Source organism: Vibrio parahaemolyticus (assembly GCF_900460535.1).
Lineage (GTDB): Bacteria > Pseudomonadota > Gammaproteobacteria > Enterobacterales > Vibrionaceae > Vibrio > Vibrio parahaemolyticus.
Genome location: NZ_UHIL01000001.1, coordinates 1672470 through 1730140 on the forward strand (window position 1 = coordinate 1672470; position 57671 = coordinate 1730140).

General features: G+C 43.6%; 45 protein-coding genes and 2 pseudogenes (2 of these 47 cut by a window edge). 31 read left to right on the forward strand and 16 right to left on the reverse strand.

The genetic code is table 11. The features are described 5' to 3' along the window. The 7 genes from DYB02_RS08260 to tssG all read left to right on the forward strand — a co-directional run. A protein-coding gene (locus DYB02_RS08260; RefSeq protein WP_029805683.1) for a serine/threonine protein kinase crosses the window boundary here: on the forward strand, positions 1-1929 show its 3' portion. It extends 75 nt beyond the left edge of the window; the window shows 1929 of its 2004 coding nt (coding positions 76-2004); the start codon falls outside the window, past its left edge; the stop codon is at positions 1927-1929. Further along, positions 1929-3503: a type VI secretion system protein TssA gene (tssA, locus tag DYB02_RS08265; RefSeq protein ID WP_029805684.1), complete on the forward strand. Its 1575-nt coding sequence runs from the start codon at positions 1929-1931 to the stop codon at positions 3501-3503. The genes DYB02_RS08260 and tssA overlap by 1 nt, the downstream gene beginning before the upstream one ends. 26 nt (positions 3504-3529) lie before the next feature. Then, on the forward strand, positions 3530-4036 hold the full coding sequence (gene tssB, locus DYB02_RS08270) for a type VI secretion system contractile sheath small subunit (protein ID WP_005480589.1): 507 nt from the start codon (positions 3530-3532) through the stop codon (positions 4034-4036). 8 nt (positions 4037-4044) lie between these two features. Continuing rightward, positions 4045-5520, forward strand: coding sequence for a type VI secretion system contractile sheath large subunit (gene tssC, locus DYB02_RS08275; protein ID WP_029805687.1), 1476 nt, complete (start codon positions 4045-4047; stop codon positions 5518-5520). A gap of 61 nt (positions 5521-5581) precedes the next feature. Continuing rightward, positions 5582-5992 (forward strand): type VI secretion system baseplate subunit TssE, encoded by a 411-nt coding sequence (gene tssE, locus DYB02_RS08280; protein ID WP_005480585.1) that lies wholly within the window; start codon positions 5582-5584, stop codon positions 5990-5992. A 10-nt stretch (positions 5993-6002) separates the two neighbouring features. Next, entirely contained in the window at positions 6003-7751 is a 1749-nt protein-coding gene (tssF, locus tag DYB02_RS08285; protein WP_015296672.1) for a type VI secretion system baseplate subunit TssF, read from the forward strand. Then, complete coding sequence (gene tssG, locus DYB02_RS08290) at positions 7748-8746, forward strand: type VI secretion system baseplate subunit TssG (RefSeq protein ID WP_017448484.1); 999 nt, start codon at positions 7748-7750, stop codon at positions 8744-8746. The genes tssF and tssG overlap by 4 nt, the downstream gene beginning before the upstream one ends. Positions 8747-8809: 63 nt before the next feature. Here the strand turns inward: tssG and DYB02_RS08295 are convergent, their stop codons facing one another. Genes DYB02_RS08295 through DYB02_RS08305 form a run of 3 tightly spaced genes read right to left on the reverse strand, consistent with a single transcriptional unit; the run spans position 8810 to position 14001 of the window. Then, entirely contained in the window at positions 8810-9262 is a 453-nt protein-coding gene (locus DYB02_RS08295; RefSeq protein WP_005480668.1) for an Lrp/AsnC family transcriptional regulator, read from the reverse strand. Positions 9263-9294: 32 nt separating this feature from the next. After that, on the reverse strand, positions 9295-12684 hold the full coding sequence (gene tssM, locus DYB02_RS08300; protein WP_029805522.1) for a type VI secretion system membrane subunit TssM: 3390 nt from the start codon (positions 12682-12684) through the stop codon (positions 9295-9297). 21 nt (positions 12685-12705) lie between these two features. Further along, positions 12706-14001, reverse strand: coding sequence for a type VI secretion system ImpA family N-terminal domain-containing protein (locus DYB02_RS08305; RefSeq protein WP_015296676.1), 1296 nt, complete (start codon positions 13999-14001; stop codon positions 12706-12708). 519 nt (positions 14002-14520) lie between these two features. On the opposite strand from DYB02_RS08305, the gene DYB02_RS08310 reads away from it, so the two are divergent. The 15 genes and pseudogenes from DYB02_RS08310 to DYB02_RS08380 all read left to right on the forward strand — a co-directional run bounded on the left by DYB02_RS08310 (position 14521) and on the right by DYB02_RS08380 (position 29314). Next, positions 14521-15120 (forward strand): hypothetical protein, encoded by a 600-nt coding sequence (locus DYB02_RS08310; protein WP_005495183.1) that lies wholly within the window; start codon positions 14521-14523, stop codon positions 15118-15120. A 9-nt stretch (positions 15121-15129) separates the two neighbouring features. Then, complete coding sequence (locus tag DYB02_RS08315) at positions 15130-16650, forward strand: FHA domain-containing protein (protein WP_025559230.1); 1521 nt, start codon at positions 15130-15132, stop codon at positions 16648-16650. Next, positions 16643-17143 (forward strand): type VI secretion system lipoprotein TssJ, encoded by a 501-nt coding sequence (gene tssJ / locus DYB02_RS08320; protein ID WP_011105829.1) that lies wholly within the window; start codon positions 16643-16645, stop codon positions 17141-17143. The genes DYB02_RS08315 and tssJ overlap by 8 nt, the downstream gene beginning before the upstream one ends. Before the next feature lie 11 nt (positions 17144-17154). Beyond that, positions 17155-18480, forward strand: a complete 1326-nt coding sequence (gene tssK / locus DYB02_RS08325) for a type VI secretion system baseplate subunit TssK (protein WP_005480714.1) — start codon at positions 17155-17157, stop codon at positions 18478-18480. Continuing rightward, positions 18477-19268, forward strand: a complete 792-nt coding sequence (gene icmH, locus DYB02_RS08330) for a type IVB secretion system protein IcmH/DotU (protein ID WP_005449458.1) — start codon at positions 18477-18479, stop codon at positions 19266-19268. The genes tssK and icmH overlap by 4 nt, the downstream gene beginning before the upstream one ends. A gap of 149 nt (positions 19269-19417) precedes the next feature. Continuing rightward, positions 19418-22609 carry a PAAR-like domain-containing protein gene (locus DYB02_RS08335; protein ID WP_041955151.1) on the forward strand — a complete coding sequence of 1064 codons (3192 nt, stop codon included), beginning with the start codon at positions 19418-19420 and terminating at the stop codon, positions 22607-22609. After that, positions 22610-23227: an imm11 family protein gene (locus DYB02_RS08340; RefSeq protein WP_017448489.1), complete on the forward strand. Its 618-nt coding sequence runs from the start codon at positions 22610-22612 to the stop codon at positions 23225-23227. It begins immediately after the preceding gene. 325 nt (positions 23228-23552) lie between these two features. Beyond that, a pseudogene (locus DYB02_RS08345) lies at positions 23553-24989 on the forward strand (PAAR-like domain-containing protein); the annotation flags it as partial. A 2-nt stretch (positions 24990-24991) separates the two neighbouring features. Continuing rightward, positions 24992-25738 carry an AHH domain-containing protein gene (locus DYB02_RS08350; RefSeq protein WP_225868807.1) on the forward strand — a complete coding sequence of 249 codons (747 nt, stop codon included), beginning with the start codon at positions 24992-24994 and terminating at the stop codon, positions 25736-25738. A 7-nt stretch (positions 25739-25745) separates the two neighbouring features. Beyond that, complete coding sequence (locus DYB02_RS08355) at positions 25746-26312, forward strand: imm11 family protein (protein ID WP_023624962.1); 567 nt, start codon at positions 25746-25748, stop codon at positions 26310-26312. 21 nt (positions 26313-26333) lie between these two features. Beyond that, positions 26334-26822: a hypothetical protein gene (locus DYB02_RS08360; protein WP_025541023.1), complete on the forward strand. Its 489-nt coding sequence runs from the start codon at positions 26334-26336 to the stop codon at positions 26820-26822. Between the two features lie 170 nt (positions 26823-26992). Then, the gene (locus DYB02_RS08365; RefSeq protein WP_029807166.1) at positions 26993-27568 is read left to right on the forward strand and encodes an imm11 family protein; all 576 of its coding nucleotides are present in this window, start codon (positions 26993-26995) and stop codon (positions 27566-27568) included. A gap of 8 nt (positions 27569-27576) precedes the next feature. Further along, a complete protein-coding gene (locus DYB02_RS08370) occupies positions 27577-28068 on the forward strand; it encodes a hypothetical protein (protein ID WP_021822886.1) in 492 nt (163 codons plus the stop codon). Positions 28069-28216: 148 nt separating this feature from the next. Further along, positions 28217-28552, forward strand: a pseudogene (locus DYB02_RS08375) (TerC family protein); the annotation flags it as partial. 159 nt (positions 28553-28711) lie between these two features. Next, on the forward strand, positions 28712-29314 hold the full coding sequence (locus DYB02_RS08380) for a 2OG-Fe(II) oxygenase (RefSeq protein WP_029807243.1): 603 nt from the start codon (positions 28712-28714) through the stop codon (positions 29312-29314). A 65-nt stretch (positions 29315-29379) separates the two neighbouring features. On the opposite strand, the gene DYB02_RS08385 is transcribed toward DYB02_RS08380, so the two are convergent. Beyond that, complete coding sequence (locus DYB02_RS08385; protein ID WP_025555931.1) at positions 29380-30645, reverse strand: HD-GYP domain-containing protein; 1266 nt, start codon at positions 30643-30645, stop codon at positions 29380-29382. Positions 30646-31221: 576 nt separating this feature from the next. Between DYB02_RS08385 and DYB02_RS08395 the strand changes: the two genes are divergently transcribed. From DYB02_RS08395 to DYB02_RS08410, 4 genes are all read left to right on the forward strand, one after another. After that, positions 31222-32412: an iron-containing alcohol dehydrogenase gene (locus tag DYB02_RS08395; protein WP_029805414.1), complete on the forward strand. Its 1191-nt coding sequence runs from the start codon at positions 31222-31224 to the stop codon at positions 32410-32412. Between the two features lie 175 nt (positions 32413-32587). After that, a complete protein-coding gene (locus tag DYB02_RS08400; protein ID WP_005455065.1) occupies positions 32588-33793 on the forward strand; it encodes an aromatic amino acid transport family protein in 1206 nt (401 codons plus the stop codon). Between the two features lie 240 nt (positions 33794-34033). Continuing rightward, positions 34034-35158 (forward strand): HD-GYP domain-containing protein, encoded by a 1125-nt coding sequence (locus tag DYB02_RS08405; protein ID WP_029805418.1) that lies wholly within the window; start codon positions 34034-34036, stop codon positions 35156-35158. A gap of 90 nt (positions 35159-35248) precedes the next feature. After that, positions 35249-35467 (forward strand): hypothetical protein, encoded by a 219-nt coding sequence (locus tag DYB02_RS08410; protein ID WP_005455055.1) that lies wholly within the window; start codon positions 35249-35251, stop codon positions 35465-35467. Between the two features lie 150 nt (positions 35468-35617). Here DYB02_RS08410 and DYB02_RS08420 read toward each other — a convergent pair whose 3' ends face one another. The 6 genes from DYB02_RS08420 to DYB02_RS08450 form a co-directional block, all read right to left on the reverse strand. Continuing rightward, positions 35618-36166 carry an MSHA operon transcriptional regulator gene (locus DYB02_RS08420; RefSeq protein WP_005495162.1) on the reverse strand — a complete coding sequence of 183 codons (549 nt, stop codon included), beginning with the start codon at positions 36164-36166 and terminating at the stop codon, positions 35618-35620. A 229-nt stretch (positions 36167-36395) separates the two neighbouring features. Next, a complete protein-coding gene (locus tag DYB02_RS08425) occupies positions 36396-38174 on the reverse strand; it encodes an ABC transporter transmembrane domain-containing protein (protein WP_020903808.1) in 1779 nt (592 codons plus the stop codon). Positions 38175-38177: 3 nt separating this feature from the next. After that, entirely contained in the window at positions 38178-39917 is a 1740-nt protein-coding gene (locus DYB02_RS08430) for an ABC transporter transmembrane domain-containing protein (protein WP_029853256.1), read from the reverse strand. A gap of 273 nt (positions 39918-40190) precedes the next feature. Then, positions 40191-40682, reverse strand: a complete 492-nt coding sequence (locus tag DYB02_RS08440; RefSeq protein WP_005454955.1) for a prepilin-type N-terminal cleavage/methylation domain-containing protein — start codon at positions 40680-40682, stop codon at positions 40191-40193. 242 nt (positions 40683-40924) lie between these two features. Beyond that, the gene (locus DYB02_RS08445; RefSeq protein ID WP_005454913.1) at positions 40925-42268 is read right to left on the reverse strand and encodes a sodium/glutamate symporter; all 1344 of its coding nucleotides are present in this window, start codon (positions 42266-42268) and stop codon (positions 40925-40927) included. Positions 42269-42768: 500 nt separating this feature from the next. Continuing rightward, on the reverse strand, positions 42769-43455 hold the full coding sequence (locus DYB02_RS08450; RefSeq protein ID WP_021822766.1) for a DNA-3-methyladenine glycosylase I: 687 nt from the start codon (positions 43453-43455) through the stop codon (positions 42769-42771). Between the two features lie 86 nt (positions 43456-43541). On the opposite strand from DYB02_RS08450, the gene DYB02_RS08455 reads away from it, so the two are divergent. Then, positions 43542-43736: a hypothetical protein gene (locus DYB02_RS08455; RefSeq protein WP_005455030.1), complete on the forward strand. Its 195-nt coding sequence runs from the start codon at positions 43542-43544 to the stop codon at positions 43734-43736. A gap of 97 nt (positions 43737-43833) precedes the next feature. Here the strand turns inward: DYB02_RS08455 and DYB02_RS08460 are convergent, their stop codons facing one another. From DYB02_RS08460 to DYB02_RS08470, 3 genes are all read right to left on the reverse strand, one after another. Next, a complete protein-coding gene (locus DYB02_RS08460) occupies positions 43834-46641 on the reverse strand; it encodes an Hsp70 family protein (RefSeq protein ID WP_029804206.1) in 2808 nt (935 codons plus the stop codon). A 61-nt stretch (positions 46642-46702) separates the two neighbouring features. Next, positions 46703-48655 carry an Hsp70 family protein gene (locus tag DYB02_RS08465; RefSeq protein ID WP_021823328.1) on the reverse strand — a complete coding sequence of 651 codons (1953 nt, stop codon included), beginning with the start codon at positions 48653-48655 and terminating at the stop codon, positions 46703-46705. Continuing rightward, positions 48655-49287 carry a DUF2760 domain-containing protein gene (locus tag DYB02_RS08470; protein WP_005454971.1) on the reverse strand — a complete coding sequence of 211 codons (633 nt, stop codon included), beginning with the start codon at positions 49285-49287 and terminating at the stop codon, positions 48655-48657. The genes DYB02_RS08465 and DYB02_RS08470 overlap by 1 nt, the downstream gene beginning before the upstream one ends. A gap of 289 nt (positions 49288-49576) precedes the next feature. Between DYB02_RS08470 and DYB02_RS08475 the strand changes: the two genes are divergently transcribed. Further along, positions 49577-51118, forward strand: a complete 1542-nt coding sequence (locus DYB02_RS08475; RefSeq protein ID WP_029804207.1) for a sensor domain-containing diguanylate cyclase — start codon at positions 49577-49579, stop codon at positions 51116-51118. 82 nt (positions 51119-51200) lie between these two features. After that, positions 51201-51731, forward strand: coding sequence for a 3'-5' exonuclease (locus DYB02_RS08480; RefSeq protein WP_029804208.1), 531 nt, complete (start codon positions 51201-51203; stop codon positions 51729-51731). A 184-nt stretch (positions 51732-51915) separates the two neighbouring features. Here DYB02_RS08480 and DYB02_RS08485 read toward each other — a convergent pair whose 3' ends face one another. From DYB02_RS08485 to DYB02_RS08495, 3 genes are all read right to left on the reverse strand, one after another. Further along, positions 51916-52356: a tellurite resistance TerB family protein gene (locus tag DYB02_RS08485; protein WP_005454910.1), complete on the reverse strand. Its 441-nt coding sequence runs from the start codon at positions 52354-52356 to the stop codon at positions 51916-51918. A gap of 88 nt (positions 52357-52444) precedes the next feature. Next, a complete protein-coding gene (locus DYB02_RS08490) occupies positions 52445-54394 on the reverse strand; it encodes an alkaline phosphatase D family protein (RefSeq protein ID WP_029804209.1) in 1950 nt (649 codons plus the stop codon). A 9-nt stretch (positions 54395-54403) separates the two neighbouring features. Beyond that, the gene (locus DYB02_RS08495) at positions 54404-54754 is read right to left on the reverse strand and encodes a VC1380 family protein (protein ID WP_015296697.1); all 351 of its coding nucleotides are present in this window, start codon (positions 54752-54754) and stop codon (positions 54404-54406) included. A gap of 280 nt (positions 54755-55034) precedes the next feature. Here DYB02_RS08495 and DYB02_RS08500 point away from each other — a divergent pair, with 280 nt between their 5' ends. Beyond that, positions 55035-56315: a MipA/OmpV family protein gene (locus DYB02_RS08500; protein WP_225868822.1), complete on the forward strand. Its 1281-nt coding sequence runs from the start codon at positions 55035-55037 to the stop codon at positions 56313-56315. Between the two features lie 488 nt (positions 56316-56803). Beyond that, positions 56804-57671: the beginning of a DmsA/YnfE/YnfF family dimethyl sulfoxide reductase gene (locus DYB02_RS08505; RefSeq protein WP_029804213.1), read on the forward strand. The gene runs 1580 nt beyond the window's last position; 868 of the gene's 2448 nt are visible here — the first part of the coding sequence; the start codon lies at positions 56804-56806; its stop codon lies off the right edge, out of view.

A 57671-nucleotide genomic window follows, 5' to 3' on the forward strand; every position in this document is an offset into this window, starting at 1 on the left:
AACGAGCAAAGATTGGCGCAGAAAAATAAGCCAAAGCTTGAGTACGTTCTTTTTTCACAATTTGATGTATTAGACACGTTGCCATCTAAAAATGGTAGAACGACGGTTTACCACCTCGCAAAAAAAGGCCAACCAGAAAAACAAATTTGCTGCAAAGTCGTCAATGAAGACGCCCCAGAAGTCGCAAACAAAATGTTGGTGAATGAGGCAAGCAGATTAGAACTTTCTCAGCATCCAAGTGTTGCGGACTTTATTAAGTTCGGCAACGAGTTTGAACGACCATATTTAATGTATGAGTGGATTCAAGGCGAATCACTAGCGGAAAAAATGGAACGCTATTCTTCCAAAGGCTTTCGTCATGATCATATTGCATGGTTAGTTTATCAACTCGCAGGTGCGCTAGAATTTATGCACACTCGAGGTATTTGCCATCTTGATATCAAACCGTCGAATGTTCTGGTTAGTGAAGGTGACTACGTCAAGCTTATCGACTTTGGTGCAGCTCGTTATATCGGTGAGATTGAATCTCACGCGGAAGCGAGTTTAAGTTACGCGTCGCCACTTTATCTCGAGACGGGAACAACTGAGCCACAAGACGACGTTTATTCTCTTGCATTGCTTAGCGGTCACTTATTTTTAGGAGCGATCTTTGGTGATGCTTGGCACAAGCAATTAAAAGATCGCCAACGTCCTGCATTAATTCCGAACCATATTTGGAAGCTGCTCAAGCAAGTGATAAATAACCCAAGAGGGCATGGCTACACAGCTATTTCTTTTGCTCAGCAACTTGCCCGTATTGATACTCAATCCATCGACTCTCATTCTAATGCGCCCATTTTTAGTAGTTTGCGTAATGCGGATCTACTGCTGACTCATTGTAGACCTCAAGACAAAGCGGGCTATGGCCGCTTTAAAGTGCTTGAAGCGAGCTTGGTATTGAGTGTTATAGCTATTACGGGCCATTACCTTTATCAACAAAGCCAGCCAGAATGGAAAGCGATTGTAGAATCGGAACCTACGATTTCTAAAACCGAAACACCGTTGGTGAGTAATATCAAACCAGCACAAACGGCGTCTTTTTTGGCTCAACCTCCTTGGATTATTGAAAAGGCTCTTAATGATATGGAAAAAGACGTTGTGTCGACAGCACCATATCGAGAAGCTTATCAAGTACAGCAAATGAAACTATCTGCGCTGTATAAACAAAACCAAGCACAATTAATGTCTTACCAAGCTTTGGCAGATGACTTACCAAAACAGTTGGTGGATTTACGCAAAGAGCTAGTCTTATTACGAGAAAAACTCGTTGATGATGGTGCGTTGTTTCCATACGCAGATAAGACTCTGACTCAAGTTATGGCAGGATTAAACACAGCGTCAGTAAACTCGATGAAAATCTCCGCTGTTGCTGGAAGCAAAGATGAACGAATCGCCAATTTGATCTTGGATGGTGAAGCGAAGTTGGCTGATGAAGAGATGAAAGCGGCTTGGTTATTAAATCAATCAGAGGCTTACTTTTACAGCCAAGTGCTGCCAAACAAGGTGATGGCGAACATCAACGACTCTATTGAACAGCACGCAAAAGATCATTACTACACCAAAGCCATAGAAGAAGCGAAAGCCGCTAAAACGTACTTTGGAAATGCGCCAGAATTAAACAAAAAGGTGAAAGACCTGATCGTTGCTCGCAGCGAATACATTCTGTTTAGCACTGTGACGGAGCAATCGGTGTTTGATAAACAAAAACTTCACGATTCTCTGGCTGACCTTGAGCGAAATGCGCCGACAAAGTTTGGTGAAATTACTGATCTGCTTGAAAGCATGGCCACAGACTCTATCGATAAAAGTCATCAACTTTCTCGTCCTGCGCGTGGTGCAATTGCAATTGAACGCGCCTTGAGAGATTACCTAGCAGAGGAGAGAAGTTAATGTCTGTGATTGAAATTGAACGTTTACTTGCGCCTATCTCTGACGTAAATCCTGTCGGTGAAGATGCTCGTTACGAGTTTTGTTATGAAATGATGGAATCCGAAGTGAAGAAGTTCGGATCCTTGTTTGGCGAAACGGTAGATTGGAGTGTCGTAAAAACGCACGCCACTGAAGTTCTTGAACACCACAGCAAAGATTTAAAAGCAATTTGTTACCTTGTTCGCGCGCTTACAGAAGAGTTTGGTCTGCAAGGTTTCGAGCAAGGTCTAAAGCTGCTTAGTGAAGCGTTAAATCGTTTTGGCGTTGAGCTGTACCCGTCGCGGAAACGGGGTAGAGATGGTGCGGTAGAGTGGTTGAACCATCAGTTTAAATTGGTGAGCAGCAGGTTTGCAGAAAGCGCTCAGTCATGGGATTTGGTTTCAGGTTGTATTTCGACTATCGAAGAAGTCCAACGTCAGTACGACGATATTTACCAAGACTCCGAAGCGGACTTCTTTGAAATTCGTAGTCAACTCAATGCGCTATCTCAACAAGCGGCTGTCGATGAGCAAAGCGATGTTGCAATGGCTACCATCGAACAAACAGCTCCGCTAACGGCTTCACAGCCTGTAGCAGTAGAAACTCCGGCACAAAGTGAAGTTCAAACCGTTGTAGCAAAAGCGGTTCCGTCGGCTCCTAAACCTGCACCAGTTAAGAAAACAGTAACAAAAGAAGTCGATGTCGATACGGATTTTTCATCGCCGACCGCTTCTAAACGTACACTTAAGAAAGTTGCGGAAGTTATGATTCATGCGAATCCAAGTGAGCCGCTAGCTTACCGAATTTATCGTCACCTAACTTGGGATGATATTGATGGTCTTCCTGATCATCAAAGCAATGAAACGCCATTGAGTTTGGCTGTGTCGTCTGATCAGCAGGCTGAGTACCGCGATAAAGCCTCTCAAGAAAGCGACATTGATACAGTTAAGCGTTTGGAGCGCACGTTAACCGATGCTCCGTTTTGGCTGACGGGTCACTACTTTGTTTATTCGATGTTAAACAATCTAGGCTTTAATGACGCAGCGCTCGCTGTGAAGCAAGAAGTGAAGCGTTTTGTCGATTCATTAGAGGGCATTGAACTCCTCACATTTAAGAATTCTATACCATTTGCAGATGAAGCAACGTTGAGCTGGTTATCGACTCAAGCTGCAACTTCTTCAAGTGCTCAATCTGTCGTTCAAACGATTGTCATCACAGATGAAGATTCACTGCCAATGGAAGATATCACCCTAGCCAACTTAGGGGAGTATGCCGCAGAACTCGCACACAAACTCGAACTGGATTTCTCGGGACGTGGGCAGTTTATGCTGCATTTACAATTGATAGCAGCTTACCAGTCTGTTGGATTATACCCGTTGTGTTTGCCTTACCTTGAAAAAGCTTGGGAAGTGCAACAAGCGTTTAATCTCGCGAGCTGGGAACCCCACTTATCGTCACAGTTAGAAGACCTGATTCGAAAAACACTGCATCAGTTATTCAGAAACAAGGATCTTTTGCCTGAACAGTACGAAAAGTGGAAAGCAATTTATGACTAATTAAAGAGTTAGATAAGGAACTAATTATGTCACGTGACGGCTCGGTGGCTCCTAAAGAGCGAATTAATATCCGTTATGTTCCAGCAACTGGTGATACGCAAGAAGACGTTGAGCTGCCGCTGAGCATGATGGTGGTTGGTGACTTTACTGCACGTGCAGATGAGACGCCAATCGAAGAACGTACCCCAATCAACATCGATAAAGACAACTTTAATGACGTGTTAGAAGGCATGTCTCCAAACGTTAAAGTAAATGTTGAAAACCGCTTATCTGATGAAGAAGGCGCACAGATCGGTGTTGACCTAACGTTCCAAAATATGAAGGACTTCTCTCCGGAAGCGATCGCGAAAAGTGTACCTGAACTTAACAGTCTTCTTGAGCTTCGCGAAGCATTGGTTGCACTAAAAGGCCCTCTAGGTAACGTACCTGCGTTCCGTAAGAAGATTGCATCGGTTCTTCAAGACGAAGAAGCAAGAAAGAAACTGTTGGATGAACTAAGCATTGGCAACGACCAAGACGCGAAAGAAGAGTAAGGGATATCATGTCTGCAGAAGCACAAGCTCCAGAACAAGAAGCAGCCTTAGTTGAATCAGGCTCACTTCTGGATAGCATTCTTAACGAAACTCGTTTAAAGCCAAGTGATGAAGGTTTTGATGTTGCTAAACGTGGCGTAGAAGCATTCATTAGTGAGCTACTGAGCAGCTCGAATACAGAGAAAGTAGACCAATCTTTGGTTGACTTAATGATCTCTGAAATTGACCAAAAACTGTCCAAGCAAGTTGATGCGATTCTTCACAACGAAGAAGTTCAAGCGATTGAGTCAACTTGGCGTGGCCTGAAGTATCTTGTTGATCACACTGATTTCCGTGAAAACATTCAAATTGAACTAATTTCAGCGAAGAAAGGCGAAGTTCTTGATGATTTTGAAGATGCACCGGAAGTGGTTAAGTCTGGCCTTTACAAGCAGATCTACACTCGCGAATACGGCCAATTCGGTGGTAAACCTGTAGGTGCGGTAATCTGCGACTACAACATGTCAGCGTCTTCTCCAGATATTAAGCTGATGGAATACATGGCAAATGTGGGCGCGATGTCTCATGCACCTTTCATAACGTCAGCATCGGCTAAGTTCTTTGGTCTGGATAGCTACGAAGAGCTACCAAACCTAAAAGATTTGAAGTCTGTTTTCGAAGGTCCACAATACACGAAATGGCGTGGCTTACGTGAACACGAAGATGCTCGTTACCTAGGTCTATGTACGTCTCGCTTTATGTTACGTACACCTTACTCTGTCGAAGATAACCCAATTAAGGCGTTTGACTACGACGAGCACGTAACAGATAGCCATGATAACTACCTATGGGGTAACTCAGCGTACGCGATGGCTTCTAAGATCAGTGAGTCATTTGCTAAGTACCGTTGGTGTCCAAATATCATTGGTCCTCAAAGTGGCGGTTCGGTTCATGACTTGCCAGTTTATAACTTTGAAGCAATGGGCCAAATCGAAACGAAGATCCCAACAGAAATCTTGGTATCTGACCGTCGTGAATACGAGCTAGCCGAAGAGGGCTTTATCGCTCTAACGATGCGCAAAGGTTCTGACAACGCGGCGTTCTTCTCTGCAAACTCTGTTCAAAAACCAAAAGTGTTTGCAAACACGCCAGAAGGCAAACAAGCAGAGATGAACTACAAGCTGGGTACTCAGCTTCCATACATGTTCATTATCAACCGTCTAGCGCACTACATCAAAGTGCTACAACGTGAGCAAATCGGTTCATGGAAAGAGCGTTCTGACCTAGAAATCGAATTGAACAAGTGGATCCGTCAATACGTTTCTGACCAAGAGAACCCACCAGCAGAAGTCCGTGGTCGTCGTCCACTACGTGCTGCTAAGGTTGAGGTATCAGACGTAGAAGGCGATCCAGGCTGGTACAAAGTATCAATGTCTGTACGTCCTCACTTCAAGTACATGGGCGCAAGTTTCGACTTGTCTCTAGTTGGTAAACTAGACCAATAACCCATTACTGAAACCATCAAGCAGCCAGTCTTCACTGGCTGCTTTTTTCGTAGGACCGAACATGGAAAAAGGTTATCGTCTTTTAGAACGGATTGAACTGGGTGAGCCAAAAAACTGCTACGAGAAAGTGGTCTCCCACAAGCACTTGATTGAATCTATTCATTTGCATCTTGCAGATTTGCTGAATACGCATTCTGGTAATGCGATGATCGATAGTGAATACGGTTTGCCCGATTTTAATGACGTTCTGTCTAATAATACGAATCTCGTTCGCCACATCCAAAAGAACATCACAGCGACCATAGAACGCTTTGAACCTCGGCTACTTAACGTCGAAGTTCACTATCGTGAAGACCACCACAATCCATTACAGCTCGGTTTTGGTATTCGCGGAGAAGTTTCCCATAACGGCGGTAAAGTTCCAATGTCGATCGATGTCTACATGGGAACCGACGGCCAATTCAACGTTTAGTAGGTGTCACTTGAGCAATAGTAAATACTTTCAAGATGAACTCACATATTTGCGCGAATCGGGTAGTGAATTTGCCAAATATCATCCGAAGTTAACTCACTTTCTCTCTGAAGGAACATTCGACCCAGATGTAGAGCGATTGCTGGAAGGTTTCGCTTTTCTGACTGGACGTATTCGAGAGAAGATCGATGACGAACTGCCAGAACTGACGCAATCTCTGATGACTTTGCTGTGGCCGCATTACATGCGTTCAATTCCATCTTTGTGCATCAGTGAGCTAAAACCCCATACGGGAAGTGTTACTGAGAAAACGGTGGTAAAACGTGGCGCAGAAATGGCCAGTGAGCAAGTGGAGGGCACGCAATGTCTTTTCCGCACTTGCTACGATGTGAATCTGTACCCAATCACGATCACCAACATTGAACAAACCAACAGCCGCACCAGTTCAGCGATTGATGTGACGTTGTCGACGGAGCATGGCCTAGAGCTGTCTCGAATTGGTTTAGATACGTTGCGTTTGCACTTGCATGGTGAGATTCATATTACCCGCACTGTCTTCCTCTGGCTGTTCCGTTACTTGGATTACGTGGAGTTGGATGTCGGTGGCGGCTATAAACATCGTTTAGGGCCAGAATATGTTAAGCCGGTAGGGCATGAAGAAGACGAAGCGCTTCTGCCTTACAGCAAAAATTCATTCGCGGGTTATCGTTTGCTGCAAGAATTATTCTCTTTGCCAGACAAGTTTATGTTCTTCGACATTACAGGTTTGGAGTGGCTAAAGGGTATTCCACAACGAAGCACAGTGAAAATCAAATTTCACTTTAAACGCGCATTGCCGTCAGAGGTTGTACTTAAAGATAAGCACCTAAGGTTGCACTGCACGCCGGCGGTGAATTTGTTTGAAAAAGATGGCGACCCAATTCGTTTGGAGCACCGTCGTAACGAATACAAAGTCCGTCCTCAAAGTAATACGCAAGAGCACTATGAAGTGTATTCCATTGAGCAAGTTGAGAGTTGGAGCAAAGACGAGCGTCGCCGTAAACCGTTAATCGAATTCGAATCGTTCGAGCATCAAATCAACCAACGAGACAAGCGAGAATTCTATAAGTCGAAGGTAGGAGAACGTGTTAGTGGAAGAGGGTTAGAGCGCTATATCTCGTTCCACACTCATAATGGTGATATTGCGGATTTAGGTACGGAAACCGTACTCATGAAACTGCAATGCAGTAACGCTGATTTGGCCGAACGTCTTTCGGTCGGCGACATTACTTACGCGACCCACAAATCGCCAACGTATGCGACATTTAAAAACATCACCAAGCCAACACAATCGGTAAGCCCACAGGTAAACGGCGAGCTTCAATGGCAGTTGATTGCCAATATGTCGCTCAATTATTTGTCTTTGGCAAACATTGATGTATTAAAAGTGCTGCTCTCGACCTATGACTTTCATTCTCGTGTTGACAGACAAGCTCACCGAGCATCGATTCACCGACTCGATGGCATTATATCGTCAGAGATGAAACCAATTGACCGTGTATTCCGTGGCGTGTCTGTGCGTGGTAACCAGTTCAAGCTAGTAACCAACTCTAAGTTCTTCGTAAATGAAGGCGATATGTTCCTGATGGCAACGGTACTGAACGAATTCATCCGTTTGTATTCGAGTGTAAACTCCTTTACCGAGCTAGAAGTATTTGATGAGGCAACCGGTGAAGTATACAACTGGAAAAGCTTAATCGGGCAGCAGACGATTCTATGATTAATACACTTTCTGAAAAATCGAATGAGTTTAGTTTTTATCAAGCGGTTCTTTTGCTCGAGAAGCACTACCAGTTTGAACCAAACTCTAACTTTGTCGCCGTGGGAGAGAACAAATATTTTCACCAGGAGCGAATTGAGTTCAGCGTGTCGCCTAATCTATGCTTCCCTAAGAGTGATATGGAATTTATCGTTCATATGGAACGAAATGGGCAGCAGTATTCACGAGTCGAAACGAACTTCCTTGGTTTGCATGGTTCGAGCTCTCCATTGCCTGCCTCTTATACGGAGAAACTTACTGGGCGTGAACCTGATGACAACCCGGTAAAAGATTTCTTTGATTTCTTCCATAATCGCTACACCAGTTTGCTCTATCGTGTCTGGAAGAAGTACCGTTATCATGTACAGTACCAAAGTGGTGCGACAGACGCTTTTTCTGGACGGATGCTGCACTTAGCTGGTTTATCAGGTGTTATGCAAGATTGTGGTGTTGCAGAGTTAGACCGCGCAAAAGTCCTGTCTTACGTTAATCAACTGTCGACACGTACACGTTCTCCTAAGCTAATTTCAGGTATCGTTTCACATTATTTCTCACTTCCTAGCGTTCGCATCGAAGAATGGGTTTATCGCCGTGTGGAGATTGCAGACAGTCAACGAAATAAACTCAATCGAGCCAATTGCATATTAGGTCAAAGCTTTCATTTAGGGCAGAGTATCGCAGATTTAAATGGTAAGTTTAATCTTTGCATTGATGACATTGACTTCGAGACATTTAAGCAGTTTTCTTACGAAGGTGAGTTGCATAAAACGTTGGTTGGTTTAATGAGATTCATCTTGCGTGACCCGATGTCTTGGGATCTCAAACTGACAGTTAATCTCGACAGTATTCCAAATAACCAACTTGGCAATGGAGAAGGGAACAACTTAGGGCAGACATTTTGGTTAGGCAATCCCACAGATGAAGATGTGAAGATCAGAGTAATTGGTAGCATTTAGATGCTGTAGGCCAAAAAGCCGCTCAATGAGCGGCTTTTTGATATGTGTGAGATTGGGAAAACTCTATCGACTGATCGGCTGATGAAGTACAACCGTAGTGTCTAGTTTTTGTATCCCATTAAAAGACTCAATTTCGTTACAAAGGTGGTGAATAGACTGAAGGTCTGGTGCTTCAATCAAAGCAATAATATCGAAGCTGCCGCCAACTACGCTCGTAAGACGTACTTCAGGAATTTCCTTTAGGGCGTTAGTTACTTCGTTTTTCTTTCCTTTTTCACATGAGATAAGTAAATAGCTAGCAGCTTTTCTCCCGTCACTTTCAATCCGAATTTGTGCGGTATAGCCTTTTATAATACCGGTTTTTTCCAACCTATTGATCCTTTCTGCGACAGCAGTACGGGACAAACCGATATTTCTAGAGAGATTTGCAATAGACTCACGCCCGTTTGTTAACAGGCTGGAAAGTATTTTGCGATCTAACTTATCTAAGCCTTGTAAAGTCATATTAGAAATCATGTGTTCTGCCTATTCTGGTTATTATATTGTTATCAAATCGACTCTGGGAGCGTAAAGTTGTACAACTCAGCCAAAGTGAAAGGGTTTTTTTGTGTCAAGGGAGTTATACGGAGGCTCAAATCCCTCCCTGATACTTTTATGTCACTAACGAAGCTACCGTTATGAGTGTTTGTCAGGGTCGAATCACCTAGCAATCTATATATCGCCCATTGACCACTCTTATTTAAAACGTGTTGTTTACCTTCGTCTGTCACATCTTGGATCGTGATACTAATGTTGAAGTCGCCGTTTTGCGGTGGCCACTCCATTTCACGAATTCGGCTCGGACCGTGATAGTAGTTGATATCAGTGTCAGAGATTTTCAAACTGGCTCTGATAGCACTTGAGTCAAGATCTAATACTTTCGCACTGAATGGAATATAAACTCGGTTAGTACTCTTATTGATCAGCGTGTCGCGGATAACGTTGTAATTGCGCAATTGCACCAGTAAGGCTGAAGATAATGGCATTGTTTCACCATCCACCTGTTTTGGTACCCACAAGTTGGTATCGTAGAACGGTGCGAAGTTTTTCTGAATAAATGTGTCTAACAATCCACCTGAAGCAAACAACAGTTCGAAGTCTTCGATAGAAATCTCCTCTGTTGCTGTGAGATCAAATGGGTATTTATCAAGTCCTATCTCTTTAAATTTGGTGTAAATTTCACTATACCATTGGGTTTGAATGCCTTTTGCTGATTCGGTGATCATTACCGACCAGCTTTGCTTTACGACATCAAGTAACCAACTGCGTACTGGCTCTGGTGACTTCTGAGCAATCTGTTTAAGTTTAATTAGCGGATCGGCTTCAGAGCTGCTCATTCGGTGTTGAGCGGCTGCAAGTGCTGCCATTTGTGGATCGGGAGCATCCGCAATATCTTTCATGTAGGTGCGAACTCGGCTTAAAGCTGCGATAGTTTCGTCCCATGGAGTAGGGGAGTTAGGAGTCTCGCTTACTTGAAGCTGATTTAGAAGATGGAACGCTTGTTCTACACGCTTCATCAACAAGTAATCCGGCTGAACCACTTCTTCAACCTCTTCTGACGCAGAGTTCGCCACTTCTGCCAGTTTTGGGTCTACTTTCGAGATGAGTACGTTTTTTTCTCCTACCGGTGAAAACTGAGTATTTGCATAGACTTGCTTTAATACAGTCGTCATTGGTGAGGATGGTCCAGAGATTAGGTCGATAGCATTTGTTAGATCACCCACATTGCTATAACTCTGAATTTTTAACTCACTGAGAGCGTTGCGCCAGTAGTTGATATAATCATCTGTGTACTTTTTACGTACTTGATTTTTAAACGATTCTTGCTCTTCTTTGGTTGGGATAACATAGCTGGACAATCCTAGCACCCAGTTATCACTGATCACTTGTTTAGACATCAAGTCGACGCGAGGGCGATAGAAGGTACTAAAGCCAGTGGAGGTATAAATCTTATCGATTACTAGTCGGTTGTCATCTAACGGCTCGTTAAATACGTTGTTAAATTCAAAGCCAACTGCACGTTGTAGATCGAGTGTGCCAAGATCGATAGCATCTGCTTGGTTTAAAATGCCTGCGTAAACAAGATCCACATTTGAATTTGCCAACAATGATCGACGAGTTGCTCGAACGACATCCATGTTGATATCTACAGGTGAGAATTGAGTGCGGAAGTAGGCGTCCAGGTATCGCATAGCTTGATTTACCACATCCGGCTTATCGCTCAAGTCTGTTAGTGTTTGCAATGTTTGGCGTCGTAAAAACTGAATATCTCGCTTGGTCGGGTCCTTCAACATCAAGTAGCCTTTTAATAACGGCAACGTTGCTGTGACATCATGTTGGTTGTGTGTCAGTTCAAAACGGTAGCCTTGCTCAATAACAGGCATAAGTTGTTGAGCAACCTCTTTAATCAATGCTTCATAAGCTAATTTTGTACTTTCATTTAACCTGCTTATATTTAGCGGTACTATTTCTTCATCTAATGCTCGTGATCCTTCTAACCAAGCATTGTATGAGGGTTGGATTGCACGAGTAGCACTCATCAATAACTGGTTGAAGCTTGCTTCTTGTTCTGTTTGAACTTTTTCGTCGATATTTAGCAATTGGTTAATAACACGCAAGTTACTGTCTAGTGTTGTGACAAAAAAATAAGTACCGCCTGCCAATAAGACAACGGATGCCAGCATTGCCAAATGGCTTTGACGCTGAATCATGCGTAGGTAAGTCTTGTTCTCGCCTGCGAAGTCACTCTCTGGGAGGATTTGAGAATCAAGCAAGAAGCGAGAAAAGTACGGTGTTTCAGTTAGTTGCGTGTGCTCAGATGCGATAATTGGTAAATTGAAGTAATTACTGCAGCTTTTGGCTAACAAGTTGTACTTGCGTCCACCTTGCAAAGAAGAACAGAAGAAGATTTCGCGAATATCCAACGAGTAAACGCCATTGTTTGTATCGCAAAGACGTTCAAGCACGTAGCTGATTTCACGTTGACAGAGTTCAAACTGTTTTGGGAAGGCAAGGATGGCTTGCTTTTCGCTGATATCTGTTGAGTTTGCCGATGCGTCTAAAGCGTTGCTTTCTAGCACTTTTACCAGATTATGGAAGCTATCTAGGTAGTATTCGGTAAGTACACCTTTCGCTTCCTTCAATGGAATGGACAGAAATTCAATACGTGTTTTTAGTGAACTAGAGTGAACGTATTCTTTAAAGCCATCTAGTTTGTCGAGTTTCGTCATCATCAAATAAACAGGTAGTGCAGACGAAGTCTTCTCAGTGATAGAGTTCAAACGCTGCAATAGCGCTGTCATGGTGTAATCTTTCTGCTCTGGCTCAGATACAATCATAAATTCGAAATCAACAAAGAATAAGCAACCTGAAAACGGTTTTCTCGGACGATGACGAATCACCTCATCAATAAAAGTATTCCAGAGAGAAGCATCACTGCTTGAAACTTCCTGGAAGATGAGGCGTTGATCTGGCTTAACATAAACGGCACCATCAGATTCATACCATTCGAAGAAATCGTTTTTTGCTGTGCGAGAACGGTCCATCGGCTTAATTGCGCTGGAATTAAACAAAAACTGACGTCGACCGGCCCCTTTATTACCAACCATCAGATAGATTGGCTTTTTGCCCGCATTAGAAAGAAGAGGGCGGATCACCATTGAAAGAGCTTCTTCTTCCGTCTCTAAACGTTGAACTTTTGAGCTGTTTTTTTTCTTAAGCCATAGGGAAAGCTGGAATGTAAAATAAAAACCAGTAATAACTCCTAAACCAACCCATAGATAAAGCTTATCTGCGTCTTCAAATATGAATAAATATACCGCTGCAAATATCGCGGCTAATACCAAAGCCACTATGGTAGAAACCACGACTGGATTTCTTAGTATTTTTTGTTTGAACATAAGCCTGTAACTTCTTTACTTTTATTTATTGTCTTTTTCTGCAGCTTGTAGCTGGTTGATTTTATATAGGTAAGCGTTCAGCAAAAGAAGTGATCGTTCAATTTCCTTTCGCTGAGAGTTCTTTTCTGCATATTCAATTCGCCCAAGAAGGGGAAATAGCGAATTGCTGTACTCATATGCTTTCTTAGCGTCCTTGTCTGCACTTTGTTTTGCAATGTTGGCAAAGACCGTTCTGGCATATGCAAAACGTTTGTATATAGCCTCAAATTCATCTTCAAAATAAGAACGTTGGCCTAAAAAATTATCGCGAAGTTGTTGTGCAGAGGATGAGTCTGGATAGAGCTTGGTCAGGTCAGTCGTTAACTGTTCAATGGTATTGACCTGGCTCACTTTGACTGGATCTAATGTCCAACCTGACATCAAAGTATGAAGACGCTCAACCGTGACAGAGCGCAAGTCATCTTGGTAATTTTTGTTTTCGACACTGAGCGAGTTAACAATCGTCACTAATTCAGTAAGTGATGCTGACCCAATTCTTTCCTTGAGCATTGTGTATTGATGCTGTTTGTATATGAAGTGGGACGTAAAAGCTATGATCAGCAATCCGATCATTGTATAGATAATGAATCGGCTTGATTTGGCCTCTTCTTCCACTTTAGGCTGCTCTACTTTCTTTTGAACAGGTCTATTAGGCGGTGCTATTTCGACTCGGATGCCTGCTGAAGGAGGATTTGCCGCAGGTTTTGTTTGTGAGGTTTTCTCTTGTTTCGCCTTTTCTTCTTTAATCTCTTCAATCCACTGATTTAGGGGACGACGAATACGTCCAAAAGAAGGTGCCTTAATACCATAGTGAAGGCGAAGTTCCTCTTCGATACGTAGACAAAGCTGATGAGCCGCTTCAATTAGGGGGAGTTCTTCCGGCAGGACTCGGTGTTTCTTCATTCGTTTTTCAGTGTACTCAACCATCCATTCAATCGCACTAATACGGGCATTAGCTTTTGTGTACTCAGGATAGGCGGAGAACCAATAAACAACACACAAGTCGAGCACAGAATTTAAGCCCTCAACTAGGCCTTTTAGTCCGTCATTATTAATGGCTGCCACAGTAAAGTAACAGCTACAGCGAAAGTCTTTGCCTTTCGTTCTAAGGATTTCTTTTGATAGTGTCTGAACTGTCTTCCATGACACACGGCCTGTTACTTTGTTCAAGCCATTTATTTGACGTTTTATTTCATCAAAGTCGTCTAAGCCATTTGGATTGGTACCGCTTGGATTACTTTCATCGATCGGTCTTCTTGTGAAGTCGCTGAAAAACATAATGTTAAGTTCCAACTGAGTTGATAATAAAATAATAAAGATAGATTTTTTTATTGTATTCGCTTGCTATGCCAAATGACATGCAATGCATTTTTTCTGATTTTATAGATAAAAAAAGATTTTTAGACAATAAAAAGCCGATAAATCTAATTAAAATCCATTTTGTGTGATCTTTGTTCCTAATATTAATATCAATTGGCTAATTTGTGTGTAGGAAAAGTCCTATTTTTCATTCATTTTGTTAGTTTTTTATGATGTAAATGAACATTTTAATGAACTTAATATTAGGTGTTTTTTTATTATCAATTGCTGATATACGGTCTTTGCTTATTCAATTTTCTAGAATAATGCGGCTATTTATCAAGGTTCTATAATGCGCCTGTTAATGGTTGAAATGCCTATTTTGGTAGTTAAAGTGTGCTTTGTTGTGGTCGCTTTATTTTATATCTTGAAAAAGAGAGTGTAATTGATATCGTCCTTTCTCCAAATAATAAAAAATAGATTTTATTGGGGAAATCAATGTCAAAATCTAGTCAAGTTGGACTCATTTATGCCATGTGTTTTTTTTCTACTTTTGCGGTGGCAAAAGGGGAGCGATATGGTGCTTCAGTCAATATGATCACTGTAGAAAGTATTGACTATGACGAAGGCTCTAGTGGTGACGTCGATGCTTTACGATACGGTCTTATTCATACCCGCCCAATCGATGAAAATAACAACCGTTGGCGCTGGTGGCTTGGGTTGAATTATCTCGCGGAAGATGTCAATGCCCCTTCAAACGGCCTTTATCAAGAAGTTACAAATTACGAGTTTCGTGTTGTTCCTCAATACGCTCTGAGCTCGTGGAGCATATTTACTCCTTATGTCGGTGCTGGCTTATCGTTTGGTTACTCGCAGTATTCAAACCGTTGGAAAGTAGACCAAGATGGCTACCGTTACGAAAGTGTCGAAGATACAGATCAGTTTGAGTTGGGTGCAGTCGTTACATTTGGTACGGCCATCAAATTAGGCAGTAACCCTGATGCGCACATTCAAATTATTCCCCAAGCTTCCTATATTCTTCCAGTCGTTAATGACGGAATTGGTGGAGTTGAGCTTTCTGTTTCTCTACTCTTTTAAGGTTTAGCAATGCAAACACATCAGCTAGTCCTATTTATTTCTAAATGCCCAGAGGAATATACGGGCGCAAAGCATATTGAAATGCCAGAAGGTGGTGGCTCAGTTGGACGAGCGCCTAGCTGCACTCTGTCTTTAACGGACCATAACCGTTTTATCTCTGGTACACACTGTTTGATAAGTGTATACGGTGACACTTTCTACATTAGCGATGTGTCGACAAATGGCACTATGGTTAATGGTAATAAGATTCTAAAGAATCAACCGATATCTATTGTTGACGGTGACGTTGTTTCATTAGGGCAGTACGAGATTGGCGTTGCATTAGAGCATATATCCGCTGTTCAAGATATTGCCGCCGATATTGCCCCAGAAAGAGTATCGAATGATCCACTCGTCAATCTCGGTGAGGCGGTTGTAGAAGAGGAAGAAAAAGTCGGTTCATTAGAAGACTTATTCATGGAGACCAAGCAAGACGGTGTTAATACTGACGATCCTATTGCGCATCTAAAGTTTTCGATGCAGCGTGAAGACGACTATCTTATCCGCGATGTTGAAAAGCCTGAGCCTGCACCGGCTAAGACAATCGAAAATACGCGACAAGTCGTTGATGACAGTTTCAGTATCCATTCCGAATTCGATATTCCAAATTTAATCCCTGAAGATTGGCTGGGAGGCGTTGCCACGAGTAAAGAATCTGTTGAACCAGCGGCAGAGCAAGCTAAGCAAGCCGCGTTCATTCCAGAAGATTTTGCGCACACGAAGCCCGTTTCGCCTCAGGCTAGTGTGGTTCAACCAGACGTTAACCAACCTCAACAGCCTCAATATGAAGCGCCACTTAGTCACGCGACGTCAAATGTTACTCAAAGAGCAGAGCCTGTTAGCCAGAAATGGGAAGAGGTAACACAAGCCTTTGTTCCATCAGCACAACCTACTCAGCCAGAAACGAAAGCGAAAGCGAAAGAGGCCCAACAAGGTTTTGTAAGCAACGAGTCTCTAGCGACGGAGAGTGCGGCTCATTCTTCAGATATCGGTAAAGCGTTTTATGAAGGCTTGGGTATTAGTAACCCTGATCTGATCAGTAACGAAGCTCTGCTGTTTAAACAAATGGGGGCATGTCTTCGTTTGTGTATCGATAACTTGCAAAAAGACTTGCATGAAGTTGAGTCACTTAAAGGTGAACAAGGTTTAAGCGAAGCGGATTCAAACTTAGCGGAACTGATGTTAACGCTAAATAGTCAGAACTTGCTGTCTCCGAATGAATTGGTGGAGCAAATGTTGGATGAGCTCAACGATCATCAAATTATTTTTAACAAGGCACTCAATGAGTTGCTAATTGAACAATCTGAAACGAATGACCCTGTCACGTTTGCAAACGACGTTGCAAGTAAATCCATGTTCACCACCAAATCAAAGTTATGGGGTGAGTATCTTGAGTTCTACGCCAATAACCGTCGTCAAATGAATGAGACGTCATTGAAAGGTTTGATCAAGAAAAGCTACACCAAAGCGATTAAGGGAAGCCATGCGTAGTATTGCAATATTGCTCGGATGCGCCTTGCTATCCGGTTGTGCCATGTGGGATCAATTTAAAGAATCAACAGGCATCACGCCTGAAACGTCCTCGATTGAGTTGGTGATTGAGGCGTCTTCGGTTCTAAATGTTCGTGAAGGCGGACAATCCTCTCCGGTTATTTTGCGAGTTCACGAACTGACGTCACCAGTGTTGTTTCGTAGCTTAGACTTCTTCGCATTGTTTGAGAACGATAAAGCATCACTGGGTGATGAATACATCAAACGTTATGAATACCAAATGCAGCCTGGTGAAAAGATCCACGAATTTTTGGAACTCGACCCAGCAACCCGTGCGGTTGGATTCTCAGTCGCGTTTCGCGATATTGACGGTTCTTCTTGGCGTAAAGTCGAAGTGATTGAAGAGAAGAGCGAGTACTACATAAAACTCAAGTTAGAAGGCAGTGAGTTAATTTCTGACAACACTCGCGGCATTGAACAAGTTTATTTTTAAGGAATAAAAGCATGTCTTTATACAATCCAGTTGTTTGGCAAGATGGAATGTTCATGAAGCCGCAGCACTTTCAGCAACTCGATCGTTCACAAAGTAAACTATCGAGCATGCTGAGCGCAAATGCATCACCTTTGCATTGGGGCATTAAGCGCTTAGAGATTAACTCGCAACTACTGGCGTTGGGCAAAATTGGTATCACTCGTGCTGAAGGTATTCTTCAAGACAGAACACCATTTGAGCTGCCGCTGCTGGCTGAACTTCCAGAAGTGAAAGACGTTGATCCTTCGATTGCTGACAAAGTGGTTTACCTTTGTTGTCCGTTACCTTCTGAGCGCTCTGAACTCTTCGGCACCAAGAAAGACGGCGCACGTTACACACTGGAATCTCAAGAGGCGGTTGACGCTTGTTATGATTCAGAAGACATGGCAAACATCGTAGTCGGTAAGCTTAACTTCTGTTTGATGTATGACCATGAAGATAAGAGTGCTTACACATCGATTCCAATTCTAAAGATCTCAGAAGTGAAGCCAGACGGCAGTGTCATCTTAGATGAGAGCTTTATCCCGACTTGTATTGATATCCACGCTTCGACCGTACTGAACAAGTTCGCAACCGAATTCGCCTCTATGCTGAAACACCGCGCAGAATCCATCGTTCAGCGCTTAGGCGTGGTTGACCAGCAAGGCGTATCTTCAGTTTCTGATTTCATGCTGCTGCAAGCTCTAAACCGATACGAGCCGCTATTCTGGCACTTTGCGAGCGCAGAAGGGGTTCATCCTGAATCGTTTTATCGCATTCTTCTTCAAGCGGAAGGTGAGCTTTCGACTTTGTGTTCAGCATCTCGTCGACCAATCGAGTTCACCAAGTACAACCATGGCGACCTAACCAGCTGTCTATCGCGTACATTGGATAGTGCGAAGATGACACTAAGTGTGATGTCTGAGCAGCGTGCAATCCCACTGACGTTGAAAGACCAAAACTACGGTATTAGAACGGCAGCGATTCCAGACAGTAAGATTATCGACACCACGACCTTTATTCTTGCGGTTAAAGCCGACGTTACTTTGGATGTTCTTCACACCCAGTTTGTTAGTCAAACGAAGATCGGTTCTATCGATAACATTCGTGACTTGATTAACCTGCAACTGCCGGGCATCGAGATTAAACCAATGCCAGTCGTACCTCGCGCATTGCCTTACCACGCAGGTTACACCTACTTCGAACTGGATAAGACTGGCGAAGAGTGGGCAGCGCTGAAAAACACGGCTGCAATTGCGGTTCACGTAGCCGGCGACTTTGCTAACTTGTCGCTGCAACTATGGGCAGTTCGTCTATGAGTTACGCAGAAACCGACGTCACTGTAGTTTTATTCCAACCAGAGCCTGGCAAACCGATGGAGGTGATGCCAGCGCCTGACTTGTCTCGTAATATCGCGGTACAAGATCTAAACATCGAAAACATGGGCATCAACCCGTTGGTCGACCAGTTTTCATGGTTGATCGCCAGCTTGTCTTGTATGTCTTCGATCCCTTGGCTTGATGACCCAATGCCATTTCGTGAACAAGTGGCTCGCGAGATAAGAAAAGGCGAACGTAAGCTCAATGAAATGGAATTGGATCGCGCATCCATTTTGGTCATCCGATACTGTTTGTGTGCTGCGATTGATGAATCGGTTTGCCGACAAGAGTGGGGCGCTAACAGCCATTGGAGCCAGAACAGTTTGCTGTCAGAGTTCCACAATGAAACATCTGGCGGCGATAAGTTCTTCGTTATTCTCGAGCGTTTAAAAGCAGACCCGCGCAAATACCGTCACGTCATCGAGTTTCTGTATTTGCTGCTTCAACTTGGCTTTCAGGGTAAATACGGTCGTGAAGAGCGCGGTAACGAAAAGCTAGCAGAAATCGGCAACACAATTTATCGCTTAGTGCGTGACGAACGCTTAGCAGAGCAAGAGAAAGTCTCTCTCGTTAACCTTAAGGCCAAATACCTTAAGAAGCCGTTAAAAAGGGTGATTTCACCCAAACTGATTTTAGGCATTAGTGCGATTACCTTCGCAATCATGTATGCCGCGACTTACATCGTCATAGATTTAAAGTTTCAGCAATTACTTGAAGTGTATCGATAAACAGAAGATCTCGAAATGAGCTCTTCTGCCAGTTTTAAGGTTTATTGTGAATATCACTAGCGATTTAGTGAAATTCACTAGTCATTTGGAGGGATTGCAATGTGCGATCTCTTTTATTATTCAATCAACAAAATTCAAATGGATTGGTTATGGGCGTAACAGTTGGTGCAAATGGACTTTCGATAGTTCATAAAGGCTCAGGTGGTGAAGCGAATGCAACGCTCCCAGATGTTTGTTTAACGAAGGTCGGCAAGCCGATCGTTCCTATCCCTTATGGCAACAATGCTAAATCTGCAGACCTTGCTGGTGGCACTACGACTATCTCTATGGATGGTGGCAACAGTGTCGCGATCAAAGGTAGTACGTTTTCAAAAAGTACCGGTGATGCGGGTGGCGATAAAAAAGGCGTAGCATCCGGCACCATAGAAGCCGAAGCAAAATTCATCTCAGCCTCACCAACGGTTAAGTTTGAAGGTAAGGGCGTATGTCGCCTGTCCGATCAAATGACCATGAACAAAGCTAACACTATGTGTCTTAGTGGCGCACAAAACCCATCGGTCTCTGTGACGGAAGAGCAGGAAGGGACGTATACGCTGGATATAGAGTGCCGCTATCCTGATGGAGAACCTCTTGCTAATGCGAAGTTTAAGGTTTTTGACGGGAATAATGCTGAAATAGGAAGTGGAATACTTGATTCTAATGGGCGCAGTAGTGTGTCCTCTTTACCCCCAGGTGAGTGCTATGTCGTCTACGAGGAAGATTCAAGAAAATATGAAGCTAAAACATCTCGTGGCTTAAATGGACATAAATATGAGTGGAGCGATGACGAGCTCTTTGCCCATTGTGCAAAAGAAAAACTCCCGTTTTGGGAGCCTAGAAGTGTCGACAGCGTCCGTAGTACTTGGGGTGTTTTTGACGAAAACTTAGGTTCAGATAAAGACTTTATCTCAATGTTAGCAACGGAAGTAAGAGCGCATTTTGAGTATGAGTTAACAGAGAAAGAAGCGAATGATATCTCGCAAAATATCGCGCTACTATTTGGCACAAACGATGATTATTCTGTAGTAGCAAACGAATTGATAGCTCAAGTCGCACCAATCATTGATAAAAACGGTGTAACGCTTAACTTATTACATTCCATACACGAAGATGAATCGCATAACAATATACTGGCTCTGTTGAGGCAGCAAGGATACGGTGATTCAGAGAAGTATTTAAAAGAATTAAACTGGAGTAACTGGACAAAGTTAATCTCTGGGCAGCTTGACACCATACTGAGCAAAGTTGTTCAACGATTTGATACTCTGTCAAAATACGCGTCGATGAAGGGGTATCAAGTTGCTTACGAAACGTTGCAGGTTCAAGCAAAAAGTGCCAACGAAGTAAAAGCAAAACTACCAGATATCACCGCTTCAGGTATGGAGAAGCTGCAAGAGAAAAGTTCAAAACTGATTTCTAACGGTGCAAAGCCAAAAGTTGTGAATACCTTTTCTAATGGACAAACGACTCAGTCCGAAAAAGTATCAGATGTTGTACACGCAGAAAGAACACTACCAGTACCTTTTGCATTGGAGTTGTGTTACGACGACAAAGAAAAAACACCAGTATCAAATGTACCTTATAAACTCACTTATAGTAGTGGTGAGGTCTTCGAAGGCCTACTTAATGGTAAAGGGATCGCAAGTGTTTATGGGGTTCCTCAGCACGAAGTGCCGAAAATTGAGTTCGGTGATCCAGATAAAGCAGCCAAAGCCGAAGCGGATCGTCCGGCGCAGTTAGACGTGCTAAAAGAGGAAATCAAAAAGTATGCCGATTATCTTGTAAAAGAAACCATTGCTTACAACGCTACCCAACCAAGCCCTCAGAAAGAGTTACTTGAAGAGCTAAAGGCGCAAACTGAAGAAGAATTAAACGAACTTCGAGCGAGAAAAGCCGAGTTAGACAGTGCGTCGACGACAGAATACCTTTGGGAAATGGCTAAGTCATCAATCGAAGGGGTGGGAGATGGTGTAACAAACTATGTGCCTGACTTTGGAGAGATTGGCGATTACCTAGATGCTCTAGATATTGACCTCAGCGTATTAATTTATGCCATTACGACCGGTGATATCGATGAGCTAGAAGAAGCGTTGAAAAGGGTTGATCGAGGGGCTCTGTACTTACAAGAGGCGACTGAAGCAATGGAGCGGTTACTTCTTATCATTTCTGATCAGGAAATTAGAGAATATCTGCTAACTATTCCTCAGCTATATCTGGACGCATTACCTGCAGATGAAGCGGTGAAATATAGCCTATCCCTAGCGACTCAAAAGGGTATTGATGGAGCGATAGTAGTTGGCGGGACTGCTGCCGGTACTGCCGCTGGCGGTGTCGGTGGCCCCGCAATGGCTGTCTTATTGACAGGTGCAACGACAGCGAGATCGTCTGGGAAAGTCATAGAGCGTTTAGTAAAAGTTCTGAATGATGTGGTTGCAGGTAAGAAGCATTCGAAAAATAACCACAAAGAAAAACCCAAAGACGATGAAACAGAGCTAGATAAAATCTGCCCGATTTGTAGAGACTCTAAATGCAAAAACCGAAAAAGGTTGAAAAAAGGGAAAGGTCAGAATAAAAAAGGTGGATATTTGGATGCGATGGAAAAGGCTTATCGGAGCAAAGGTAAATCCTATCCCGAGGGACATGATTGGTATGTAGGAACAGGCTCGTTAGAAGTTCACCATGTTATCCCGCTAGAAGCAGTTAGCGATGACGTATTTAAAGAGCTTTTTGATGATTTTAGTTATGATATCAATGATGTACATAACTTGGTGGCTCTTCCTGGAATAATGGAACTAGCTTGTGAGCTGGGTGTTCAGCGACATCAGGGAAATCACGCACAAGGTATGGCGCTGAGTGAAAACGAAAAAGCTCTAAGCATACTTGAGGGCCATGAAACTAATGCCCGTCACGAAAATATAAAGAGCTTTAACAGAAAGTTATTTAAGACCACTCAAGGTAAAGAATTGCGTTATCCGAAAGCGGCTAAAAAACAGGTTTTAGATTTAAAAGACCGTGTCGAGGATGGTTTTCTGTGTAAATACGCTGATAATACAAAGAAAGTCAATATGATGTTTGAGCGTGAAATGAAAAAGCACAGTAAAATAATTCTTGGATATATCCAAGATTTTACTTGGACGATTGCTTACGACGGACGAGATTATCGTCAAGGAGGGCCTGGTTGTAGTAATGTTTCAACAATCAAGCAGAAGCGAAAAGGATTACAACGAGCTAACTTCTGTGAAACTCGAGATCATGGTTTCGGCCTAGGGCGATTTAACGGCACATTAGAATTAGGAAAATAGATGAAATACGATAACCAATATTATTTACTGTGTGAGTCTGGCCATGCAGGTTTTCATATGCTTGGGCAGACTAAAGATTCTGATAAAGGATTAAGACACTTAATGGCAAAACGTTCCCTAAAGCGTGAAGTGACAGGCTTGGGAAAGGTTAGAGTATTTGAAGGAAACAAAAAGAATTTCTCCCCTTGTGATTATCACGAAATTGCAGAACAAATGGTATCCGATAAATTTAGACAGGTTTTATTGCCGTTTGAGTTTCCGGGGGTCGATTTTTATCCAACAGAAGTGACTAATGATGACAAAGTCTGGTCGGACTATTTCATGATGCATATTTGGAATAATTATAGAGCCATACATCAAGGCCGTTCAGTCATAAAGGGCACATATGTTGAAAATGACTTTTTTTTAAGAGCATTGTCGTTAGATGAAACGCTGTTAGACAAGGTGCCTTTAGAAGAACGGCTCGTTTTTCGACTCCAAGAAAAACCACAATTTCTATTCCATGAAACAGTGGTTAATGCTCTAAAAGCGGCAAATCTTACCGGGGTTGGTTTCATAAGGGTTGACCAGTGGGGACCTGCTGCAATGTTTAGTGATGATGACTTCGGTGATTTATAGGTTTTTTTGCTTCTCTGAATCTTCGCTTATATGACAAAGTAGGTGTACTTCTGTGGCAAAGAGCAATATTGGTTTTCCTCATCATCGAGAGATACAAAACTCAGATGGGTAAATAACATGAAATATTATCGAATGATGAGGGTGGGTTGTATTTATCTGAAGCTCTAGTTAATGCATTAATTAGCTTTAAACCAATAACGGTGATGCATAGACAGTTGAGCTTATGAGCTATCTTCCGGACAAGTCAAATACAATAAGCGCCGAAAGGCGCTTTTTCATTTAATACTAGATTTAATCTATAAATCATGTAAACACACCTTCTTAAGTGTTTTTTCCGAAGGTCGGCAAGCCGATCGTTCCTATCCCTTCTAACAACATAGCTAAATAAAAAGATCTTGTTGGTGGCACTACGACTATCTCTATGGATGGCGGCAGCAGTGTCGCGGTCAAAGGCAGTACTTTTTCAAAAAGTACCGGTGATGCGGGCGGCGATAAAAAAGGCGTCGCATCCGGCACGATAGAAGCCGAAGCAAAGTTCATTTCAGCCTCACCAACGGTTAAGTTTGAAGGTAAGGGCGTATGTCGCCTGTCCGATCAAATGACAATGAACAAAGCCAATACCATGTGTCTTGGCGGCGCACAAAATCCATCGGTTTCTGTTACGGAAGATCAGGAAGGGACGTATACGGTTGATTTGTACCTCTCTTACTCAGACGGTGAGCCCGTTCAAGGTGCAACTTACACTCTAACCGACCAATCTGGCGCCGTATTTGAAGGAACATTAGACAACAACGGTAAGGCTTCGGTCGGTGGCGTTGCTCCGGGTGAGTTTGCCATAGAGTACGGTGAGGACAGTCGCGACTTTATGCCGAATGTGTCAACTAAGACCAACCCAAACTTCAATCCAAGTGCGAACGCTCAACTGATCATTGAAGAAACAAAGAAAGGTGAAGTTGGCTTCTGGGAAAATGCTTGGACGCGAATGTCTGGTGCCGCCAGTTGGATTTGGGGCGTGATTCTTGGTGATTTCAACGATGACGCTTCTGTAGAGCAGATCATCGCCAATACAGCGCTGACGATGATTCCTGTTGTCGACCAAGCCGCTGACGTGCGCGATTTATCTGCGAACATTATGACTTTGTTGAGTGAAGAAGAGCGTGATAAGCCCGAAAACTGGTTAGCGCTTTCACTTACCCTTGTCGGCTGCGTTCCTATATTTGGTAGTGCAGTCAAAGGTACTTGTAAAGTTGCGCTAAAAGGCGGGAAAGGAACATCAAAGGATACTTTGCTGGCCGTTTTAAGAGGCATGGGTAAAGGCGATCCAGAAAAATTCTTACGTACGTTAGATTGGATAGATTATGCGAAACAAACCAGCCAGATTGTTAGCGATGTTCTAAAACCTTGTATTGAAGTGGTCACCGAGTTGGCTTCATACGCAAACAGAATGGGTGCAGATGAGCTCGGAGCGTATTTCCTGAAGTTAGCGGATGAGGTGAAAATCATCGACAAGATGGTACCTGACAAACTAAAAGAAGCGATGGGCGAGTTTGATGACCTTTTTGCTCGCATCTTAGGTAAGGGCGAGAAAACGTACCCAGCAAAAGTAAAACATAATACTGGTGAGTCTGCTCAGTCAGGAAAGAACTCTGCGAAGGCAAATGAGGACAAAGGGGCTAAAACAGTTCGTTGTAGAGTCTGTAAGCGGGCAATTGCCGATAAACGACATAAGAAAAAATGTGTCCTTCCAGGAAGGAAAAAATGAGTATGAGCAATAACGGTTTTTCTCGACATGTTTCTGGTGAAGCATTACTAAAGGCCAATCATATATTAGCTGAAAAATGTGATTGTCCTCTTACTGGACATCATCTGATTAGCTTTAATTTGTTCGACAAGCTATCAACTCAGCGAATAGAACAGATGCGAAACAAAGAATACAGTTGGAACAGTTTAGACAATATAGGAATACTTCCCAGCAGTGACAAAAGTACAGCTAAAAAGGTTGCGTGCAAATATCGATTGCCTTGGCATTCTAGCGGTCATACGGGTAGAAATACAGTAAGTAAACTTAATCTTAAGAGTGATGAACAAGTGTACTCTAATGCAGAGCCTACCTCGATGTTAAATGGAGGGAATCCAATGAAGAGGGCTAGTATGCTAAACAAAGACAAAAATAAGATTAAAGCATATCCTTCTAAAGCCTATCATAAGTTTGTAAAGCAAGAATTGCTAGAGACGTTGGAAAAGCTACACTGTGAAATGCCACCTACTCTATATCGAAAAGAATTGAATGATCTTTCGGAAAGAATTTGTGACATGATAAGTGAATTTACGATATTGCTTCACAATACAGGAGATGACTTTTCTCCAAAAGGAAATGGTTGTAGAAGCTCAGATTGTCAGCAAAGAACACACAAAAATACAACTTGGCCGGAGATAGAAGAAATATGGAGTGGACTTTTTTATAAGAAATCCCTTAAGTTCAATTATCTAAAGGTTGCTAGTAAATTATAGGTTTGAGATGGAAATAGCATACATAAATGAGGACTTTAACGAGGGTGAATCATTATTTACTGCCGTTGATAGTCGGTCGTCTTTCTATGATGATAATGATTTCACTCCCACTTCTTGTAAAAGTGAGATTGTGTGGAAAGATGATGATATCTATGAAATTGAAGCATTAGATTTAATCAGAGGTGGTGCTTTTAATGTCACTAAGCCTATTGCTGAACTAATTATGAGTTTCGACCCATACGGCGTTGAAGTTTATCCCGCAAAATTAACCTGTTCCGGAGACGGAGTGTTAACTGAGCGCTACATAATAGCAGTAGATAACTTAGTAGATGTTGTTGATTATGATAAAAGCATAAAAGTGACTGACGTAACTACTCGTTTTTACTTATCTGATGAAAAGATCAAGGAACTTCCGGATAGCAAGAGGCACGTTTTTAAACCTGTCGGAATGACAAAAACGTTCTTCTCAATCGAGTTGTTTGAAGCGCTTGTCCGTTTAGATGAGGAGGGTAAAATAAATACTAGTATCGTTGCCTTTTCATTTGATACATCCGAAGAGACGCCCCGAGTCTAGTGTAAGTAGGTAAATATAATAATGACTAACTATATAGTTTTATCTAAACAATCTCTGACTGACTTCCCATTCCAGCAAAGCCCTAAGCCAATAGTGCCAGTAGAGCCTGATCTGCTTTTGGAAATGACTTTTTCTCCGAAGCTGTTTATCATCAGTGATATTGCGTCAAAAGTAGAGAAACTGGTCGTACACGGAGTAGAGTGGTTAGATGCTCGCGTGGATTGTTCTCCAAGCCAACCAACAGATGATCAAATTAAAGTTTACGAAGATTATCGAATGCCTTATATCCATCAAACTTATAAATTGACGGACAAAGAAAAACAATACGGCAAGTTGAACTGGTTAGACATCGAGTCGACAGAATTTGACTTTTCTAAATTAGAAAATATTCCCTTAGAAGAACGATTAATATTTAAGCTAGAAGAAGACTTTGGCTTAGTGTTTATTCACCAGAGTGTGATTGACCTTCTTAAAAAAGACGTCAAAGACGTTTGGGTAAGAGATGTATAATTAGCGCCGAAAGGCGCTTTTTTATTTGTCACAAGATGGAGTCTAAAGGTAGGAAAATGAATCATTTTAATGACTAAGATAATACTCTTAGTACTATAGAAGTAAAAGCATTTTGCTATAGTGGTCGTCGATTAAAAACAATCAAAGAACAAAAATAAAGTAGGGTATATATGTATTTTTCATTGATCTCCGAAAATTACTTCTTTTCAAGTGTTAACTTTGTTTCTGTAGATAACAGAGAGTCGTTGTACAGTACTAACCATTATCATCCAACTTCATCGATAAACCCTGTTGTGTGGGTGGATAGTGAAGGAGGAAGTATAAAAAACGTTGGACCGATAGTTGATTGTGGTGATTTATCGGTAAGTCGTCTATTTGCTGAAATCTTAATGAGTTTCGACCCTTTTGGTATTGAATATTATCCTTCTCAGCTGAAGTTGGAGGATGGAGAAGTACAGAATCGATACATTTTAGCTATCAATAATATTATAGATGTACTAGATGAAGAGCGTTCAGATATCGAAATCTCTCCAAGAAGCGGTGAACTGATAGTCCACGAATTATTTATTTCTGAAGAAAAGTTAAAGCAAATTCCGTTATCTAATAGAGTAGCATTTCGAGTAAAAGGTGCTGAAACGGCGATGTTTTTTTGTGAAGAATTGTTTGATGTGATTGACTTTATGTCAGAATTTGACTCTTTGAGAAAAGCTAAGATTAGCACTGATGACCTTGCTCCAAAGTTTTGAGGCTTAAAATGAAAGAACAATATCATTTACTAACTAAACAAGACTTAGGTAACTTCCCATTCCAGCAAAGCCCCAAGCCAATTGTGCCAGTAGAGCCAGATTTGCTTTTGGAAATGACCTTTTCTCCAAAGCTATTTATCATCAGTGATATTGCATCAGAAGTAGAGAAACTGGTCGTACACGGAGTAGAGTGGTTAGACGCTCGCGTGGATTGTTCTCCAAGCCAACCAACAGATGATCAAATTAGAGTTTACGAAGATTATCGTATGCCTTACACCCATCAGGCTTATAAATTGACGGATAAAGAAAAACAATACGGCAAGTTGAACTGGTTAGACATCGAGTCAACAGAGTTTGACTTCTCTAAATTAGAAAATATTCCTTTAGAAGAACGATTAATATTTAAGTTAGAAGAAGATTTTGGCATAGTATTTATTCACCTGAGTGTGATTGACCTTCTTGAAAAAGACGTCAAAGACGTTTGGGTAAGAGATGTATAATAAGCGCCGAAAGGCGCTTTTTCTTTTAATTACAATCCAATTACTATTCTTAATAGTTGATGTTATGTAGATAAAATTCGCAATGGGCTTGTGGGTAACTGTTCAATTGTGAATCCCTACCAATTTCACTTTTATCTGAAATATTGCCATCACAGCAGTCGGTTTAACAAGTGAAGTACCACTTATGGTTGCTGCAATTATTGCTTCTGCATTGGTCATGGTTATGACTGCTGAGAAGATCAATAACCTAGTTACCCGTTACCCTGGTTTCAAAACCTTAGCGCTACTATTCCTAGTATTGCTGGGTGGCTTGCTGATGGCCGAAGGCTTCGCAATCCATATCAATAAAGGGTATGTGTACTTTTCGATGGCGTTTGGTTTGGTGCTGGAACTGTGTCACATCCAACTAAAGAACAAACAACGCCGAACTATCCAGCGAATCAGACCGATGCATCAACCAACCGTGGTCTATGGTGCCCGATAACTTATTAATTTAGCCGCTCAAGAGAGCGGTTTTTTGTGTGCTTTTCTTTCAATTTTATTTACTGATTCAGAATTTGTCGTTTCGACAAAAAGTTGCATTTGTTGCATTGGATTGAATTTTTTATATAAACCGCCCAATCCACACGAGTGAATAAAATAAATGAACAAGCTGATCGATGCGTTAGCAACGGATGGTTACTACATTTGGGATGACTTCCTTTCAGAAGACGAAGTAACCCAATTACGTGATTGCATACCGGATAATTGGAAGAAAGCACGCATTGGTCGAAATGATGATGTGACCCGAATTGAATCAATTCGCAGTGACAAAATTCAATGGTTAAAACCAGCTATGGGCCAGCCAATCGCGAATTATTTGAGCAAAATGGAAGAGATTCGACAAGAGGTGAACCGCCATTTCTTCTTGGGTTTGTTTGAGTATGAAGCGCACTTTGCTAAGTACGAAAAAGGCGATTTTTACCAAAAACACCTTGATTGCTTTAAAGGGAACGAAAACCGTCGCTTAACCACGGTGTTCTACATGAATGAATCTTGGAGTGAAGAGGACGCGGGCGAACTGGTCGTCTATGACCTCAATAACAAAGAAATCGCGACAATACCGCCTCGTGGGGGGCGTCTACTGGTGTTCTTATCTGAACAGTTTCCTCATGAAGTGCTGCCGACTAACGCGGAGCGTTTCAGTATCGCAGGCTGGTTCAGAATTAATGGTGTGAGAGATAACCTTCTGGATATCGCGAGTTAACATCTAGGCACTAAATACTAAAAAGGGCGCGTGATGCGCCCTTTTTAATGTCTGAAAATCCGCCTTTAGTGGCAAATAGATATGTTGTAGCAAGCCGTCATATTCTGCTCTAAAACCTCATAGACGTGAGCGCAGAGTTTATTCTGCTCAATTAGGTCATCCATGATCTCAGCAATTTGTGTTTGGCTCATTCGCCCTCGATAAGGGCGATCTTGCGATAGTGCCTGAAACACATCGGCAACGGCAATAATGCGAGAAGGGATGTCGAGTTCTTCTGCTGTTTTATGGTAAGGGTAGCCAGAGCCGTCCAAGCGTTCATGGTGATTTGAAGCCCATTCTGCGATTTTGGCGTTTGGGAACACCTTATGCAGCGCAAGTTGAGTATCTATCGTATGTCGTTTGATTCTCGTGTATTCCTGCTTACTGAGCGCGCCTTCCTTATGTAGAATTTCATCTGGCGTCTTTAGCTTACCTATGTCGTGAACCAAACCGGCAATAAACAGCATTTCTTGGTCGTGTTCATCGAGTCCTAATTTGCCCGCCAAATAGCGCGACAACTCAGCAACTTTTTGCGAGTGTTGATAAGTAAATGGGCTTTTCGCATCGACAATGCGCGCCAGAAATAATCCAAGGCTGTTCATGTCCCAAATGGTTAACTGTTTTTGTAACCAATCAATGCTCTTAAAATTCAGACCAATGGTTTCGATGTTTTCTGATTCCATCGCGAACCAAAATCCGTCGGTCATGATGAGCTTAACCATGGCTTTGCACATAACGGGATTAAATAAGGTGCCAGCATTCGCCAATACACATTCTGCAATCAACTCCTCATGCAAAGTGACAATGTCACAGTGGCAGTTCATTACATAGCGCGCACGCATGAAGTCTAGTCGATCAGAAAGGTAGAGTAGGGCCGCAACGTCTTTTTCGAATTCAGGCAGGTCGAGATGTTGCAGCTCATCCCAATGGGTGTGGTGATAAAGCACTGGAACGGCAAATTGACTTAAAAGGCGACATTGTTTGAGCGTTTGGTAGCCGCGCAGACAGTGCGCTTTGGCATCTTGAGGGATGAGCTCGTCCAGTAGCATTTTATGTTCTTGCGTTTCAGAGACGCCACAATCGTGAATCATGCCTGCAAAGTAACAAAACTCTGCTTTCGTTAAATCCCAATTTAAGGCTAGAGCGCATTGGTAGGCGATGTATGCGACACGGTGACTGTGGTGAGTGTCATCGACACCTACATAGTCGAGTGCACGGGCGACCCAGATGAGTGCTTGTTTTAGATCGACTTCAAAACCCGCGATAGCATCGGGAGAGGAAGAATGCTTCATTATTTATACCGACATGTTTTTAAGCCCACGCAAACCGACATCATGGCCTGATATTTAGAGAAAGGGCGCGACAGCGAAAAGAACCCTTAAAGGTGGGCTATTTGGACGTAATTTTAATTATGGCGTAGATAATAATCCTAGTTGCATAAGAATATCACTCGAAGCTCACTGTTTAACGTCAGTTCTTTGAGCTGAGTATTGGTTTTAAAAGATTCTTGTTGCTTTGGTTGACTTCTTTGAAAACGACAATAAATCATGATGCAACGTATTCTTATTTCTACTTTTGACTAAAACATCAGCACACAAAGGGGGAGAGACGACTTTAGGGTTTTCGGCCTCAAAGTGACGGTGCACGTTTTGCTGCCACTCTCAATGTAATTCGTAAGGACGGTGCAGATGGAATACCTATTGTGGTGGTCACTGTAGGAAAGAAAATATCCCCATTTTGTTTCTTAATTAGCTCAATGAGTTAAAGGAAGAAAAGGTAAACGACTCGATTGCGAATTTGTGAAGCCGCAAAGAAGAGTTGCCTGAAAAAACTACTAGACTAATTGCTCCAACTCAAAAGGAATTTGTATGTTGAAACATTGTTTGTATCGCAGTTACACCAAAGGGCTAAAAATCGCCGCGCATGTGCTGCCACTTCCACGGCCGACGCTGTTTTCTGGTTCGGGAGCCGTATCTGAGTTGTTGGAGGCGATATCTGATCTAGGTTTTCGACGTTTGTTGCTAGTGACCGATGAGGGATTAGTTCGAATCGGTATGGTAGGTAAAGTCTTGGAGCAAACGCAGGGGTTGGGTTTACAGGTGGGCGTGTTTTCTGAAGTAAAACCAGACCCAACTTACGATCAAGTGGAAGATGGATTACGTGTTTACAACGCCTCTCAATCGGAAGCCATTTTGGCGTTAGGTGGCGGATCTGCCATTGACTGTGCAAAAGTGATTGCTGCAAGAGTAAGTAACAAGCGCTCAATCAAAAAGCTCTCAGGACTTTTCAAAGTATGGCGAACCCCAGCGCCTCTGTTTGTTATTCCAACCACTTCTGGCACTGGTTCTGAAGTGACGATCGCGGCAGTGGTTTCAGACCCAGACACACATTTAAAAACGCCCTTGATGGACCCGAAACTGGTGCCGATTATGGCCGCGCTCGATCCTGACTTGCTTATCGGTTTGCCAGCCAAAATCACTGCTGACACAGGGATTGATGCGTTAACTCATGCGGTAGAAGCCTACATTTCGCGCAATGCGACACCAGAAACTCAAGAGTATTCAGTCGCTGCAATCAAATTGATATTTCGTTATTTACCCAAAGCAGTGGCTCACGGGGGAGATATTGAAGCTCGATACAAAATGGCCATGGCGTCTTACTACGCAGGGCTAGCTTTTACCAAGGCAAGTCTTGGGTACGTGCATGCTTTCGCGCACAACTTAGGGGCAAGGTATGGTTTGCCACATGGCATGGCAAATGGATTAGCGTTGCTACCCGTCTTAAAGTTCTCTTTGCCTGAAATTGAAGATGAGCTAAGAACGCTTGCCGAGAAGACCAATATCAATACGAAAGACAAACCAAGTGCTGAGCATTTCTTGGAACAGATTGAATCCTTGTACGATGCTATTGGTATCGAAAAATGTACAACAGCCATAAAACAAGATGATATCGAAGACTTGGTTGACCTGATTCTGAAAGAGGCACATTGGAATTACCCCGTTCCCAAGTTTATGAATTCTGAAGAATGCGCTCGCTTATTGATAGAAATAAGCGCTTAGATTGTTTTGTGTAAATATAATTTTACGGCCGTGGTTTTTTATCCTTACACTTTGCTTGATCTTCTCTCAAAGATCCTACAATATCGTGCTTATTACAAATATGGTGTCAGTTTTGGTGCGCCGTTGCCCGATCTGATGCTGATATCTTCCAATAAGATGTAAAGATAAATATACAATGAGTCGTTCTAAAGTGTTTGGTAGTACCCTAATTATTGCTGGTACTACAATTGGGGCTGGTATGCTAGCTCTTCCTCTTGCCTCCGCTGGCATTGGTTTCACTACATCACTGATCATCATGTTGAGTTTGTGGGCGTTAATGGCCTTTACTGCGTTACTGATGCTTGAACTTCACCAATACGCTGAAAGTAGTGCAACACTTCATACCTTGGCGAAACAAATCCTTGGTCAAAAAGGTAAGTGGGTTGCCAGTTTTGCGATGCTATTTTTGTTCTACTCATTGTGTGCGGCATACATCGCTGGTGGCGGTGCCCAATTTGGTGACCGCTTATCTCAGTGGTTTGAGTTAGACATTTCTGGCCCGACAGCGACAGTGATTTTCACTCTGATCGTTACTTTAGTGGTGACTATTGGTACAGGAACAGTTGATAAAGTAAACCGCGTGTTGTTTGCGTTAAAGCTAGTCGCAATGGTTGCGGTACTGTCATTTTTAGCGCCAAACGTTACCGAGTCATACTTGCTAAGCATGCCTATCGAACAGGGACTTATTGTTGCGGCGATTCCAGTGATTTTCACATCGTTTGGTTTCCACGGCAGTATTCCTGCAATCGTAAACTACTTAGATGGCGATACGTCATCTTTGCGTAAAGCGGTTATTGTTGGTTCGACGATTCCCTTAGTTATCTACATTTTCTGGCAAATCGTTACCTTAGGCGTAGTAAGCCAAGATGCGCTTATTGAAAACGGTGGCTTGAGTGCACTTATTGGTCAATTATCTCAAACTGTTCACAAATCCAACTTGAGCAGCATTGTAGGTGTATTTGCCGACCTTGCACTTCTCACCTCGTTTTTAGGTGTGAGCTTAGGTTTGTTCGAATTTTTAGGTGATACGATCAAAGGCAAAAGTGAGAAACCAAATCGCTTGTTAGCTGCAGTGATTACGTTTACTCCACCACTTGGTTTTGCGCTTTTTTACCCACAAGGCTTCATTATGGCGCTGGGTTACGCGGCGATTGCATTGGCTATTCTTGCGATTTTCCTTCCTCTTGTCATGGTGATCAAGGTTCGTCGTTCCGATGATTTCTCAGGTGAATACCGTGTCGCAGGTGGGCAAGGAGCGCTGGTCGTCACTGGTATAGCGGGTACGGGCATCGTTTTAGCGCAAGTGCTCATTACTTTAGGTGTATTACCTGCTCTAGGTTAGTTCCACAGTTTAAATTGAACGCGAAAAGCCAATAGAGAAACCTGTTGGCTTTTTTAATCTGGATCAAATTACCGTAAGATATTCGGTGAAAAAATTGGCGGAAATCTGTTTTTATTTCGTACACTTAGGTTGTGGTATATCAATTATTTAAGTGGGGAAAAGCCGCTCTAAGATCATCAAAATTTCTGACAGAAAGGAGCTTTTTCTTCTGGTTTCTCTACTTGGGTGTGGAGGTGAAGTATGGCGCACCGGAGTTTTTACCCGTTTGCTAAACCGCTTAATGAGCAACTGCAAACGTTGAAGAATAGAATGCAGGCACATTTGCCGTGTATCGATAGGGTGTCGTTTGCAAAATATCACCCTCATCAAGACATGCTCAAATCTTTCGCCGAAAGTGAATTTGATACTTGGTGCTTGGCCCATCATGAGGCGCCGTTTAGAAAGCTCCACAACCTTACTATCTCCGCTGAAAATGCAATACCACGCATTGTCGATGATCTTCACGACATCAATCATTGTTCCCGCATACAAACCCTGCTTAAAGAAGGCTATCAGTCATCAGTCGCGATTCCTTGCTATGACAACAAAGCCTTTACCGGGTTTGTCTTTTTAAATTCTACCCAGCCCCAAGCTTTTAAGCTTGAAGCATTGAATGGACTTAAGCCTTATTTTGAGATGGTTCAATTTGCTGTTGAGTCTGAGGATCATGTCGTTCATGCCATCGAAACGCTTGCCGATCGAATGCAGGGTATGATGCCGGGTTATTCGCCAGAATATTATGCCCATACTAAACGGATGAAATATTACAGCCAGTTAATCGCCACACAACTCGCGGATCATCATCATTTCAATGACGAAACGGTTGAGCATATTGGTACGTTTGCGCAGTTTCATGCATTGAGCGATATTCAACTGCCGATAGAAATAGCCTGTAGTAGAACACGTTACACGAGAGAGCAGGAGGCGATTCTTCTTCAACATATCGAGCAGTGTATCGAATCTGCAGACGATATAGTGGCGCGTATTGGTAATCCAGTTCACCCAAGCGTGACGCTGTTTTTGCAGATGATTACGTACCAATACGAAAACCTTAATGGTTCTGGTTATCCGTACGGTTTGAAGAAAGAGGCGATCCCAATTGCAGCGCAAATCGTTGCGGTGGCTAACGCATTCGATGTGCTTACGACTCACCACCCATATCGCCAAGCTTGGTCGATACCTTACGCCTTGCTTGAGTTGGAGAAATGGGTCTATCAAGGATTGTTGTCCAGAGAATGTGTCAACGCGCTGCGTGAGCATCAAAATTATCTAAAACAAATCATCCATAAATATCCTGAGCACTACACAGGCTTGGGGCTGATGTAATCCCCGTAAACGAAGGAGCACGAATATTGACTAGGAGGGAATTATAAACAATACTGTTTTTATATACAGTGTCTGGTTTGGAGGTGAAGTATGTTGTGGGAAACCCTTGAGAGAGTAAACCGCTTACGCCAACAAGCACTTGCGAACCCTGAGTTTGTGCAGTCAGCGAAAGAGCACGAAGAAGCACTACAGGAGCAAGAATATCATTATCATGCAAAGAAAAAGCGTTCAGCTAAAGACAAACAAGGTAAGAAGTCGCTGGCCGATATCTATAAAGAAGTAGAATTTGGCGCTGACGCTCGTCATTAAATTAACCGCTATGGCGTCATTTCAATCCTTCAACGCCATAGGTCAAAAACGAGAACTCAAGTATCTCGAGTTTACTTGAGTTGAATATCAGTCTTGTATTTTTATTGTATTAACGTGTAGATAAACACCCCTAAATTTAGGGGTGTTTAATTAGATGTCTGCTTTGCGTACAAAGTGAGGATTTTTGTATTTCTTCTCTGGACCAAAAGTGGATATAACCAATTTGTTCCATAGTGTTTTGTCGAACTCGCCTTTTGGAATGGAAGGGTAGAGTGTTTCTTCTTCTTCCCTCGCAAAATTCATGTACTGCTTTTTCTTGATTTGGTTGTATTTTTTCGCAATCTGATTGTGTTTTTGAACCCACTCCAATTTGTATTTTCGAAGTGCCTTTTCACCATCTTCTGCATTCATACGCGACATAAACAGCCGCTTATACGATACCTTTCTATCTAACATGGTACGCATGACTGTTTGGATGTACTTACCGTGGTGCGTAATGGTGATGTCGTTTTCGTCAATAGGAGTAACACACCAGCCTTTAGGTAGAAAGTCTGTTTTTTTAAACTGTTTATTACGCTCCATTAGCGCCTGATGTAAAACCAAATCAGAGGTGCCGCGGAACGTTTTTTGCCATTTACCGATACGAATTTGAATCGAACCAGGCAAGCGATAGATGTTAGTAAACTTATCTTTGTCCATGGACTTGTGTCATGAAATTAATATGCAATATGAGAAATAGGTAATCAGCTCACCGAGTCATCGGCAAGAAGTTGAGCTGAAGTTCGTTACGATTTTACAACGACCTTGCATTATATAGCGAGGGGTTATGTCAATAATAGGTAAGAAATAAAAAATTAGTTTAAATTGTGAATGGATTTAACTAAATGGCGCCACCTGCATTGCGATTTGCAGGTGGCTTGTACTGTGCTTAAACAGCTTCTTCTAGTTGTTTAGCATCTTCTTGCTCAATCTGTTGAAGGTGTCTATTCGCTTGTTGTAACTGGTACATTTGAGCGTAGCGACCATTTTGTTGCAATAGGGCTTTATGCGTGCCTTGTTCGACCAAGTCACCATGGTGTAGAACCACAATTTGGTCTGCATCCAATATGGTGGACAGTCGGTGCGCAATGACCACTAACGTCATGTTCTGGCGCAAAACTTTTAAGCTTTTTTGAATGAGAGCCTCAGTTCCTGAATCGATGTTCGCCGTTGCCTCATCCAAAATTAAGATTTTTGGTTTCGCTACTAACACTCGGGCTAACGCAAGTAATTGCTTTTGACCTGCCGAAAGGTTGGTTTCACCTTGGCCGAGTTGAGTGTCTAAGCCGTTTGGATAGCGGTGAATTTGCTCCGACAAACCTACCTTATCTAACGCATCCCATATCTGCTCATCGCTCACTGCTCGGCTAAGAGAAATGTTCTCACGTACAGAAGCTGGGAGAATGTGCGGATCTTGTTGAACCATTGCTACGTCTTTGCGAAGTACGTCTTTACCCAATGTATTAAGTGGCCGCCCATCAATCAATAACTCGCCCACATTGGTTGGATAAAAGCCCATGAGCAAAGATGCTAACGTGCTCTTGCCGCTGCCCGTATGGCCGACCAGCGCGATAAAATCTTGATGAGCCGCTTTCAAGGATATGTCTTTTAATACATCTTGCTTACCATCATAACTGAACGTCAGATTACTTAGCTCAATCGAGCCCGTTTTAAGCGGTTTATGATCGTCACCGTAAGTTTGTGGCCTCGCATCAATCAACTCAAAAACACGTTCACTCGATACCAACGCTTGTTGTAAAAGTGCAAGTTGTTGGGTCATTTCAATCAGAGGTTCGGTCACACGCGCCAAATAACTGATGAACGCATAAAGTACACCGACACCAATCAACTCGACACCATTAAAGCCAAAGATGGCAACTAAGCAGAGTAGGGCAAGTCCAGCCAACAGATCCATGAGAGGCCGCAGCAGATACCCGTTTAAGCGAATGACTTTTTTGGACGCGACCAAATGCTCAGCAGTGAGTTCGTTAAATTGTTTGTTAAAGCGCTCTTCTTGTTGCATCAGCTGAATCACGCTCATCCCTTGGATTGATTCGCTTAAGTTGGCGTTAATGTCCGTGAGCAAGTCACGCATTCTGCGATAACTCTCGGTACTGAGTTGTTTAAACAGATACATAAAGCCAATTACGATCGGTAACAGGACGAGAACAACCAGCGTCAACTTCCAACTCATGAAGAACATGACACCCAACATTACCACGATCATCACAACGTTCTTAACCACGGTCGCGATTAACAACTCGTAAAACTGCTGAAGTGATTCTGTATCATTCGTGATTCGAGAAACAAGCTTACCAGCAGGCGTGTAGTCAAACGCAGAAAGTGGCTGTTTGATCACTCCCGAAAACACTTGCTTGCGAATGGTTTTGATCGTGTTCGTTGCCACCATGCTAAATTGCAACGATTGAAGATATTGGAACGTTGCCGAAATGACTTGAAGTGACACGTAGCCCAACGCTAAAGCAATCAATACGTTACGAGAGTAGTCACCTTTGGCAATGTGTTCATCAATAAAATACTGGATCAACCAAGGGCCACTCGCACTCGCTAACGCCGCGATAAACAGCAAAGCTAAGCCTTTTATCATTGGCTTCGGCTGAGACAATGGATAAGACAACAACCGCTTAAATGTACTGGTTTGTTTCATTGATTACTCCTCCATTGCTTGTTCGAGTTTTTGGTACTGGAACATTTCTGCGTACCAGCCTTGGTGTTCGAGTAGAGAATGATGTTTTCCTCGCTCGGTGACATGGCCATGATTAAGAACGATGATTTCATCAGCCGCTTCCAATGCGGTTAATCGGTGTGCGATAACGATCAACGCTTGATCACGGTAGTGTGTTTCAAGGTTCTTGAGAATCTGGTGTTCGGTTCGACCATCTACGGCGGATAGGGCATCATCTAAAACTAACACTTGAGCGTTGAGAAGCATGGCGCGTGCAATCGCAATACGCTGCTTCTGACCGCCAGAAAGAGTAATGCCTTTTTCGCCAACTTCGGTTTGGTATCCGTCAGGGAATTTCTCTATATCGTCGTGGATACACGCCAATTTCGCTGCTTGATAAACTTGCTCCTTTGTTGCTTGAGGATTACCAAGAGCGATGTTGTCAAAGATCGATTTTGAGAACAAAAATGGACTCTGATTCACAACCGCAAAGCGATTACGCCATTGAGGTAAGATAGCGTCTTTGATTTTGACATCGCCAAACTGAATGGTGCCATTTTCTAAATCATGTTGACGCAATAGCAGAGTGAGCAACGTCGATTTGCCACTGCCTACTGGGCCAGCAATTCCGAGCATTTTCCCTGGCTCTAACGTTACGTCCACAGCGGCAAGAGCTGGTGGGAGTTCTTTACTCCAATGGAACGCGTCAATCTTGATGTGCAGCGGTAATGGTTTTTCATCTAAAGGCTGTGTGCCACCGATGATCTCTGGTTGTTCATCGAAGATTTCTTGTAGCCGATTCCATGCGGCAGAACCGCGCTCTAAGATGTTAAACAAGAATGCGAACGCCAGCATTGGCCAAATCATCAAACCCAAGTACATGGTGAAGGCTGTCAAATCACCAAGAGTGATTTCGCCTTTGTCGACCAGATGCGCGCCTGCCGCCACACTAAGAAGAAACGAAAGACCAATCGTCAACTGAATCGCAGGGTCAAAGCGCGCATCTACTCTTGCTACCGCGATGTTTTTAGCACCAGTATCGTCAACGACATCTTCAAATCGTTGTTGCTCTTGGTTTTCCAAACCAAAAGCACGCAGCATTCGCACACCATTTAGGGATTCTTGCGTCATATCGGACATCGAAGAGAATGCTTCCTGCGCGATACGAAAACGTTGGTGAAGAATGCGGACGATAAAGAAAATAATTACCGCGAGAAATGGCATTGGCAACAGGGCCATAACGGTCAGTTTCCAACTGACTTGCGTGACCATGATGATCAACACTGCTATGCCTGTGATAACAGAGTCGGCTGCCGTTAATACCCCTTCGCCAGCTGTCATAACGATGTTTCTTACGTCGTTCGTGCCGCGCGCCATCAAATCGCCAGTTTTGTATCGTTCAAAAAAGCGGGGAGGTTGAGTCGAAAGGTGGCGGTAAAGGCGGTTGCGTAAAATGGTTCCAAGTTCCCAACTCGCACCAAATAGCCATATACGCCAGAGGATTCTGCACCCGTAGATGGTGAAAAGCAGAACAATAAGGCCTAACAACCACATGATTAACGTGTTTGTTTCTAATGTGTTATCAACAACGCCATCGACAATCACTCCGACTGCCTTGGGTGGAACCAGCTGAAGGGCAGAGATTACTGCAAATAAAAGAATGGAACCCACATAATGTTTCCATTTTTGTCGGAAATACCAACGCAGCTGCCAGAAAATTCTCATTACGCCTCCTGCTTTAAATTATTGAATTTGTTATGGAACTATTATTGAGCGAAATGATGAGTTTACAAGCACAATTTTTGAGCGAAGAAGAAAACAACAGATTGTGTCGATTTTGAATATATGCACTCAGGAATTACTTGCTTTCTCGCTGCAAGAAAACCATGCAACAAAATTATGTGAAATCTATGTTAAGTTGAGGTTTTGGCGCGTAAGTTAGCGCTAAAAGTAGAAAGCTTCAAAATGTACAATTTTGAAGCTTGTTTGGGAGGGTTTTTAGCAGTCTTCAGTTTGAATTCCATAGCGAAGTTGTCCGCCTGGTGTTTTAGGGTAGTACACTTCGACATAACACAGGTGATGGATGCTCACGGGTTTGTTGGCAAAGCCGATAAGGAAGTAGGGTTCAGTCTCTGAATCGGCGCCGTACCATTTGTTGATGGTGAGTTGTGGGTCAAAACCGGCAAGCTCTTTTGCTGGAATCACGTTTTTGATTAACCCAAAGTAACCAATAAGATCGTTTACTCCGTCGTTATCTAAGTCGATGTTTCGCGTGTCTTCTGAGTTGATGTTCTCTTGAGACTGAATAACGGCTTTAGTGTAAACAAGGTTGTTGGCTGTCATTAGCGCTTCTCTTGCACCATACAAAACGGCAATTCGTGCGTCTTTTTGTATTCCGAGGAACTTGGGCAGGGCAACAACGCCAACAACACCAAGAATGATGATGCACATTATTAACTCGATAAGGGTAAATCCTCGTGAACCACGCACAACCAGCCTCCAGCTTTGTCATTTTATAGGCTGCTATTCTGGAATAAAAATGGGGTTATATCGGTATTAAAAAAGAATGAGAAGGTGAGACTGCTATTGCAAATCTCATATATAAAACAAGTTGCTTATTTGTTCATTAGAGATTGAAGCGGTTTCTCAATTGGGATTTTAAAGAGAGGAGTAAAAAGGAAAAAGATGAATAAAGATGTGCTCGGGAGGAAAAATCTCCCGAGCCGGAGTACTTAAGACGCGTCCGTTACCGTTTGGCCACTGCGTTTAAATACAAATCTCCAGATGAACAGGACTACTGCGATATAAGCTAAGCCGACACCAAGTGCTTGCCACTCCATACCGTTATACATCGCGATAGGCATCAGAGAGATGATAAAGATATCCGTGATTGAACCAGGTACATAAGCAATGGCGTAGTCATCCAGAACTTTGCTACGCATTTTAGGGTCAACAATGCGCAATAGCGCGATGCCCATTGCAACTGTGCCTGTTAGCCAGCCCCAGGAGAATATGCCTTTTTCAAACCAATCATCGCCCATAATTCGAGGCGCAACCCAGAAGATCAGCCACAACGTAAATGCGATGCCACCAATGGCGAGTACGATCATTGGCGCAAGGTACTGAGCAAGAACAGTAATTTTGATTGCTGAAATACCAAATATGATCAGGTAGTCGGTGCTGATACCAGCCGCGTGCTTAAATGCTCCATCACAAAGGTATCGTGACGCTTTGGTTTGTTTCGCGACAATTCGTACGAGCATTCCGCCCAAAAAGCCCGTTACAAATGTCGGAATTTGTACTTTGTCGTGGAACGACGATAAGTAGTTTGCTGCGACATAAGAGAAAGCCGTAACGACGACGACAAGGGCTGCGTGAATAGCAAATGAATCCACAGAGAGTGAAGACATTGTGTCTTTCATCACTGGTTCTTGTTCTGTTGGTTTTACAAGACCTTTTCGTTCATGTTCATCCATGCTGTCAAAAGTTGTAAAGCTTCGAATCCAACCCATTTTTAGAGCAAATTGAAGCATCAGCATGCCGATGGAAATTGAGATGAAGATACCGACTGTCGCAAAGGTCAAACCAAGCGTGAAGCCATCTTCCCAACCAAGACCCGTGAAAATATCTCCCACAACTGAGGCTGAACCATGACCACCCATGAAACCCGCAGACATTGTTACGCCAAAACCAGGATTGATTTCTGGCCAGAAAAATGTAGTTAAGAGCAGGCCAAACATTGCAGCAAATAACCACTGTGAGACAGAAGCAATTTGGTTAAATGCCCATAACGAGCCTGCACGTTGTGCGACAACTTTTGGGGATGGAACATCCGTTGCTAACCCTAACGCAGAAAAAAGTGCAGCGGTTAATAGGCTTGCGTTAGCGGTAAACGTGTCTGTCCACGGTAATAGATCGAGCATGGCAGGGCCAAACACGAGACCAAATAAACCTGCCAATACAGCAGATGGAATGTACATGCGTTGTAGCAATGGCGTATGCACGCGAATCACTTTCGCTACAATCAAAAGTAAGCCTGCGATGGCTAAGTCAGTCAGCATTAGACCTTTTGGCATTTTTTGTCCTCCAGTAAATGCATTCAAGGGGCATCATCCTTTTGACCAACCTTGATGAAATAAATAACTCCACGTAAGAAAGCGCGAATACGAAATCTTTCGAGTACGGAGCAATGGTCGTTTCAATCAGCGCTCAAGTGCGCTAAAAATCATGAAATGAATATAATTGTCGAGAATGTTCGTGAACTGTTGAGAAACTCGAGCAAGTTTCTCGATTTTATTTTTGATAGTTCACTCAGGAAGGGCGTGTATCCTAGTCAGTTTGAATAGGCAATGCAATTGAGCAGAATCAATAAAACATGCCTAATAAAACATCAATCATAGGTAGGTGTTTGATAAATAAAAATATTGTATGAAAAATTAATTTTATCGATACGACAATTATTTGTAATTCTCAAGATGGGAAGGTGGTTGAAGTTTAATGAAGCCAAGAGTGGAGCTAGAGATATGGCCAGAAAAAGCACACTGTGATAAGAGCCAATGTGCTTATCAACTTGTCGTTAGAGTCGATTATCACCGGTACTAAATGCAATGATTTGACTGATTTCGGTGAGGCTACGACCGCTCTCCTTTTGCCATTGCATAAACGCTAGGGTTGCTGCATCGTGAGATTTTTTGGTGTCTTTTCCGCCTTCGATGATTTTGCAATTGCGCAAGTATGCTTCCACATCGTTAGACAAAATAAACGTATCAGCACCCATTTGACGTAAAGTATATGGCCCTGTATTACCGCCCAAACGGTTGCCATGTTTTTTTAGATACGCCCAAAGCTCAGTGATTTTCTCCTGAGGCCAATCTGCAACCATTTTGCCAAATGACCCATGCTGGATTGATGCTTCGTGGATCATTCGAGCATTGGCAGGAATCGACATCACTTTCGTTAGGTGGCGAATAATGCGCTCATCGGTCGCTTTGGTTTCCCATTGTTCGTCAGACAGCATCAGCAATGGTTCAATCTTAAAGCCGAAAAAGACCTCTTCGAAGTTCGGCCATTTCTTACGAACTACGCTCCACGAGATGCCACTTTGAAATACCTTCATCGAAAATGCTGCTAACCAACGGTCGTTTGGAATGGCTGCTAACTCTTCTTTACTTAATGGATGCGACAGCAGTGCTTCGAGCTGATCTTCTCCACCTTTTCGTTCGGCGGCACGTTGATAGATGGCGTCAAATTTTTCGATACTCATAAAAGAAGTTAACCTTAGTGTATGTCGATATTTAGGAAACATACTACGCTTAAGTGGCTGAATCGTAAATTGATGGAGTGTCACAAATGAAGAAGGTCACATTAACGTTTGTCGGAGAAGGTTCGGAGCGTATTGCGGATAAATTCTATTCTTGGCTTGCTGATGGTGGATTAGAAGACAGCCTAATTGAGACTCTATCGGACAGAGAAGTGTCGGTGGTCGGTATTAGTGATATGGATAACGAAACGCGCGATGTGGTGATTACGACAGAAATGAATTAGCGCGTTGTGCACGGTCAAAACCAAAAGAATGCGATAAACAAAGCCCTTCGTCGGAAGGGCTTTGTACGTTTAACTCGTCTTCTTTTGTAAAGTGGATTTAATGATGAACCAGCGTTAAACCGCTTGGTAAAGCATCACCGAAGACACGTTTTGATTCGCTTTCTGAAAGCTCTTTCACTTCTTCAACCAGCGATACCCACGACTCAGGTACTTTGCTCTGTTTGAGTTTTGTTAGAACTTGTTCCCGGTAGTCGTCAGAAATATCGAATAAGCGATCACCCGTCTTACGACAAATCATTACGGCTGCGAAAGCGATCATTGGTTCTTTCAGCCAATTTTGTTCCAAAAGCTTAGGTAACCATTGCTCAGCTTGTTCACGAGGAATGACGTTGTGCTGGCTGCCATAAAGCGGTGTGCGAGAAGCCAAACGTCCCATCGCCCACCAGTGTGCTTGTTCAAACTGGTTTTGGTTGATGGCTTTACTCAAGAACCACGTCGCCAGCAGGACTTTATCTTCCACTTCTAGATGCTCTAGAGAGGCTGAAAGACGCACCATGGATTCGTAACCCATCTCCTGAGCCGCTTTTGCTGACTGCGGATTTTTCATCGCGCCGGGATGCAGATATTTTGCGATGTCTGCCAAAATGGTTTCTTGTTGTTCTTGGCTTAGACCGCCCGCGATACGTCGCCAGAATACCCACCAGTCTGTCCAGCCTTGATGGTTTTTGAACTGAATATTTTGTTGATACAGTCCCCAAACTTGCTCAATACGCCAAGAGTCGGTTGGATCGCCAAAGCCCGGACGCAGTGCAAAGCCAGCCAAACGAAGCCAGTTTTTCTCATGTTGTTCAGAGCGACGACGACGCTTACGACCTTGCGCAAAAGTATCGAAAAGTTGACGGAGTGTGGTGAAGTCCCACTCATCGCGTTTGCCGAGTTTCTTCTCAAGATCTTTCGCTAAGGTTTTGATCTCATTGCCTTCTGCGCTTTTCTTGTTACCGCTGTACAGGCGAGCTATCAGCTCTTTACATTCGTTCAATCTTGGATGAAGCTGAATTTCCTCACCGCCATCGGCTTGTTTATTGCGAACTTCAAATTCCAGTTCCCAACGTTTGTTGTCGTCTTCGGCACTGACACACTCCATCTTAAGAGTGCCAACTTCTGTTAGTTGGCAAGCCAATTGCACTTCGACACGCTCTTTCTGGTTGGCTTGTAGCTCTGCACCTTCACCTTCAAGTGTGGTGATGTAAGGCGGTAGCGGAGCAAACAAGTCAGGGTCAACGTCAACCATCACACCGTTTTGAATGGCGGTGTTATTGGTTAAGGTGTCGTGGGTAGAAGTCAGCAAGTTAAAGCGAACGGGCTCACCTAGGGTAAGCGAGAAACGACGACCACTTAAGCGGATCTCGTGACCTTCTTCTGTGCCTTTTGCGAGCAAACAGAGCGCTTTGCCCATCTTGTTTTTTTCTTGTAGATGCAAGAAGTAAGAGCGTGCAGCACCACCGCCAATTTTCAGTTGTGCGCCACGACGCGCTTTACCAAACGCAACGGCACCTAGTGCGACCGACCAATCTGGATGTGGGTTATCTAATACCGTAACTGGTGCGCCGCGCCAGTCAGAAAGCAGGGTAGTGACACGTTCAGTCACCAGATCACTGTTGAACACGCCACCGTTCAGCAATAAGCCAACTGGGATCGCGTTTTGTTTGTCGTCTTCAATGCCAAGAGCGGCACGAGACACTTGCTGATGCTGAGTTAAGAACTCGGCAACGTGCTTGCTCACCGCTGGGTCAGCAACGTATGGAAGACCAAACTCGACAACCGCGCTGCGGCGTTTGTCTGGCACTTCACTGAAATCAGAAAGCGGGAAGAAGCCATCTAATGCGATTTGGTACACTTCTTGTTTGCTTAGAGCAATACTTTTGGTTCCACCAAGCAGCTTAGAACCACTGCCTAGCATGGTGATCTTTACTTCGTCAGGTGCACTCGTTGAGAGCAGGTTTTCTTTCGCTTTGCGTGTTTGCTGAATAAGCTTGGTTAGGCTTGCAGCAGTGAGTTTTTTGTTTTGACTGAAGCGACTTTCAGCAAGGTGCGCTAACGCTAAGTCGAGGTTATCACCCCCTAGCATTAAGTGTTCACCAACGCCAATACGATCAAGTGCTAAGTCGCTATTGGTGAACTTAGCTTCTATCAGGCTTAAATCGGTCGTACCACCACCCACATCGCAAACAAGGATGAGCGGCAGATCTTTTAACTCGTCAGCCGCAGTTTGCTGGTGGCGTGCGTACCAGTCGTAACACACCGCCTGTGGCTCTTCGAGCAAGACGATTTTTTTCAAGCCTGCAAGCTCGGCAGCTTCAAGTGTCAGTTTACGCGCGGTTTCATCAAATGATGCCGGAACGGTGACAACTACGTCTTGGTCTTCGAGTTTGTTACTTGGATGACGGTAGTTCCATGCTTGACGAATGTGATTGAGGTAACTTGCGCTGGCAATAACTGGCGAGACTTTATCCACGTCTTGCGCACCAGCCCAAGGAAGAATGTCTGAGTTACGATCAACCGCTTGATGTGAGAGCCAGCTTTTCGCGCTGGATACCTGACGGCCTTCTACTTTCGCGCCTAATTCGCGAGCCCATTCACCAACGATTACATTGTTAATGTCGCCGGCAACAGGTTCGTTGTCCCAAGGAAGAGTGAGGTCAGAAGGGGAGATTTGACCTACAGCTGGATGATAGCGGAAAGAGGGCAGAAGTGGTTTACGAACGACTTCGCCCGGACCAATCAGTTGGTCAATGTCAAATAGGGATACTTCGGATTGTTCAAGGTTGTCGGTTATTTCACAGTAGGCCACCACAGTGTTTGTGGTGCCAAGGTCAATACCAACAAGAAAACGACGAGATGCCATACAAAACCAAACCTTCGTGTATTTAAAAACGGCACCCGATTGGATGCCGTTTGACTTCTAATTATTGTTCTTCGTTTGAGTCACTTTTCGCGTCTTCGCGCACATCGAACTCAACATGCCATTTTTGCCCGTTATCTGCGGCGATGGCTTCTAAGTAAAGCGTGCCAAGCTCTGTGACGCGAGAAGCAAGAGTTACTGGAACCACTTCACCTTCACGACGACCTTCAGATACTGGCAGCGTTACTTGGATTTCTGGTAGCTCTTCAAGCTCTTCTGGTGCCCAGTAGTCAAGGTGAGTACCTGCTAGGTCATCACGACGAACGGTTGAGCCGAAGAATTGGAAGTTAACTGGTTGACCGATGATCAAACCAAACTCTTGGCTTGGTACGTCAACGCTTGAGCCTTCTTCCATACCAAATGGTGCGACACAAAGTGCTTCCATTGGAGGCGCCATGCCCGGAATCGCTGGCATTGCACTTTCGATACCCACGTAGTACGCCGAAGCAATACCACCGCGGATACGCACACCTTGACCACGACGCACAGAGCCGTAGTAAGCCGCACCGCTAGCAACCGCAAGGTCTAGATCCACACCTGTTAGGCGTTTCGCCATTTCTGCATCTGCTTCTAGTAGCCATTCGTTGATCGTGTCTTCTAGACGAGTTGCTAGAAGTTTCGATTTCAGAACACCACCGTTGAATAGGATTGCGGTTGGCTTGATGAAGTCAGCCGATTGCGCTGCATCCGCGCCAGGCATACCTGGCATGTTTGCAAATGGGTTGAAATCTTGAGCTTGCGCTGATTCACCACCGCTTTGCGCGTGTGCTTGCTTAGACAAGAATGCTGCAATGTGGCGAGTAATACCCGCATCTTGTGCGTAAGGCAGACCCATTTGTGTTAGTGCACCACGGTTGCGTTGAACAGGGTGGTCGGTAATCGCAACTTGAGGGAAGAAACCGTCAACTAATGTTTGTTGTACTTCTTCTTGAGTCAGTTCAGTTTTCAGCGTTGCACCAAGCAGTTTAGAACCGCGGCTTGGTACAACGATTGGCACTGACTGAAGCTCGCTGTCGTTCAATAGCGCTTCTTTAGCATCACGACATGCGTGCGTCATCGCCTGAACTTGCCATGGCTGTAGCTCTTTGCCTTCTTGCGCGAGCTTCATCTTCAAGCGGTACGCAAGTGCAAGGTCCATGTTGTCACCGCCAAGTAGGATATGTTCACCTACCGCGATACGGTTCAGAGTTAGGTTGCCTTCGTCTTCTGTTACTTCAACTAAAGAAAGGTCGGTTGTACCACCACCGATATCGACCACAAGCACGATGTCGCCAACTTCAACTTCGTCGCGCCATTTGTCGTTGCTGTTATCAATCCAGTTGTAAAGCGCAGCTTGAGGCTCTTCTAGAAGCGTTAGGTGCACAAAACCAACGTTGCGTGCAGCTTCGGCTGTCAGGTCACGAGCCGCAGGATCGAAAGAAGCGGGAACCGTAATGGTAACGTCTTGATCGGCAAGTTTGTGGTTTGGATTCGCGTGATTCCAAGCGTCTTTTAGGTGCTCAAGGTATAGCTCGGTTGCGCGAAGAGGGGATACTTTTTCCACTTCTTCTGGGCTACCTGCTGGTAGGAATGCGTCACGACGGTTTACACCAGCGTGGCAAAGCCAAGATTTTGCACTAGCAACTAAACGAATTGGTGTTTTTGAACCTAGGTTACGAGCAATCGCACCAACCAGAGCTTTTGGCTCGCTCGACCATGGAAGAACGCGTGATTGCTGGTTCATTTCGTGCTCATGCGGCTGGTATAGGAAGGAGCCTAATTGGCTGCGAGTTTCTACAGTACCCGGAGCTGTTAGCTGCGGGATAGGCATGACTTGTACACGAGCGTCTTCGTCTTGAGTATCAACGTAAGACATTACGCAGTGAGTGGTACCTAAGTCGATACCAACACTGAATTTAGGAGACTGTTGCTCTTGCGCTGTCTCTTGAGAAAGGTTTTCTTGGTTCATGTGTTCCATTACAGCTCAACCTCAGCTGGAGCAATCACAGAGGCATCGTAGTTCTCAGCCAGTTTAGGCAGGTTCATAGACGTTGCCTTCCAACCTTTGTGAACTAGAGTGCCGTGGAACGGCGCGCTGCCTGTCACGTTACCAGTTAGGCGGATTTCTTGTGGGTTGAAGCCTTCTTCAACCGTAATACGAGTTTCTTCTTCTTCGTTACGAACGTGCGCAAGTGTCACGTAATCGTTCAATACTTTTTGACCGCCAGTGTGGATAACACGAGCCGCAGCGCCTACTTCTTCATCAGAGAACGAAGTTAGGTCTTCTTTCAAGAAGTCGATTAGACGCGCTTCTTGCTGCATGATAGAAAGCAGCTGCATTGCAGAATCAGTAGAAGCTGTTGCAAGTTTTGATTCAACTTCCACCACTTTTTCTACGACTTTCTCTACTTCTACAACCTTTTCCACTTCTACGATCTTCTCGACTGGCTTTTCAACCTCGACGATTTTCTCGACAGGTTTCTCTACCACTTTCTCAATCACTTTTGATTTGCGTGATACTGCGATCAGAAGAAGCAATACGCTCGAAGCCGCAAGGCCTGCGTGCAGCATATCGAACGTTTGAGGAATTAGGTTCAAATCAATGTTCATGACGTTTTTTCTCTTTCTATTGATTGCTCGGTGCTCAGTGTTGGCTCAATTTATTGACTAAAAGCGATCGTCTTTGCGATCTTGCACCAAGTTTAGACATTAAAATGATGACGGATGGTAGCATATTCAAGGCCTAAGGCTGTAATAATTCGTGAATATACCGTACGATCAGCGTGAAAAATCAACGATTGGACTAAGCTTGGTAGGTTGCTGCTTGATGTTTATTCGCTGGTAACGCAGTATTTCCCTAAATACCGAAGTTTAACTTACGGAAATATCAGTAGACGAGATGACCACAAGCACTGCTCAAAAGAGCTTTATAAAGAGACACTCTGATTCCATTTCTGCTTTTGTAGCGGCGCTCCTCGTCACTGCAGGCGTAGTTGGTGTGGCCTACCAAATTCAGCAACGATATACCCTCGCTACTTTTGCAACCCTTGCAGATCGACAAGCTGAATCTCTAAAAGCAAATGTTGAAAATGATTTGAAATTTATCGGAGCGGGGGCCAATTTTTATCATTCTATAGACAGTTCTTATTGGTCAGCATTTCCCGTTTATGCAGAGCAGGTTATCAATAGCTCTCACAGTTTGATTGGTTTGCAGTGGATGCAACGAGTAAAGCGAGAAGATTTAGACGCACACATTGCTAAAATGCGTCAAACATACCCAGATTACCAAATCTTTACTGTTCCAAAAGATCAGCCCAAAACCTTTGGCTACATTCTAGAAAACAACACTCCTGTTTACGTTGCAACGGACATCTACCCAAGAACCCAAGCCAACTTATCTTTACTTGGTTTTTACTTCTCTCGAAAGCGTTTTGATTTGATCTTTGACGACATCTCGACGCACAAACGCGCAAATGTTTCCGATAAAGTTCGTCTGCTTCAAGACGGCTACGACAAATCCATCCCCAAATCGGGCTTGCTGGTGTATCACCCGGTCTTTGATTTCGAGAATAAAAACCTGTTGGGCGTGGTAACAGGTGTGATTCGTAGCACTGTTTATTTCGAAGAGCTGATCACCAAGACGGCGACGGAACTTGAGATGTCGGTCAGAGTGGAAGACTTAGGTTTTGATGCCTCTGACGACCCGTTTTTGTTTCAAAGTGAAAACTGGGACCGGATCAGCGGTAAAGTGATCAGCCGAACGATTCAGCTGCCTAATCGACAATGGCGAATTGATTTCAAACTTTCAGATGCCGTGTCTGCTTGGGAGCGCTCCATTTTAACGGGAACGACCATCGCAGGTCTTCTGATTGCGTTTTTGATCAGCTACATAGTTAACTTACAGTCACGAGAAAAAGAACGTTTAGCCGAAATGCTTGATATTAAGACGGTTGAGCTAAAACGCATGGCTGAGTTAGACCCTCTGACGCAATTGTTGAACCGTCGCGTGTTTAACGACAACTTACTCAATCAAATTAATAGCGGCAAACCGTTCTCTTTGGTTGGTTTCGATATTGACCATTTCAAAGTGATTAATGATAAGTACGGCCATTTGGCGGGTGATGAAGCGTTACTTCATGTTACGAGATTGGTTAATGCCAACTTAAATGCGGGTGACCGATTCTATCGCGCAGGTGGAGATGAGTTTTGTATTCTTTCCACGGTGACGGACACAGAAGAGCTAGAAGCGTATCTTGAAAAATTACGCGGTATCGTGGCGAGCTCGTCATTTGACTATGAAGAGGCGTCTATAATTTGCACATTGAGTATTGGTGCGGTAGTTCATCACGACGAAGATCCGGAAAACTTGTACCACAAAATGGATGCTCAACTGTACTTAAGTAAGGAAAATGGCCGCAATACCGTGTCGATCGGTGATTAAATCAGCGCGCAAATTCGAGTTTTTCATAGTGTTGCGGTAGAATCGCACCCTTTCAAATTTACGCTAGGAACCAAGACAAGCTATGAACCATAACCGTATCGTCTGCTTCGATTTAGAAATGTGCTGCTGGAGCGAGAATGGCGTCGGCCGCACGGGAGAGATCATCGAAGTAGGGTTAGCTGAAATAGATTTGTCTAAAGGCGAGATCGTTAAGCGTGCTCAATACTACGTGAAGCCAGAACATGATGAAGTGTCACTGTTTTGTGCTGAACTGACGGGCATCACGCCGCGTAAAATCGAAAAGCAAGGCAGACCATTGGCCGAAGTAATCAAATCTATGATTAAGAACTTTGGTGGTCGCAACAAGATTTATGCTTCTTGGGGACGTGACGATGTCATTCTTCTTGAAGAGTGTAAACAAAAAGGCATTGAAGCGCCGTTTACGGAATTCATAAATCTCGCGACGCTGTACCGTATTCAAAACCGTTTAAAAGACAAGCGAATTGGCCACCGAACTGCTCAAGAAGCAAAAGGCATTGAGTGGGAAGGGCGTCAGCACTCGGGCTACGTGGACGCGCACAACCTAGCGAAGCTTGCGCTCACCATGCTGTAATTAATTCGTCATCCAATCATTGTTGTTTTGTCATGGATATAGCTTAGTGTAGAAGCTGTCAAACACATTCATACCTTGACCAGTATTTTAATAACAATGTCGTTGGCTGAAGAAAAAACGCGCGTGATGCGCGTTTTTTATTGGTAGAAAATGAGCATTGAGCACAAATTTTATTGCCACAGCGTTACTGTGATTGCAGTTTTGCGCGGATAAAATCGCTGTGGTCAACGTACAAGAGTTCTGCGGTTTTGCGAATTACAGCATCCTCAAGTGGGTCGATTTGTCCATCGGCATAAGCGACTTCCCACATGCTCTTAATCAAGTTGTAGCGAGTCTCTTGTGTGAGTTCTCGAAGCTGGGAAGTAAAATCGTACAAAGAGGTAGCGTCTTGCGTTTTTTCTTTTGCCTGAGCAAGTAACTGCTCCGATTCTTGCTCGTTTAACTCGAGCAACTTCATCAGTAAAGAACGCTTTGTGCTTTCTTCTTTTTCATCAATTAGATGATCCGCACCAGACACTTCACACAGCAGACATGCGATCGCCATGTTTGGCGACAGTGCATTGGTTTTGCTCAAATCAGAGCCGTCGATAAGTTGTTTGAACAACGAAGTAAGAGAATTAAACATAGTAAGCACCAAGCTGTTTTCTTTTAAGATGGTTATAGATGCGGTAAATCTCAAGGTGTCGTATCAAATTTAGCACCGACCTGACAGGTTATTTTCCTTTATCTTCTGCGCGAGTTGGAGGGAAGTTAATCTCCTCCCCGTCGCTAGTCAGAATGCCGATGTGACTCGGTTTTCCTTCATCGTCCAAGCGTAACTCTCCGATAGCACTGTGATTAACCAAGCGATAAAAATTGTGAGTGCTTGGCGCGCGTTTGTAGATCTTCAAGCGTTTACGTTTCGTAAACCAGTTGAGAGGTGAACGCGGACTGTAAAGCATTCTGTCTAGGCCATCGCAGATCGTGAGCAGTTGCGTAGGAAACTGGTTTTTAATGCCGCTACAGGTGATTTGATAAATATTCGGGCTGTTTTTTCGATAACGCAATTTGATGTCATAGGCGAACGAGTAGTGAACGTCACCAGACAAAATCACAAAGTTGGTTGGTGTTTTGGTATGCGTAAAAATACTGATGAGCGTATTGGCACTGCCCGGATGCGCCATCCAGTTTTCGGCATCGACCATCAACGGTTTGCCAAGCATTGTTACCACACGCTGCAAGGCTTCAATGAATTTCACACCAAACATGGGAGCGGCAGAAACAATAATCACTTTGTCTTGATGCACCAGCTCTTGGTGGAAGTCAATCATCGCTTCCCAATCCATCAAACCCGATGGTTTATTCATGCGAGATTCAGACCGCCAGCGGCGAGTTCGTGTGTCGAGTACCACGACCTTTGGTGAAGTAGGGATAGTGTAATGCCATTCTTCGAAGCGATAGAGATGTTGAATAAAGGCATCTTGAGCTTGCGAAGAGGGCGTGTCGAAAAAGTGGTTCGCGTGTCGCCAAAACGTCTCGTTAAACTTTTCTGGCGCGTTTCCCCAGCCTTGGCAAAGCCAGTACGCGATCAAACTGTTGCCGATAATGCGTTTTGAGAAAACGTTGCTGTAAGCCGCTTGTTCCCAGCCGATGGTTAAGTTCCAATCGTCGGTTACGTCGTGATCATCAAAGATCATATAGGTAGGGATGTGCGCGAGCAGTCTTTGTACCTTCGCCAAACCTGCAACAAAGTTATCTATTTGGACTTTTTCCTCGCGCCATTGCTGTTGCCATTTTGGTTCGAGAGTTCTTCCACCAACCGTGAATGCAGTTTCCAGCAAGCGGTCGCGTTGGATTAGATCCCAAAGGGTAGGTGACCAAACTAGCAGATACATTGCAAAGCATTCAGCGAAACTGATCAGGTGGTTTTCACACTCTTTCGCACTAAAAATGGGTGTGCCCCGATGAGGGAACAGCTTGGTTAACAAACTACCGTCATCGACATAATGTGGCAGAAGCTTATCGCGTCCATAGTAGCAATCTGGGTGTTTATACAGTGCTTTTGTATCTGCAATGGGCGCTTGCTCAAATTGCTCGTCTGGTAACCCTAGTAGCTTAACGACTTGCTCAATGGCGTCCAAAGTCGGCCCCGCTACGTGGTCTGCATAAATTTGGTCACCACTCATGATCAGCATGTCTGGTCGCTCATCAACACGTAAGCTAGCGACCTTTTCGTCTGCAGTGACTAAAGTGTCTTTACTAAAATGGTGAGGATTTCGACAAGAGCCATGAAGAACGTAATCGGCTTTCTCGCTGATCACAAACTCCAATCCTTGATGTGGATGTTGGTCTTGTTCATAGCTCAGATGTGGCAACAGCTTAGTCAATAGACCATCTTGAGTTTGAATTTGGTAGCGAAGCGGTTGATGAGTTGGGTAATCACCTTTAATGGCGAGTAAGCTTACCCACGCTCTCTGACCTATTTGGAGCTGCTGAAGTTCATCAAGTGATTGTGATGTGTATGCGTTGTGAGTGCTTGCATCCATTATTTCAACCACGCCTTTAAGAGGCTTGGTTGTCACTAGCCAAATGTTGATTTCAGACGCGGTGACTTTGCGCAGGACAGGCCCTGCAATAATAAGAGGAAGGGGAGTAGGTTCAGTATTGGTCGACGTTGTTGGCAAAGCGCTTCCTTATGTATCTGATTCTTCTTCTAATACTTCGATGACTTGAGAGCTGCTAAGTTCATGCCCCATTAAGAACAAACCTAACATCGCATCCGCTTTTGATGCGTTGTCACTGTCTTCATCCAGAATTTGTTGCAGGCGAGTGCGTATCAAATCTATTTCATGATCGACAAAACCACGGCCTTCTTCGTCACCTTGTCCATCTTCAGGTGCGTTATCGAAGTGCAAAAACAGGAGCTCACCATCGAGCTTGGTATCCACTAATCTTTCAGGTAGCCACTCTTCTCCCATCACGATGTCTGGGTTGGAGTTAGACGGCAAATTATTGAGGATAGAGATAAGTTCTGATGCTTTCACGTTTACTTCGTTATGTTTAAGTTCAAGCTAAACCCATAAGTGGCTGCTTTTAATGATTTTTGATGACGACATGCCTAGATTACTGGCATAGTTCGTTGTTAGGTTAACAACGCACTGAGATTATGTTCATGCCAACGTATCAAAGTGCATGACGCGAACTGTCACGCACATGACAACGTTAAGTATTGTAACGGCTAATATCGAAAGAACATAAGCTTAATTCACTGATTTTCACCATCAACTTTGATTAAAACCCATGAAGAGATTGAAACAAGCCACCATGATGCTTACGCTCGCTGCGGCTGTATCAACGGCTTATGCAACAGATGAGCAAACGTGGGGCATTGCCGCCATGTATCGCACGGCCTCGATTCCTTTTTACACTGCTAACGATGACTCTACGGTGAGCACCTTCGTGCCGATGATGTTTTTTGAAAATGAACATTTGTACATTAACGGACTCGAGGGTGGCGCTTTTCTGTTTAACGAAGAGGATTCTGACTGGCGAGTGAGCGCGATTACGCGTCTTCGTTTTGTCGACATTCCTAAATCCGTTCAAAACGCGTTTGAAGGTGATCGCGTCGATTTTGGTGGCCAACTGCGTTATGACTTTAATGAAAACTGGCGAGCTGAAGTGGAATTGATGACGGATGACGAGTTTCAGTTCCACTCAAACTACAGAATTGCAGCAAATTACGAGCTGGGTGATTGGGAGTTCGAACCATCTTTTACCATCCGTTATAAGGACTCTGATTTCAACAGCGAGTATTACGCTTTCAAAGATGTGACAGGGGAAAGAATCGGTGCTGGCGCAGATGCTAATCTGGGCATCAAAGCGCGTTATCACGTGATTTCTAACCTCTATTTGTTGGGCGAAACCAGCGTGACGCGCTTAGACAACGAAGCTTACAAGAGCGGAATTGTCGAAGATCGTTACCAAGGTGAAGTGTTTGTCGGTTTCGGCTTCTTTAACGACAAAGGCAAAGAGCGAAAATCTGACCTTCACAATCGCCCATATTTGCGAATTGCGCACGGCTGGGCGACGCCTTCCAATATGGGAGACATTTTCAAGTTCAACGCAGAAAAGGATGAATACGATAATCAGCTCACTTCGTTTTTCTACGGACATCCGTTGACTGATGAACTGTTTGGTTTGCCTCTTGATATCTATTTAACGCCTGGTTTGGTTCATCATTGGTCGTCGGATGCTCAGTCATCTAGTACCGAATATGTCATGGCGATTAAAGCGTATTACACCTTTAACTGGCCGACTCAATGGCGTTTTGGTGTTGCGGAAGGGATGTCTTACATCGACAACATCACCTATATCGAAGGTACAGAAATGGAAGAGAAAGGTTACACGCCAAGTAACTTGCTTAACTATCTGGACTTTTCATTGGATGTGAACGTCGGTGACCTGTTTAACCAAAAAGATTGGGAGAACATGTGGGTGGGGTATTCGTTACACCATCGCTCTGCGATCTTCGAAAACGCCTCTCAATTTGGCAGAATTAAAGGCGGAAGTAACTACAACACGATTTATTTCCAATACGAATTCTAAATACATTATTAAGCCCTGTAATCCTACAGGGCTTTTTATTTATCCAATAATTGATAACCATTATTATTTTTATTCTTCTGTATTCTATTTTTGTATTTATATATTCAATTTTAATTAGTAAATATTATCTATTTTACCTAGCTCTGACCTATTCATATTTCATTAATAAAAAATCGTAAAATGAAATATAAGATTACGCATCGTGCCATTTATAAATTGATAGTGGTCAAACTTATTAACCATTAAATCTACAAGGATATCGATAGTGGTTTCTTGTCTGGCTTTAGTTGCTCAAGGCCTGATAAGTAAAGCTTGATTAATAGATCTTAGAAATGTCACTTTGACCTCAAAGTGTTTTAGATATTTTCAAATCATGCCTATTTTGAAAATACGATCTCTATATCTTATTTGTTTCTAATTAGTGTTCTTTCCCCACTTGTTATTAATTAAGCGCCACTCCCAATTTTAAATGCACTTAGGAAAAAACCATGAGTCAAAATGGTAAGTTTAATATTACTCGGCGTGATGCTTTAAAGGGCGGTTCTGCACTTGGCGCTTTAGCGTTAGCAGGAAACGCGCTTTCTCTCCCGTTCGCAACTAAAGCGGTTGCCAAAGAAACGCCAGCAAAACCAAATGAAAAAATTGTCTGGTCGGCATGTACCGTAAACTGTGGTTCTCGTTGTCCGCTTCGTATGCACGTGGTCGACGGTGAAATCAAATGGGTAGAAACCGATAACACGGGTGATGATGTGTATAACCACAATCATCAAGTTCGTGCTTGTTTGCGTGGTCGCTCTATGCGTCGCCGTGTTTACTCGCCAGACCGTTTGAAATACCCACTTCTTCGCGTTGGTAAACGTGGTGAAGGTAAGTTCAAACGCATCACTTGGGACGAAGCCTTTGACCTCATTGGTGACAACCTAAAACGCATCATTAAAGACTACGGTAATGACGCGGTTTACTTAAACTACGGTACGGGTACCTTGGGTGGTACGGTAACTAAGAGCTGGGATCCGAGCGCGACATTGGTTGCACGTATGATGAACCTTTGTGGTGGTTACCTGAATCACTACGGCGACTACTCGGCAGCTAACATTGAATGTATGTCTGAGTATTTCTACGGCACTTGGGTAGACAACAACTCGATTGACGACGTACAAAATGCAGATCTTTGTCTGATGTTTGGTAACAACCCTGCAGAAACTCGTATGTCGGGCGGTGGTCAGGTTCACAACTACGTGGACGCAAAAAACATCAGCCACACACGTACGATCTGTATCGACCCTCGTTACACCGATACTGCCGCTGGCCGTGAAGACCAATGGGTACCAATCAAGCATGGTACTGACGCTGCAC

Excerpts from the sequence above, each read along its gene's own strand:
- DYB02_RS08365 (WP_029807166.1), top strand. The coding sequence starts at position 26,993 with ATGTATTTTTCATTGATCTCCGAAAATTACTTCTTTTCAAGTGTTAAC.
- DYB02_RS08385 (WP_025555931.1), bottom strand. The coding sequence starts at position 30,645 with ATGAAGCATTCTTCCTCTCCCGATGCTATCGCGGGTTTTGAAGTCGAT.
- DYB02_RS08335 (WP_041955151.1), top strand. The coding sequence starts at position 19,418 with ATGGGCGTAACAGTTGGTGCAAATGGACTTTCGATAGTTCATAAAGGC.
- DYB02_RS08455 (WP_005455030.1), top strand. The coding sequence starts at position 43,542 with ATGAAGAAGGTCACATTAACGTTTGTCGGAGAAGGTTCGGAGCGTATT.
- DYB02_RS08460 (WP_029804206.1), bottom strand. The coding sequence starts at position 46,641 with ATGGCATCTCGTCGTTTTCTTGTTGGTATTGACCTTGGCACCACAAAC.
- DYB02_RS08295 (WP_005480668.1), bottom strand. The coding sequence starts at position 9,262 with ATGATTTCTAATATGACTTTACAAGGCTTAGATAAGTTAGATCGCAAA.
- DYB02_RS08420 (WP_005495162.1), bottom strand. The coding sequence starts at position 36,166 with ATGGACAAAGATAAGTTTACTAACATCTATCGCTTGCCTGGTTCGATT.
- icmH (WP_005449458.1), top strand. The coding sequence starts at position 18,477 with ATGAGTTACGCAGAAACCGACGTCACTGTAGTTTTATTCCAACCAGAG.
- DYB02_RS08360 (WP_025541023.1), top strand. The coding sequence starts at position 26,334 with ATGACTAACTATATAGTTTTATCTAAACAATCTCTGACTGACTTCCCA.
- tssC (WP_029805687.1), top strand. The coding sequence starts at position 4,045 with ATGTCTGCAGAAGCACAAGCTCCAGAACAAGAAGCAGCCTTAGTTGAA.
- DYB02_RS08395 (WP_029805414.1), top strand. The coding sequence starts at position 31,222 with ATGTTGAAACATTGTTTGTATCGCAGTTACACCAAAGGGCTAAAAATC.
- DYB02_RS08400 (WP_005455065.1), top strand. The coding sequence starts at position 32,588 with ATGAGTCGTTCTAAAGTGTTTGGTAGTACCCTAATTATTGCTGGTACT.
- tssG (WP_017448484.1), top strand. The coding sequence starts at position 7,748 with ATGATTAATACACTTTCTGAAAAATCGAATGAGTTTAGTTTTTATCAA.
- DYB02_RS08450 (WP_021822766.1), bottom strand. The coding sequence starts at position 43,455 with ATGAGTATCGAAAAATTTGACGCCATCTATCAACGTGCCGCCGAACGA.
- tssB (WP_005480589.1), top strand. The coding sequence starts at position 3,530 with ATGTCACGTGACGGCTCGGTGGCTCCTAAAGAGCGAATTAATATCCGT.
- DYB02_RS08465 (WP_021823328.1), bottom strand. The coding sequence starts at position 48,655 with ATGGAACACATGAACCAAGAAAACCTTTCTCAAGAGACAGCGCAAGAG.
- DYB02_RS08370 (WP_021822886.1), top strand. The coding sequence starts at position 27,577 with ATGAAAGAACAATATCATTTACTAACTAAACAAGACTTAGGTAACTTC.
- DYB02_RS08470 (WP_005454971.1), bottom strand. The coding sequence starts at position 49,287 with ATGAACATTGATTTGAACCTAATTCCTCAAACGTTCGATATGCTGCAC.
- DYB02_RS08310 (WP_005495183.1), top strand. The coding sequence starts at position 14,521 with ATGTCAAAATCTAGTCAAGTTGGACTCATTTATGCCATGTGTTTTTTT.
- DYB02_RS08475 (WP_029804207.1), top strand. The coding sequence starts at position 49,577 with ATGACCACAAGCACTGCTCAAAAGAGCTTTATAAAGAGACACTCTGAT.
- DYB02_RS08430 (WP_029853256.1), bottom strand. The coding sequence starts at position 39,917 with ATGAGAATTTTCTGGCAGCTGCGTTGGTATTTCCGACAAAAATGGAAA.
- DYB02_RS08480 (WP_029804208.1), top strand. The coding sequence starts at position 51,201 with ATGAACCATAACCGTATCGTCTGCTTCGATTTAGAAATGTGCTGCTGG.
- DYB02_RS08305 (WP_015296676.1), bottom strand. The coding sequence starts at position 14,001 with ATGTTTTTCAGCGACTTCACAAGAAGACCGATCGATGAAAGTAATCCA.
- tssJ (WP_011105829.1), top strand. The coding sequence starts at position 16,643 with ATGCGTAGTATTGCAATATTGCTCGGATGCGCCTTGCTATCCGGTTGT.
- tssA (WP_029805684.1), top strand. The coding sequence starts at position 1,929 with ATGTCTGTGATTGAAATTGAACGTTTACTTGCGCCTATCTCTGACGTA.
- DYB02_RS08380 (WP_029807243.1), top strand. The coding sequence starts at position 28,712 with ATGAACAAGCTGATCGATGCGTTAGCAACGGATGGTTACTACATTTGG.
- DYB02_RS08355 (WP_023624962.1), top strand. The coding sequence starts at position 25,746 with ATGGAAATAGCATACATAAATGAGGACTTTAACGAGGGTGAATCATTA.
- DYB02_RS08500 (WP_225868822.1), top strand. The coding sequence starts at position 55,035 with ATGATGCTTACGCTCGCTGCGGCTGTATCAACGGCTTATGCAACAGAT.
- DYB02_RS08340 (WP_017448489.1), top strand. The coding sequence starts at position 22,610 with ATGAAATACGATAACCAATATTATTTACTGTGTGAGTCTGGCCATGCA.
- DYB02_RS08485 (WP_005454910.1), bottom strand. The coding sequence starts at position 52,356 with ATGTTTAATTCTCTTACTTCGTTGTTCAAACAACTTATCGACGGCTCT.
- tssE (WP_005480585.1), top strand. The coding sequence starts at position 5,582 with ATGGAAAAAGGTTATCGTCTTTTAGAACGGATTGAACTGGGTGAGCCA.
- DYB02_RS08405 (WP_029805418.1), top strand. The coding sequence starts at position 34,034 with ATGGCGCACCGGAGTTTTTACCCGTTTGCTAAACCGCTTAATGAGCAA.
- DYB02_RS08315 (WP_025559230.1), top strand. The coding sequence starts at position 15,130 with ATGCAAACACATCAGCTAGTCCTATTTATTTCTAAATGCCCAGAGGAA.
- tssM (WP_029805522.1), bottom strand. The coding sequence starts at position 12,684 with ATGTTCAAACAAAAAATACTAAGAAATCCAGTCGTGGTTTCTACCATA.
- tssK (WP_005480714.1), top strand. The coding sequence starts at position 17,155 with ATGTCTTTATACAATCCAGTTGTTTGGCAAGATGGAATGTTCATGAAG.
- DYB02_RS08445 (WP_005454913.1), bottom strand. The coding sequence starts at position 42,268 with ATGCCAAAAGGTCTAATGCTGACTGACTTAGCCATCGCAGGCTTACTT.
- DYB02_RS08425 (WP_020903808.1), bottom strand. The coding sequence starts at position 38,174 with ATGAAACAAACCAGTACATTTAAGCGGTTGTTGTCTTATCCATTGTCT.
- DYB02_RS08350 (WP_225868807.1), top strand. The coding sequence starts at position 24,992 with ATGAGCAATAACGGTTTTTCTCGACATGTTTCTGGTGAAGCATTACTA.
- DYB02_RS08410 (WP_005455055.1), top strand. The coding sequence starts at position 35,249 with ATGTTGTGGGAAACCCTTGAGAGAGTAAACCGCTTACGCCAACAAGCA.